The 57671-nt window shown below is 65.0% G+C and carries 51 protein-coding genes (2 of these 51 cut by a window edge); 29 read left to right on the top strand and 22 right to left on the bottom strand.

The window, feature by feature from the left end:
• The 6 genes in view from AC1RWL_RS06495 to AC1RWL_RS06470 are tightly spaced (at most 26 nt apart) and all read left to right on the top strand, a layout consistent with a single transcriptional unit that may run on beyond the window.
• A protein-coding gene (locus AC1RWL_RS06495; RefSeq protein ID WP_493094462.1) for an ABC transporter permease crosses the window boundary here: on the top strand, positions 1–667 show its 3' portion. Its footprint begins 302 nt before the window's first position; 667 of the gene's 969 nt are visible here — the last part of the coding sequence; its start codon lies off the left edge, out of view; the stop codon is at positions 665–667.
• A gap of 1 nt (position 668) precedes the next feature.
• Positions 669–1760: a phosphotriesterase family protein gene (locus AC1RWL_RS06490; protein WP_493093951.1), complete on the top strand. Its 1092-nt coding sequence runs from the start codon at positions 669–671 to the stop codon at positions 1758–1760.
• 26 nt (positions 1761–1786) lie between these two features.
• Complete coding sequence (locus AC1RWL_RS06485; RefSeq protein WP_493093950.1) at positions 1787–2551, top strand: glutamine amidotransferase; 765 nt, start codon at positions 1787–1789, stop codon at positions 2549–2551.
• 21 nt (positions 2552–2572) lie between these two features.
• Positions 2573–3481, top strand: a complete 909-nt coding sequence (locus AC1RWL_RS06480) for a PfkB family carbohydrate kinase (RefSeq protein WP_493093949.1) — start codon at positions 2573–2575, stop codon at positions 3479–3481.
• Positions 3482–3486: 5 nt separating this feature from the next.
• The gene (locus AC1RWL_RS06475) at positions 3487–4320 is read left to right on the top strand and encodes a BtpA/SgcQ family protein (RefSeq protein WP_435265631.1); all 834 of its coding nucleotides are present in this window, start codon (positions 3487–3489) and stop codon (positions 4318–4320) included.
• Positions 4317–5558 carry a Zn-dependent hydrolase gene (locus tag AC1RWL_RS06470; RefSeq protein ID WP_493093948.1) on the top strand — a complete coding sequence of 414 codons (1242 nt, stop codon included), beginning with the start codon at positions 4317–4319 and terminating at the stop codon, positions 5556–5558. Before AC1RWL_RS06475 ends, AC1RWL_RS06470 begins: the two co-directional genes overlap by 4 nt.
• Here AC1RWL_RS06470 and pncB read toward each other — a convergent pair.
• Positions 5555–6859: a nicotinate phosphoribosyltransferase gene (pncB, locus tag AC1RWL_RS06465; protein ID WP_435265629.1), complete on the bottom strand. Its 1305-nt coding sequence runs from the start codon at positions 6857–6859 to the stop codon at positions 5555–5557. The two genes, AC1RWL_RS06470 and pncB, sit on opposite strands and share 4 nt — an antisense overlap.
• A 52-nt stretch (positions 6860–6911) precedes the next feature.
• Positions 6912–7538 carry a TetR/AcrR family transcriptional regulator gene (locus AC1RWL_RS06460; protein WP_493093947.1) on the bottom strand — a complete coding sequence of 209 codons (627 nt, stop codon included), beginning with the start codon at positions 7536–7538 and terminating at the stop codon, positions 6912–6914.
• A 139-nt stretch (positions 7539–7677) separates the two neighbouring features.
• Between AC1RWL_RS06460 and AC1RWL_RS06455 the strand changes: the two genes are divergently transcribed.
• Positions 7678–11076 (top strand): acyl-[ACP]--phospholipid O-acyltransferase, encoded by a 3399-nt coding sequence (locus AC1RWL_RS06455; protein WP_493093946.1) that lies wholly within the window; start codon positions 7678–7680, stop codon positions 11074–11076.
• Positions 11077–11082: 6 nt separating this feature from the next.
• Here AC1RWL_RS06455 and AC1RWL_RS06450 read toward each other — a convergent pair whose 3' ends face one another.
• The 6 genes from AC1RWL_RS06450 to AC1RWL_RS06425 form a co-directional block, all read right to left on the bottom strand.
• Positions 11083–12090: a hypothetical protein gene (locus AC1RWL_RS06450; protein ID WP_493093945.1), complete on the bottom strand. Its 1008-nt coding sequence runs from the start codon at positions 12088–12090 to the stop codon at positions 11083–11085.
• Positions 12087–13193, bottom strand: coding sequence for a GNAT family N-acetyltransferase (locus tag AC1RWL_RS06445; protein WP_493093944.1), 1107 nt, complete (start codon positions 13191–13193; stop codon positions 12087–12089). Before AC1RWL_RS06445 ends, AC1RWL_RS06450 begins: the two co-directional genes overlap by 4 nt.
• Complete coding sequence (locus tag AC1RWL_RS06440; protein WP_493093943.1) at positions 13186–14382, bottom strand: hypothetical protein; 1197 nt, start codon at positions 14380–14382, stop codon at positions 13186–13188. Before AC1RWL_RS06440 ends, AC1RWL_RS06445 begins: the two co-directional genes overlap by 8 nt.
• Positions 14379–15266 carry a HesA/MoeB/ThiF family protein gene (locus AC1RWL_RS06435; protein ID WP_493093942.1) on the bottom strand — a complete coding sequence of 296 codons (888 nt, stop codon included), beginning with the start codon at positions 15264–15266 and terminating at the stop codon, positions 14379–14381. The genes AC1RWL_RS06440 and AC1RWL_RS06435 overlap by 4 nt, the downstream gene beginning before the upstream one ends.
• Entirely contained in the window at positions 15263–16210 is a 948-nt protein-coding gene (locus AC1RWL_RS06430; RefSeq protein ID WP_493093941.1) for a hypothetical protein, read from the bottom strand. The genes AC1RWL_RS06435 and AC1RWL_RS06430 overlap by 4 nt, the downstream gene beginning before the upstream one ends.
• Before the next feature lie 174 nt (positions 16211–16384).
• Positions 16385–16594, bottom strand: coding sequence for a hypothetical protein (locus AC1RWL_RS06425; protein WP_256116590.1), 210 nt, complete (start codon positions 16592–16594; stop codon positions 16385–16387).
• A 159-nt stretch (positions 16595–16753) separates the two neighbouring features.
• Between AC1RWL_RS06425 and AC1RWL_RS06420 the strand changes: the two genes are divergently transcribed.
• On the top strand, positions 16754–16972 hold the full coding sequence (locus tag AC1RWL_RS06420) for a hypothetical protein (protein WP_256116989.1): 219 nt from the start codon (positions 16754–16756) through the stop codon (positions 16970–16972).
• Here AC1RWL_RS06420 and AC1RWL_RS06415 read toward each other — a convergent pair.
• The 3 genes from AC1RWL_RS06415 to AC1RWL_RS06405 all read right to left on the bottom strand — a co-directional run bounded on the left by AC1RWL_RS06415 (position 16969) and on the right by AC1RWL_RS06405 (position 18158).
• The gene (locus AC1RWL_RS06415) at positions 16969–17274 is read right to left on the bottom strand and encodes a hypothetical protein (RefSeq protein ID WP_493093940.1); all 306 of its coding nucleotides are present in this window, start codon (positions 17272–17274) and stop codon (positions 16969–16971) included. The genes AC1RWL_RS06420 and AC1RWL_RS06415 overlap by 4 nt on opposite strands.
• Before the next feature lie 90 nt (positions 17275–17364).
• Positions 17365–17898 (bottom strand): GNAT family N-acetyltransferase, encoded by a 534-nt coding sequence (locus tag AC1RWL_RS06410; protein WP_493093939.1) that lies wholly within the window; start codon positions 17896–17898, stop codon positions 17365–17367.
• A 32-nt stretch (positions 17899–17930) separates the two neighbouring features.
• The gene (locus AC1RWL_RS06405; RefSeq protein ID WP_493158289.1) at positions 17931–18158 is read right to left on the bottom strand and encodes a hypothetical protein; all 228 of its coding nucleotides are present in this window, start codon (positions 18156–18158) and stop codon (positions 17931–17933) included.
• Positions 18159–18404: 246 nt separating this feature from the next.
• On the opposite strand from AC1RWL_RS06405, the gene AC1RWL_RS06400 reads away from it, so the two are divergent.
• Together AC1RWL_RS06400 and AC1RWL_RS06395 are read left to right on the top strand one after the other, a co-directional pair.
• Complete coding sequence (locus AC1RWL_RS06400) at positions 18405–18749, top strand: ArsR/SmtB family transcription factor (protein ID WP_493093937.1); 345 nt, start codon at positions 18405–18407, stop codon at positions 18747–18749.
• A 2-nt stretch (positions 18750–18751) separates the two neighbouring features.
• Complete coding sequence (locus tag AC1RWL_RS06395) at positions 18752–19216, top strand: SRPBCC domain-containing protein (RefSeq protein ID WP_493093936.1); 465 nt, start codon at positions 18752–18754, stop codon at positions 19214–19216.
• 73 nt (positions 19217–19289) lie between these two features.
• On the opposite strand, the gene AC1RWL_RS06390 is transcribed toward AC1RWL_RS06395, so the two are convergent.
• Positions 19290–20612: an aspartate aminotransferase family protein gene (locus AC1RWL_RS06390; RefSeq protein WP_493093935.1), complete on the bottom strand. Its 1323-nt coding sequence runs from the start codon at positions 20610–20612 to the stop codon at positions 19290–19292.
• 98 nt (positions 20613–20710) lie between these two features.
• On the bottom strand, positions 20711–21682 hold the full coding sequence (locus tag AC1RWL_RS06385; protein WP_493158286.1) for a LysR family transcriptional regulator: 972 nt from the start codon (positions 21680–21682) through the stop codon (positions 20711–20713).
• Between the two features lie 75 nt (positions 21683–21757).
• Between AC1RWL_RS06385 and AC1RWL_RS06380 the strand changes: the two genes are divergently transcribed.
• From AC1RWL_RS06380 to AC1RWL_RS06350, 7 genes are all read left to right on the top strand, one after another.
• Complete coding sequence (locus AC1RWL_RS06380) at positions 21758–24226, top strand: GcvT family protein (protein WP_493093933.1); 2469 nt, start codon at positions 21758–21760, stop codon at positions 24224–24226.
• Positions 24227–24228: 2 nt separating this feature from the next.
• Positions 24229–26685 carry a GcvT family protein gene (locus AC1RWL_RS06375; RefSeq protein WP_493093932.1) on the top strand — a complete coding sequence of 819 codons (2457 nt, stop codon included), beginning with the start codon at positions 24229–24231 and terminating at the stop codon, positions 26683–26685.
• Between the two features lie 3 nt (positions 26686–26688).
• Positions 26689–28263, top strand: a complete 1575-nt coding sequence (locus AC1RWL_RS06370) for a trimethylamine methyltransferase family protein (protein ID WP_493093931.1) — start codon at positions 26689–26691, stop codon at positions 28261–28263.
• 110 nt (positions 28264–28373) lie between these two features.
• Positions 28374–29339, top strand: coding sequence for an ABC transporter substrate-binding protein (locus tag AC1RWL_RS06365; RefSeq protein WP_493093930.1), 966 nt, complete (start codon positions 28374–28376; stop codon positions 29337–29339).
• Positions 29340–29351: 12 nt separating this feature from the next.
• On the top strand, positions 29352–30437 hold the full coding sequence (locus AC1RWL_RS06360; RefSeq protein WP_493093929.1) for a quaternary amine ABC transporter ATP-binding protein: 1086 nt from the start codon (positions 29352–29354) through the stop codon (positions 30435–30437).
• Complete coding sequence (locus AC1RWL_RS06355; protein ID WP_493093928.1) at positions 30434–31927, top strand: ABC transporter permease; 1494 nt, start codon at positions 30434–30436, stop codon at positions 31925–31927. Before AC1RWL_RS06360 ends, AC1RWL_RS06355 begins: the two co-directional genes overlap by 4 nt.
• Before the next feature lie 92 nt (positions 31928–32019).
• Complete coding sequence (locus AC1RWL_RS06350; RefSeq protein WP_493093927.1) at positions 32020–32706, top strand: spermidine synthase; 687 nt, start codon at positions 32020–32022, stop codon at positions 32704–32706.
• Here AC1RWL_RS06350 and AC1RWL_RS06345 read toward each other — a convergent pair.
• The 8 genes from AC1RWL_RS06345 to AC1RWL_RS06310 all read right to left on the bottom strand — a co-directional run bounded on the left by AC1RWL_RS06345 (position 32694) and on the right by AC1RWL_RS06310 (position 41968).
• Complete coding sequence (locus tag AC1RWL_RS06345; RefSeq protein WP_439630313.1) at positions 32694–33692, bottom strand: ABC transporter permease; 999 nt, start codon at positions 33690–33692, stop codon at positions 32694–32696. The genes AC1RWL_RS06350 and AC1RWL_RS06345 overlap by 13 nt on opposite strands.
• Before the next feature lie 56 nt (positions 33693–33748).
• Positions 33749–35269 (bottom strand): sugar ABC transporter ATP-binding protein, encoded by a 1521-nt coding sequence (locus tag AC1RWL_RS06340; RefSeq protein WP_493093926.1) that lies wholly within the window; start codon positions 35267–35269, stop codon positions 33749–33751.
• 93 nt (positions 35270–35362) lie between these two features.
• Positions 35363–36448, bottom strand: coding sequence for a sugar ABC transporter substrate-binding protein (locus AC1RWL_RS06335; RefSeq protein ID WP_256116611.1), 1086 nt, complete (start codon positions 36446–36448; stop codon positions 35363–35365).
• Between the two features lie 228 nt (positions 36449–36676).
• Positions 36677–37399 (bottom strand): ribose 5-phosphate isomerase A, encoded by a 723-nt coding sequence (gene rpiA, locus AC1RWL_RS06330; RefSeq protein ID WP_492648140.1) that lies wholly within the window; start codon positions 37397–37399, stop codon positions 36677–36679.
• Between the two features lie 23 nt (positions 37400–37422).
• On the bottom strand, positions 37423–38265 hold the full coding sequence (locus AC1RWL_RS06325) for a MurR/RpiR family transcriptional regulator (protein ID WP_256116614.1): 843 nt from the start codon (positions 38263–38265) through the stop codon (positions 37423–37425).
• On the bottom strand, positions 38262–38954 hold the full coding sequence (locus tag AC1RWL_RS06320; protein WP_493093925.1) for an HAD family hydrolase: 693 nt from the start codon (positions 38952–38954) through the stop codon (positions 38262–38264). The genes AC1RWL_RS06325 and AC1RWL_RS06320 overlap by 4 nt, the downstream gene beginning before the upstream one ends.
• A gap of 11 nt (positions 38955–38965) precedes the next feature.
• A complete protein-coding gene (gene xylB / locus AC1RWL_RS06315; RefSeq protein ID WP_493093924.1) occupies positions 38966–40492 on the bottom strand; it encodes a xylulokinase in 1527 nt (508 codons plus the stop codon).
• A gap of 3 nt (positions 40493–40495) precedes the next feature.
• Positions 40496–41968, bottom strand: a complete 1473-nt coding sequence (locus tag AC1RWL_RS06310) for an aldehyde dehydrogenase family protein (protein ID WP_493093923.1) — start codon at positions 41966–41968, stop codon at positions 40496–40498.
• 279 nt (positions 41969–42247) lie between these two features.
• Here AC1RWL_RS06310 and AC1RWL_RS06305 point away from each other — a divergent pair, with 279 nt between their 5' ends.
• From AC1RWL_RS06305 to AC1RWL_RS06285, 5 genes are all read left to right on the top strand, one after another.
• Entirely contained in the window at positions 42248–43393 is a 1146-nt protein-coding gene (locus AC1RWL_RS06305) for a fumarylacetoacetate hydrolase family protein (protein ID WP_493093922.1), read from the top strand.
• Positions 43393–44331 (top strand): C-terminal binding protein, encoded by a 939-nt coding sequence (locus AC1RWL_RS06300; protein ID WP_493093921.1) that lies wholly within the window; start codon positions 43393–43395, stop codon positions 44329–44331. The genes AC1RWL_RS06305 and AC1RWL_RS06300 overlap by 1 nt, the downstream gene beginning before the upstream one ends.
• Before the next feature lie 11 nt (positions 44332–44342).
• Entirely contained in the window at positions 44343–45104 is a 762-nt protein-coding gene (locus AC1RWL_RS06295) for an SDR family NAD(P)-dependent oxidoreductase (protein ID WP_493093920.1), read from the top strand.
• Between the two features lie 101 nt (positions 45105–45205).
• Positions 45206–47200, top strand: a complete 1995-nt coding sequence (gene tkt, locus AC1RWL_RS06290; protein WP_493093919.1) for a transketolase — start codon at positions 45206–45208, stop codon at positions 47198–47200.
• A 20-nt stretch (positions 47201–47220) separates the two neighbouring features.
• Complete coding sequence (locus tag AC1RWL_RS06285) at positions 47221–48654, top strand: xylulokinase (protein WP_493093918.1); 1434 nt, start codon at positions 47221–47223, stop codon at positions 48652–48654.
• 3 nt (positions 48655–48657) lie between these two features.
• On the opposite strand, the gene AC1RWL_RS06280 is transcribed toward AC1RWL_RS06285, so the two are convergent.
• Complete coding sequence (locus tag AC1RWL_RS06280; protein WP_493093917.1) at positions 48658–49392, bottom strand: GntR family transcriptional regulator; 735 nt, start codon at positions 49390–49392, stop codon at positions 48658–48660.
• Positions 49393–49703: 311 nt separating this feature from the next.
• On the opposite strand from AC1RWL_RS06280, the gene deoC reads away from it, so the two are divergent.
• The 7 genes from deoC to AC1RWL_RS06245 all read left to right on the top strand — a co-directional run.
• On the top strand, positions 49704–50621 hold the full coding sequence (gene deoC, locus AC1RWL_RS06275; RefSeq protein ID WP_256116990.1) for a deoxyribose-phosphate aldolase: 918 nt from the start codon (positions 49704–49706) through the stop codon (positions 50619–50621).
• A gap of 22 nt (positions 50622–50643) precedes the next feature.
• Positions 50644–53019 (top strand): aldehyde dehydrogenase family protein, encoded by a 2376-nt coding sequence (locus tag AC1RWL_RS06270; protein WP_493093916.1) that lies wholly within the window; start codon positions 50644–50646, stop codon positions 53017–53019.
• A 169-nt stretch (positions 53020–53188) separates the two neighbouring features.
• On the top strand, positions 53189–53959 hold the full coding sequence (locus AC1RWL_RS06265) for an SDR family NAD(P)-dependent oxidoreductase (protein WP_493093915.1): 771 nt from the start codon (positions 53189–53191) through the stop codon (positions 53957–53959).
• Between the two features lie 78 nt (positions 53960–54037).
• The gene (locus tag AC1RWL_RS06260) at positions 54038–55003 is read left to right on the top strand and encodes a substrate-binding domain-containing protein (RefSeq protein ID WP_435265596.1); all 966 of its coding nucleotides are present in this window, start codon (positions 54038–54040) and stop codon (positions 55001–55003) included.
• 54 nt (positions 55004–55057) lie between these two features.
• Positions 55058–56563, top strand: a complete 1506-nt coding sequence (locus tag AC1RWL_RS06255; protein ID WP_493093914.1) for a sugar ABC transporter ATP-binding protein — start codon at positions 55058–55060, stop codon at positions 56561–56563.
• Positions 56560–57552, top strand: a complete 993-nt coding sequence (locus AC1RWL_RS06250) for an ABC transporter permease (protein ID WP_256116633.1) — start codon at positions 56560–56562, stop codon at positions 57550–57552. The genes AC1RWL_RS06255 and AC1RWL_RS06250 overlap by 4 nt, the downstream gene beginning before the upstream one ends.
• A 13-nt stretch (positions 57553–57565) precedes the next feature.
• Positions 57566–57671, top strand: partial view of a glycerol dehydrogenase gene (locus AC1RWL_RS06245; RefSeq protein WP_493093913.1) — the start only. It continues 983 nt past the right edge of the window; 106 of the gene's 1089 nt are visible here — the first part of the coding sequence; the start codon lies at positions 57566–57568; the stop codon falls past the right edge of the window.

The following is a 57671-nucleotide window of genomic DNA, read 5'->3' as shown; positions in this document are numbered from 1 at the left end:
GCTGGCGCTCGGCGGCGTGGTGGGGCTGATCCAGGGCTATTTCATCGCCTATGAAAAGATCCCCGCCTTCATCGTCACGCTGGCCGGCCTTTCGGTGATCCGCGGCTTTGCTCTGCTCATCACCGGCGGCTATTCGATCCCCATCGAGCCGACCAGCCCCTTCGTGACGATCGGCCGGGCCTGGGTGCTGGGCATTCCGGCGCCGGCGCTCATCGCCATCGTCGTGCTTCTCGCCGCCTATGTCGTCTTCAACGAAACCCATTTCGGCCGCTACGTCACCGGCGTCGGCGCCAATGCGGAAGCGACGCGACGTGCCGGCGTCAACACGCGCCGGGTCATCCTTTGGGTCTATATCCTGTCGGGCACGGCTGCGGCGGCGGCCGGCGTCATCCTCTCGGCCCGCCTCGGCTCCGGCTCGTCCAATGCGGGGCAGGGTTTCGAACTCGACGTCATCGCGGCCGTGGTGCTGGGCGGCACCAGTCTGTTTGGCGGGCGTGGATCGCTGGTCGGCACGATCCTCGGGGCGCTCACCGTCGCGGTTCTGGCGAACGGCCTCATCCTGTCGCACCTGTCGCCCTTCTTCACGCCCATCGTCACCGGCTTCATCATCCTGGTCGCGATCTGGCTCAACTTCCGCCTGTTCAAGGGCGGGGCAAAGGGGCGCTGACATGCTCGACCATCTCTTTGCCGAGGAGCCGAAAAAGCGCCACCCGATCGGCGTGAACTCCGGAACCGCCATGACGGTCACCGGCCCGGTTCCGGTGGACAATCTCGGCGTCACTCTGATGCACGAGCACATCTTCCTCGATGGTGCGACGAGCTGGATCTGCCCGTGCCATCCCGACGAGAAGGCGATCGCCGAACAGAAGGTCGAGATCGGCATCATCGGCGAGTTGCGCATGAACCCCTATATGAACCGGGACAATGTCTCGCTCGACGACGGGGATCTCGCGCTCAGCGAACTCAAGCGCTTCCAGGCGCTTGGCGGCTGCACCGTGGTGGAGACGACGAATTTCGGCATCGGCCGCGACGCGGCAGGCCTTGCCCGCATCGCCCGCATGTCGGGGCTGCGCATCATCATGGGCACCGGCTTCTACCTCGAACACACCCATCCCGAATGGCTGAAGGCCATGAGTGTCGAGGACGTGACGCAGTTCATCGTCGACGATGTCGGCGGCGGCGAGAGCCAGCCGGAGATCATGGCCGGCATTATCGGCGAGGTCGGTGTCAGCCGCCATTTCACCGCCGAGGAGGAAAAATCACTGCGCGCCTCGGCGCGGGCGGCGCGCATCACCGGCCTGCCGCTTTCCATCCACCTGCCGGGTTGGGAGCGCCTCGCGCACCGCGTGCTCGACGTGGTAGAGGAGGAGGGGGCCGATCTGGCGCATACCGTGCTCTGCCATATGAACCCGAGCCACAGCGATCTCGATTACCAGATGGCGCTCGCGAAACGCGGGGCCTTCCTGGAATATGACATGATCGGCATGGACTACTATTACGCCGACCAGGATGCCCAGTCGCCCTCGGACGAGGAAAACGCCCGCGCCATTGCCGCCCTCGTCGACAAAGGGTTTGGCGACCGGCTGCTGCTGTCGCAGGATGTCTTTCTCAAGATCATGCTGACCCGTTACGGCGGCTTCGGCTACGGCTATATCCTCAAGCACTTCCTGCCGCGGCTGAAGCGGCACGGCGTGGATCAGGCGGCAATCGACCGCATGCTGATCGACAATCCCAAATCCGTCTTTTCCGCCGCGCGCTGAGCGCCGGCCTGTTTCAAGGAGTTCCCATGACCAAGAAGAAAGTCCTGCTCGCCGGCGAATCCTGGGTTTCGACCGCGACCCACATCAAGGGTTTCGACCAGTTCCCGACCGTCACCTACCACACAGGTGCCGATGAATTGTTGAGCGCCCTGAAGGAAAGCCCCTTCGACGTCAGCTTCATGCCGGCGCACGAGGCGCAGAAGGAGTTTCCGAGCACGCTGGAAGGCCTGCAGGCCTATGACGCCATCGTGCTCTCCGATATCGGCGCCAACACGCTGCTGCTGCATCCCGACACCTGGATCCACTCCCGCCGCACGCCGAACCGCCTGAAGCTGCTGCGCGAGTACGTTTCGAAGGGCGGCGCGCTGCTGATGTTCGGCGGCTACTATTCCTTCCAGGGCATCAATGGCGGCGCGCGCTTCCGCAACACTGCCGTGGAAGAAGTTCTGCCGGTCTCTTGCCTTTCCGTCGATGACCGCGTCGAAGTGCCGGAAGGTTTTACGCCGGTCGTTTCCGGCGATGTCTCCCATCCGATCCTCGCCGGCCTGTCGGGTGAGCTGCCCTACCTGCTCGGCTTCAACGAGGTGGTGCTGAAGGACGGCGCCAACCAGTTGATGACGGTCTCGTCCGAATACGGCTCGCTGCCGCTGCTCGTTACCGGAACCTATGGTGAGGGCCGCACGGTGGTCTGGACCTCCGATGTCGGCCCGCACTGGCTGCCGCCGGAATTCATCGCATGGCCGGGCTACAAGACGCTGTTCGAGCAGATGCTCGCCTGGGCGACCGACTAACGCAACGCCGCGGGGCCGCCCATGACCATCCACGTCGTCGGCAATGTCTGCGTCGATACGAGCTTTCGCCTGGAGCGGCTGCCGCAGCCGGGCGAGACGCTGAATGCCCTTGCGACCAGTGAAGGCCCTGGCGGCAAGGGTGCCAACCAGGCGGCCGCCGCCAGCCGCACCGGCGCGGATGTCATGCTGTGGGCGCCGGTGGGCAAGGATGCAGCAAGCGTTTGGATCGAGGGCGTCATCGCCGCCGAGATCCCGGCACTCCGGCTGACGCGCCTCGATCTTGCCTGCGACCGCTCGGTCATCATGGTCGATCCGTCCGGCGAGAACGTCATCGTCACGGCTGCCGCCTGCGCCGATGCTTTCGACCCGCTCGCCATGAGCGCGCTTCGAGAAACATGGACGGTGGGTGACATGCTGCTGATGCAGGGCAACCTGCGGGCAGGGGTCACCACCGCCTGCCTTCGCGCCGCGCGGGAGGCGGGGCTGTTCACGGCCCTCAACCCGAGCCCGCTTCCGGCGGAACCGCTCGACTTGGCGGCCGTCTCGCTGATCGTCGTCAACCGGCCGGAGGCGGAAGCGCTGACCGGGAAGGCCGATCCGGAGCAGGCGGCGCGCGCGCTGGTGGCGGCCGGTGCCGGTAGCGCGATCGTCACGCTTGGCGCTGAGGGCGCGTTTCTTCTCGATGCGGCGTCGGCCGTGCGCCGCCTTCCCGCGCGCGAGGTCGCAGCCATTGACGCCAGCGGTGCCGGCGATTGTTTCGCGGGCACGCTCGCGGGGCTTCTTGCGCAAGGCGCATCGCTTTCCGCCGCCGCGTCCATCGCGACGGAAGCGGCGGGGATTGCCGTCGGGCGCCCCGGCACGCTCGCCTCTTTCCCGACACGGGCGGAAATCTCCGCCCTCACCAAGACAACGAAACTGGAAAACGAGTGATCGACATGAGCAACCCTATCGGACGGCAGGACAACGATACGCTGAAGACGCTTTTCGGGCGCGACAAGCCGGTGATCGGCGTGGTGCATCTGCTCCCGCTGCCGGGTTCGCCGCGCTATGACGACGAGGGCGTGGAGGCGATCTACGAGCGCGGCCTGTCGGATGCCCGCGCCTATCTCGCCGGCGGCTGCGATGCGCTGATCGTCGAGAACCACGGCGACGTGCCCTTCGCGAAACCGGACCAGATCGGCCATGAGACCTCCGCGCATATGGCGGTCATTTCCGATCGCATCCGCCGCGAACTCGGCCGGCCGATCGGCATCAACGTGCTCGCCAACGCGTCCATCCCCGCGCTCGCCATCGCCTCGGCCGCCTCGGCCTCTTTCATCCGCGTCAACCAATGGGCCAATGCCTATGTCGCCAATGAAGGTTTCGTGGAAGGCGAGGCCGCGCGCGCCATGCGCTACCGCGCGCAGCTGCGCGCCAAGGGCATCCGCATTTTCGCCGATGCCCATGTCAAGCACGGCGCCCATGCCATCGTCGCCGACCGGCCGGTGGAAGAGCAGGTCAAGGACCTGGTATTCTTCGACGCCGACGTGGTTATCGCCACCGGCCAGCGCACCGGCCACGCCGCCGACCTCAGCTATATAAAAATGATCAAGGAAGCGGCCTCATTGCCAACATTGGTGGGCAGCGGCGTGACCCACGACAACGCAAACGACATCCTCTCCGTCGCCGACGGCGTGATCATCGCCAGCGCCCTCAAATATGACGGTGTGTGGTGGAATGCCGTCGATCCCGACCGCGTCAAGCGCTTCATCGCAGGCCTCGGTCGATGAAAAACGAGCCTGCGGTCAATCCCGACCGCCTGCTGCAATCCGTCTCCGACTTCGCGGCGATCGGCGCCACGCCCGCCGGCGGCGTTAACCGGCAGGCGCTGACGGCGGAGGACCGCGCCGCCCGCCGGCTGCTCGCCGATCGCGCTTTGGCGCGCGGCTTCGCCGTGTTCCAGGACGAGGCCGCCAATCTCTTCATCCGGCGCGAGGGCCGGGATGCTACGCTGCCGCCGCTCCTCATCGGCAGCCATCTCGACAGCCAGCCGACCGGCGGCCGCTTCGATGGCGCACTCGGCACGCTCAGCGCCTTCGAAGTTCTGGAAGCGCTCACGGACGCCGGTGTGGAAACCGAGCGGGCCATCGAGGTCGTCGCCTTCACCAACGAGGAGGGAAGCCGCTTTTCCCCGGGCTGCATGGGCTCCATGGCCTTTTCGGGTGCGGCAAGTGTAACGGACTGGCAGGCGGCGCGCGGCACGGACGATGCGCTCTTCGCCGACGAACTGCGCGCCACGCTCGACGCGCTGCCCGAAGCCGAGATCCGGCCCGCCGGCCACGCCGTCTCCGCCTTCGTCGAGCTCCATATCGAGCAAGGTCCCGTCCTCGAACGCGAAAACGTGCCGATCGGCATCGTCACTGGCGTGCAGGGCACGAAATGGCTGGAGGTCGCCTTTTCCGGCGAGGCGGCGCATGCCGGCACCACGCCGCTCGAATTCCGCAAGGACCCGATGGCCGCCGCCGCCGCCGCCATCGCGCGCATCCAGGACGGCATCATGCCATCTGATCCCGAGGCGCGGCTGACGGTCGGCCGCATTTCGGCCGAGCCCGGTTCCGTCAATGTCATCCCGGGCCGGGTGTCCTTCACCGTCGACATGCGCCACCCTGACGCCGAGGCCCTTGCCGCCATCGAGCGGCGCGTCCACGAGGAATGCCTTGCCGCCGCCAAACGCTGGGGCTGCGAAGCGGCGATCGCCCTGCGGGTCGACATGCCGCCCGGCCGCTTTGCCACCGCCGTGACGGTGGCGATCGCGGAGAGTTGTAACGTACTCGGCATCGCCAGCCGCCCGATGGTCTCCGGCGCCTTTCACGATGCGCTCTTCGTCAACCGCGTCGCTCCGTCTGCGATGATCTTCGTGCCGTGCCGCAACGGCGTCAGCCACAACGAGGCGGAATTCGTCTCCGACGAGCACATCGTCACCGGCGCGCGCGTCCTGCTGGGCGTCGCGTTGCAGCTCGCGTCCTAAACCTCCACCGGCCGCGCCTTCTGGCCGCCGACGCCGAAGACGCGGCGGTAGCGTTCGATTTCGGCTGGGTCGCCGGTTGCCTTGGCGGGGTTGTCGGAAAGTTTGACGGCGGGGCGGCCGTTGGCGCTCGTCACCTTGCAGACGAGCGAGATCGGGTCGAGGCCGTTGCCGCCATCCGGGTCGCAGCCGCGAAAATCGTTGGTGAGGTTGGTGCCCCAGCCAAAGCTCATGCGCACGCGGCCGTGAAAATGCCGGTAGGCCTCCTCGATCGAGTCGATGTCCATGCCGTCGGAGAAGATCAGCAGCTTTTCGCGCGGATCGCGGCCCTTCTCCTGCCACCAGCGGATGATCTCCTCGCCGCCGGCAATCGGCGGCGCGCTGTCTGGGCGAAAACCGGTCCAGTCGGCGAGCCAATCCGGCGCATTGGCGAGGAAGGCGGGCGTGCCGAAAGCATCGGGCAGGGCGATCAGAAGGTTGCCGTTGTAGAGCTGGCGCCATTCCTCCAGCACCTGGTAGGGCGCCTTCGCCAGCGCCGCGTCGTCCTCGGCAAGGGCTGCGGCCACCATCGGCAGTTCATGCGCATTGGTGCCGATGGCTTCGAGATCGGCGTCCATGGCGAGCAGCACGTTGGAGGTGCCGATGAAACGATCGCCAAGCCCCTCCTTCAGCGCCTCCACGCACCAGCGCTGCCACAGGAACCCATGCCGTCGCCGCGTGCCGAAATCGGAGATGACGAGGTCGGGCAATTGCCGCAACCGCTCCACCTTCTCCCACAGCCGCGCCTTGGCGCGGGCATAGAGGATATCGAGCGCGAAACGGCCGCGCTCGCGCATCGCGGCGCGCGATTTCAGCTCGTTGATGATGGCGAGCGCCGGGATTTCCCACATGGTCGTGTGTGTCCAGGGGCCGTCGAAATGCAGCTCGTACTGACCGTCGGCCTTGCGCAACTCGTAATCCGGCAGGCGGAAGGCGGCGAGCCAGGCGATGAAATCCGGCCCGAACATGCGCGCCCGGCCGTAAAAACTGTTGCCGGCCAGCCAGATCAGTTCCTTCTTGGTGAACCGCACGCTGCGGGCGTGGTCGAGCTGGGCGCGCAGTTCCCCCTCGTCGATGACATCGGCAAGCCGCACGCTCGTCGTGCGGTTGATCAGCGAGAAGGTCGCGTCGACGTCCGGATGCCGATGCCGGATCATCTGGAGCATCAGGAGCTTGTAGAAATCCGTATCGAGCAGGCTGCGCACGATCGGGTCGAGCCGGAAGTTATGGTCGTAAGTGCGGGTCGCGATGTCGGTAACGGCCATGCCGGCTACTCCGTTCAGTATCTCCGATGTCACTCATACCTGAACGCCGCGTTTATGAAACCAGCGGCCGCGAAGGCACATCTTTCTGAAGCCCGGTGGCGAGGAGGCGGGCGAGCGCCGCGACTTCCCGCTCCAGCAGCGCCGGCGTGATGCCGACGAAACGGCCTTCGAGGCTAATGGCGATGACGCCGTGCACGGCGGAAAACACGGTTCGCGCGCGGATCGCGATATCCTCGGCGGAGGCCTCCGGCATCTGGCGGGCGAGGGGTGCTGCGATCAGGCCGATGAGGAAGGCGTGTTCCGCCAGATGCCAGTCCGGAACGGCAACACCGTCCGGCATCCGGTGCTCGAACAGCGCCGACCACAGGTTCCGCTCGGCAAGCGCGAAATGCAGATAGGCAAGCGACAGGTTGAGGAAGGCCTCTTCGAGGCCGCCCGAAGACGGTAGCGCGACGTTCAGCGCCGTCTCCAGCCGCTTCAGCGTGCCGGAATTGACGTGGAGAACGAGCCCATCCAGATCGTCGAAGACGGTGTAGAGCCCGCCGAGCGCCGAGCCTGCGCGCTCCGCGATGTCGCGCGCCCGCAAACCCTTCAGGCCCTGTTCCTGAATGAGCTCCGTGCCGGCCGCGATCAGCCGCGTCTTCAGCTCTTCCTTCTTCTCCCGCCGCTTTTCCGTCATCGATGCCTCCTGTTTTGAACATCGTTCATTTAATACCTTGAACATCGTTCATTTTTATGCGAAAAATATCATGAACAATGTTCATACAGGCAGAGGCACAAATGTTCAAATATAGTCTGCGCAAAAAGGGGAATGTTCCATGCAACGGAATCTGATGACCTCCCGGCGCTTTGCGCCGCTCTTCTGGACGCAGTTCCTGTCGGCCTTCAACGACAATTTTCTGAAGAACACCCTGGTTTTCCTCATCCTCGCCACCATGGCGGCGGACGCGGCGGGCTCGCTCGTCACGCTGGCGGGCGCCGTCTTCATGGCGCCGTTCCTGCTGTTTTCCGCGCTCGGCGGGGAATTGGCCGACAAGTTCGACAAGGCGGTCATGGCCGAGCGGTTGAAGCGGGTGGAGCTTGCCGCTGCGACCGTCGCCGTTGTCGGTCTCGCCTTCCACTCCGTCACGGTGCTGATGGTCGCGCTCTTCCTGTTCGGCGTGATATCGGCCCTGTTCGGCCCGGTCAAATACGGCATCCTGCCCGACCATCTGGAGCGCAAGGAACTGCCGCGCGCCAATGCCTGGATCGAAGGCGCGACCTTCATCGCGATCCTCGGCGGCACGCTGGTCGCCGGCCTTGCCGCCGCCGATGGCGTCAATCCCTGGCTCTTCGGCCCGATGATGCTGGGCCTCGCGCTCGCCTGCTGGCTGTCGAGCCGCTACATTCCGCGTGTCGGCGCAAAGGCGCCGGAGCTTGTGATCGAGCGCAACGTGCTCGCCTCTACCGGCCGCCTCGTCAATGCGCTGCGTGGCGACCAGCGCCTCTGGCGCTCCGCGCTGATGGCCGCCTGGTTCTGGCTCGTCGGCGCGATCGTGCTCTCGCTGCTGCCGCCCATGGTGAAGGGCAGCCTCGGCGGTGAGGAAACCGCGATCACCGCCTATCTCGCCGTCTTCGCCGTTGCCGTCGGCATCGGCTCGGCCATTGCGGCCTGGATGTCGGCCGGCCGCATCGTGCTTCTGCCGGCCCCCGTCGGCACGCTGATCATGGCGCTGTTCGGCCTCGACCTTGCCTGGAGCGTCGGCCATGCCGGTGTTGCCGTTCCGGCAGAAACGCTCTCCGCCTTCTTCGCCGGCCCCTACACCATCCGCATCGCCATCGACCTCGCCGGCATGGCGATTGCCGGCGCCTTCCTCGTCGTGCCCACATTCGCCGCCCTTCAGGCCTATGCCGAGGAGGAGCAGCGCTCGCGCGTCATCGGCGCGGCGAATGTGCTGTCGGCGGGTTTCATGACGGTCGGCGGTGGTCTGGTCGCAGCCTTGCAGGCAGCGGGGCTTTCGACGCCGGTGCTTCTTGCGGGCTTGGCGCTTGCCAACCTGGTCGCGGCCTTCGTGATGCTGCGCACGCTGCCCACCAATGCCTTCCGCGATTTCGTCTCCATCCTCTTTCGCGCCTTCCTGCGGCTGGAGGTGGACGGCCTTGAGAACCTGAAGAAGGCCGGCAAGGCGCCGATCATCGCGCTCAACCATGTCTCCTTCCTCGACGGCGCACTGGCGCTGGCGCTGACCGACGAGGAGCCGACCTTCGCCGTCGACTACACGATCGCCAAGGCCTGGTGGGTGAAACCCTTCCTGAAGATGTGCAACTTCCTGCCGCTCGATCCGTCCAAGCCCATGGCGACGCGCACGCTCATCAAGACCGTCAATGCCGGCAATCCGCTCGTCATCTTTCCGGAAGGCCGCATCACCGTTACGGGCGCGCTGATGAAGGTCTATGACGGCGCCGCCATGGTGGCCGACAAGACGGGCGCAATGGTCGTGCCGGTGCGCATCGACGGGCTGGAGAAGAGCTATTTTTCGCGCCTCTCCTCGCTCCACGTCCGCCGTCGCCTGTTCCCGAAGGTCAAGGTCACCATTCTGGAGCCGGTACGCCTCTCGGTGCCGGACGAACTGAAGGGCCGCAAGCGCCGCATGGCCGCCGGTGCCGCGCTCTACCAGGTCATGTCCATGCTGATGTTCCGCACCACGGACACGGATGCGACCGTGCTGGAAAAAGTGATCGAGACGGCAAAGGAACGCGGTTTCCGCAAGCTCGCCGTGCAGGACCCGGTGACCGGTTCGCTCTCTTACGGCAAGCTTCTGACGGGTGCGGCCGTGCTCGGCGCGAAGTTCAAGGCCCTGTACCCGGCGGAGAACACGCTCGGCGTGCTTCTGCCCAATGCCAATGGCGCGGTGGCGACGATCCTCGGCGTGATGTCGGCCGGCAAGGTGCCGGCCATGCTCAACTTCACGGCTGGTGCCGCCAATATCCTCTCGGCCTGTCGGGCCGCCGAGGTGCGCCATGTGCTGACGTCCCGCGCCTTCGTCACACAGGCGAAGCTCGGCCCTGTGGTCGAGGCGCTGTCGAAAGAGGTGGAGATCGTCTGGCTCGACGACCTGCGCCAGACCGTTCGGTTCGTGGACAAGCTGCGCGGCCTCCTGCGCAAGGCCCGGCCGCTCGTTCGGCGCAAGGCGGATGACCCGGCGGTGATCCTCTTCACCTCCGGCTCGGAGGGCGCGCCGAAGGGCGTGGTGCTGACCCACCGCAACATCCTCTCCAACGCCGCGCAGGCCGCCTCGCGCATCGATTTCCACTCGGGCGACAAGGTGTTCAACATCCTGCCGGTGTTCCATTCCTTCGGGCTGACGGCCGGCACCATCCTGCCGCTCATCTCCGGCGTGCCGGTCTATTTCTATCCCTCGCCGCTGCACTACCGGATCATTCCGGAGCTGATCTACTCCTCCAACGCGACGATTATCTTCGGCACGGACACGTTCCTCAACGGCTATGCGCGCACCGCGCATCCCTATGACTTTCGCTCGATCCGCTACTGCTTCGCCGGCGCCGAGCCGGTGCGCGCCACCACCCGCGCGCTCTACATGGAAAAGTTCGGCGTGCGCATTCTCGAAGGCTACGGCGTCACCGAGGCAGCGCCGGTCATCGCGCTCAACACGCCAATGTTCAACAAGGCCGGCAGCGTCGGCAAGATCATGCCAGGCATGGAATACCGGCTCGATGCGGTGCCGGGTGTCACCGAGGGCGGTCGCCTCTTCGTGCGCGGCGCCAATGTCATGGCCGGTTATCTGCGGGCCGAAAACCCCGGCGTGCTGGAGCCGACACCGGACGGCTGGCACGACACCGGCGATATCGTGACGGTCGACGAGGATGGGTTCATCGTCATCCGCGGCCGGGCCAAGCGCTTCGCCAAGATCGGCGGCGAGATGGTCTCGCTTGCCGCCGTCGAGGCGCTTGCCGGCGAATTGTGGCCGGGCAACCTCTCGGTCGTCGTCTCGCTGCCCGATGCGCGAAAGGGCGAGCGCCTGGTCATGCTGACCGACGCGCCGAACGCCACCCGCGCCGCCTTCCTCGCTTTCGCCCGTGAAAAGGCCGCCATGGATATGATGGTGCCTTCGGAGGTGAAGGTCGGCACGGTGCCGGTGCTCGGCTCCGGCAAGGTCGATTTCGTCAGCGCGCAGAAGCAGCTGGCAGAGGCGGCGAGGGCGGAGCAGGCGGCCTGACGCTGCCTAGCCGAGTACGAGGTCGTGGGACGGTAGGCGGTACTTCGGAAGAGTGAGCGGCGCCGGCCCGACGCGCAGCACGTTGATCAGATGATGATCCGGCGGCAGCGGAAAACGCTGCCGCAGGGTTTCCGAAGCGGCAGGAACGTCGGCGAGAACCGCCATCGGCCAGCCGGCAAAGCCGAAGCGGGTGAGGCCAAGCCAGAAGCGATAGAAGGCCCGGCCGGAAACGACCGGGCTTTCGCCTTCCGGTCGATGGAACAGCAGGCAGGCCGCCGCCGTCATCGTCTTCCCGGCTTCCGCGACGAGCGTCTTGCCGAGGCCCAGCCGGTCGGCTAGGTCGAAGAGCGGCGAGGCGAGCACACGTCCCGCCATCGCGCCCTCCAGCCGCCCCATGCGCAGGGCATCGAGGTTCAGGCCGTCGAAAGCGTAGGCGGCGTGAGCCGGCGTAAGGCGCATCCACGCCACAAGTTCGTCGCGGAACGCGCGCTCGCGCATGACGGAGAGGCTGGCCTCATCGTTCAGCGCGGCGATGAAGACGAGGGCGTCCGGTCCGCCGGCAAAGTTGATGTCGCCGCTTTCAGTCGCCCATTGTTTGACATTCGCAATCACGTCCGGTGCCGCAGCGGAAAAGGGACCGCGCCAGGTGAAGCGTTTCTCCGTCCAGTCGGCAAGCGGCGAGGGGCTCGCTTCTCCGGCCGGGGTGAGGCGCGCGGCCAGCCGATAGCCGGGGCGCCAGGAGCGGATGTCGGCCTCCCAGAGATCATCCACGACAACGCCGGTGCCGCGCGCGGCGAGCGCCATTACTATACCCTCAAGCGCCGCGCCGCAGGAAAGGCCCATGTCGCGGCCCGTTGGATCGCCGACGCCGAGGTGCCGGGAGAGATCGGCGGCGATGAGGATATTGCCCGCTTCGTCCAGCGCGAAACGCGCCGGCTGGGTGTTGTGCACGGAGGGCGCGCGGTTCGCCAGCGCGGCGAGATCGGCGAGCGTGGCGGCGTCGATCCGGCTCATAGCGTCTTTCCGAAAAGGTGCAGGCGGTGACGGGGGCGGGCGCCGGCCTTCTCGGCCTGGCGCAGGCTTGCGGCATTGGCATCCGCGATCCAGGTGCCGCCGGCGGTCTCATAACCGGCATTGCGCATTTCGCCGAGCACATGGGCGAGCATCAGCGGATTGAGGCCTCGCCCCTGATGCTCCGGCTTCACGCCCTGGAAGATGACGACGGCGCGCCGCCGCCTGAGGCGATGTTTCAGGAGGTGCCAGGGGGCGGAAAAACCGAGCCGCGAGCCCATCGCCTTCAGCATCGGGTTGACGTCCGGTATCGCGATCACCGCGCCGGCCGGCACGCCGTTCCGTTCCGCCACGGCCGAGATACGCGGATCCATGATCCACTTCATCTCCTTGGCCTGGAATTCGTATTCCGCACGGCTGACGGACACGAACATCGGATTGTCGGCGAAACTCTCGTTGAGGATCAGCCGCGAATCCTCCAGCCGGCGGTCGAGCGTTGCGCGGCGGATCGGCGAGAAGCGAAAGCCGTCGGCTAGAAGGGCCTGCATCTCGGCGCTGCCCAGCAGCCGGTCCGTCGCGGCGTTGCGGATATCGATCTCGAAGGTGGTCATCGGGAAGGAGGGCGAATAGCCCCGGGCTTCCAGCAGGCGCGGCAGGTGCGGTGGTCCCCAGACCTGGTCGGTGTAGGGCGCATTCTCGAAACCGCCGGTCAGGATGCCCACCTGCTGCATGGCGGTCAGGTTGAAATTGCCGAGGAGTTCGGTGAATCCCCTGGCGCGTGCCCAATCCTCCGCCCGCTCCAAAAGTGCGGCGGCGACGCGCTCGTCGTCGGCGCAATCGAAATAGCCGAAGTAACCGCGCTTCAGCCCGAACCGGGCATTCGCGGCGCGGTGCATATGGGCCGTGATGCGCCCGCGCACCGCGCCGTCCTCATGGGCGGTGAAGATGGCGAAATCGTCCGCCGTCTCGAAAAGCGGATTCTTCTCCGCCGAAAGAAAGCGCTTCAGGTCGCTGAACATCGGCGAGACATAGGGCGTCCTGTCGCCGTAGACGGCGAAGGGCGCGGCGAAGAAGGCGTCGAGGTCGCCCTCGCGGATCTCAATCATCGCGCGCGTTCCTTTCTGAGATCAGGAAGGCCATGCGCTGGGCGACCTTCAGCTCCGTTTCGGCGCCCGGCGTGGCGGAAACCGAGGGCATGTTGAGCGCGATCAGCCGGAACGGCCGGGCCGATACCAGCATCAGATGGGTAGCCTCGTATTTTTCGAGCAGCCAGGCGAGCTGTTCGGCATCCGATTGCGCAAGACCGCCCGCTTCCGTGGCGCGCAGCAGCGGCCGGGCGGCAAAGAGCGCCTTTATGCCCGCAAGGTCGAGATCGGCAAGCTCCTTCTCGCCGAGCAGCAGCGCGCCCTCGACCAGCGGATGGTTCTGCAATTCCTTGAGAAAACCGAGCGTATCGTCGATGCGATCTTCCGCGAGATGCCGGATGAGGCTCTGCCGCCGCTGTTCCGTGTGCAGGCTGATGCTGTCCTTCCAGATCACGCCAAGGAGCGCGGCCGAGGTGACGACAGAAGCCGTGCGCACCAGCGCGGCCGCGTCGAACCCGTTTTCCAGGCCGATGGCGAGCGCGCCGAGAAGGGCTGCGGCCAGCAGGACGGCGAAGGAGACGACGGTATCGCGATGGCTGACGGCACGCTGGCCGAGGCTGATCAGCAGCCAGCAGAGAAACAGGATGGCGACCCCGCCAAGCCGCACCGGAAGATCGACATAGGCCGAGCGGAAATCCGTCACGAGCAGAGGCAGGATCAGGAGCAGTGACAGCGCGATGCGGTCGACCGCCTGGTTTTCCGCCTTGGAAAGGCTCGTCCGGTCACGCGTCACCGCCATGTGCCCGGCCAGCGCGAAGGTGACGAGCTGATAGAGGAAGAGCAGCACCAGGCGCCACGGATCGACGGCCGTCGGCAGGAAGGCGAGCACGGCAAAGGCCGCCGCACCACCGGCCGCGATCCATTTCGTGACTTTTGGCGCATGCCGGCGCAGCAGGCCCTCGGCGAGCAGGACCGTGGCCAGCGGTACGAGCCCCGCCGAGATGATCGTCGCGGCCTCAAAGATGAAGAGGCCCGTCCACCAGGCAAGCACGCGGCTCACCATCAAGGCGGCCAGCACCCGCAGGCCAAACAGGAAGCGCCGGGTCAGCGGGCTCCCAGCATCGAAACTGCGGATGGCGCCGATCAGCACCGCCAGCCCGCCGAAGGCGGCGAGCGAAATGAAGGTATCGGCGATCAGCGCTGCGATCATAGTTTTGCCGGCGCGGCAAGTCGCGTCAGGTAGCGCCGCACCAGCGGGCGCAGCAGCGCCGCAACGAAAGCGTTGCTCGGCCGCTCGATACGGCCGGCATGCGGATTGAAAAACCAGCCGCGGCAATCGGCGCCCTGCGGCTTGCCGAGCACCGTGTGGATCGCCTCATAGGCCATCAGCATGCCTGTCGTGATGACCATGGGCGCAAAGGACATGCGGCTGCGCGTGCCGGCCACCACTTCGCCGGCAAGCGCCAGGTCGACATGGTGGCGGGAGGAGGAATGCACCATCACATATTCCGCCTCGCGCAAAAACGCTTCCGCCCGCTGGTCGCTCGTCAGCGCGTTCCAGGCGGTCCCGAGCGTCGGATAGCCGAGTCGTTCCTCCGGCATCGGGTCCTGCGGCCGCGTCACATAGACGGAGGGCAGGGGGGCGGCATAGGCGTCGATCATCGTGCGCCCGTGCCGTCGCGCCGTGCGGTAGAGCAGCAGCCCCGCACCGAGATCGTCCGTGCCGTTGATCACCACATCCGCGCCGGTGACAAGCGTTTCCGCATGGTCCGTCCACGCCGCACCATGGACGGTGACGTCCAGATCGGGATTGATCTTCAGGCAGAGGTCGCGCGTCGCCTCCGCCTTCGGCTGGCCGATCGTGTCGGCAAAGCAGAAGACCTGGCGATTGAGGTTCGACAGCTCGAAACGGTCGATATCGGCCAGCACCAGGCGGCCGATGCCGGCACGCACCAGCGCCTGGATGGCCGCGCCGCCCATGCCGCCGGTGCCGCAGACGAAAACCGTCGCCTGCGACAGCCGCCGCTGCTCCGCCTCGCTGACGAAGCCGATGTTGCGGGTGGTGAAAGTGTCGTAGGAAAAGGTTCCGCTCATCGTTTGGAAGGCCTCAAGATGCCCCATTGCCGCTGGCTGTCCGCCCAATGCAGCACCGGCAGGACGAGCCGCTGCACGAGGATGACGAAACTTGCCACCGCCAGCCGCCCCAGCGCATTGCGCGGCACGCTTTCGAGCAGGTAGCGCTGCGCGGCGTTGAGATCGAGCTGGCCGATCTGCAGCAGGTCATCACCGCGGGCATAGTCGAGTTCGGCGGCGCAGAAATCGTTGTATTCGGGTTTGCGGTGTTTTGGCGCGGCGTCGAACGTCTTTTTCAGGTTGTCCGAGCCGCCGGTATAGGCATTGGTGATGACGAAGCGGTCGGCATCGAAGCCGGCCTCCGGGCCGACGCCGAAAACATGCCGGTGCGCGGCCATGATTTCCGTCGCAATCAACTGCTGGCGCAGCGAACGCCGGGCGCCGCGCGTCGGCGCCGGAAAGACGTCGCTGAACGTCTCCGCCACCATGCCGGCGACCGCCGGCACCTGCGTCACGTTGGAAATCCACAGCGGGCGAAGCTGGTTGCGCAGGAAGAGCAGAAAGCAGGTAAGCCCGTAGAGCACCCAGGAAAGCCCCTGGCTGCGCACGGCGGGATCGATCATCACCAGCCCGAGGTGAAGAACCTCGACGGGCTTGCCGGAAAGCGAAAGCGCGATGACGGGGAGCGCATTGAACGCGACCGGCTGTCCATCGGAGACCCGGTAGACGAGGGTGACGATCGTGCGCGACAGCACGTCCTCCCGCTCGGAAAACACTCCGTAGTCGAGGTTCCCGTCCGCAACCGCGCGCCGCGCCACCGACCGCAGATCGTCGCGCAGGCCGGCAAGGTCCGGCGCGCTCATCCACAGGCCGGGAAACTCGACGATCCGCGCGCGAAATTCGGGGGATGTCTTGAACGCGAGGTCCAGACGCTTCTCCAGGACGACCGAAAGCAGATTGTACAATGGACTGTGCCCGATGATCCAGAACGGCGGAATGCACGCTTGCGGCTGCAAGCATCGTATATTTGCAGCCGGGAGGAAACATTTGGTTTAAGCCCGGAAGGGAGAATTTACCGATGCAGGACCGTCGCGCCGTTTGCCGGCACCCGAGCGATAAAGGCCTGGCTCGCGCCCGGCCTATTCCTCCGGCATCAGGCCATCGAACACTTCCAGCAGGGCATTGACGATCTCCTGGCCTAGCGCATTGGCCCTGTCGGCGATTTGCTCGTCACCCTGGTTGCGGACGGCCAGCGCGAGATTGCCGCCTTCTTCCGCGACGATGGCCTTGGCGCGTTCGATTGCCCATTGTGCGAAGTCACTGCGGTTTTGGATCGTCACCGTTTCCATTGTCGTCGGCCTGTTCACTGTTCCTTTGGGAATTCGCGGCTATCTCTAGCATGCGCGTTGAGTCTTGCGTACGCGCCTCACAGATTTGTGTTCCGTTACGGCCACTTGGCCGCACCCTTAGCGATTGCCAAACGAGGGGGTGCGTGCGACTGCATGGCCATGACCCCCGCACGCTTTATCGAATGTCTTATCGTGATCCGATGGACGCCCATCAACCTGGCATCAGCGCTCCAATGCGACCTATCATGGGTGGAGGCGATGGAAGTCGGAAACGAAGAAATCCCGGACGGCCTGGCCGTCTGGCTGGAGAATCTCGCGCGGGTGCATACCGACCAGCCGCCGCCGAAGAGTTTTCGTGGCAAGCGGTCGAGACTTTAGGCGCTGCGTTCCAGTTCCGCATCGAGGCGGTTGTAGGTCGCCTGGATCATGTCGATGTCGTTGATGTGGCTGGCAACGGCCACTTCGACCAGCACATTCGCGATGGCCGCATCGACGCGCAAGGGTGTCATAGGGTGCGCGCTTGCGAGCGCGAGGCCGGCCTCCTCATCGCCACCAAGCGCATAATACAAATCCAACGCCGATTTTAAAAACAGTGCGCTGCGCTGGGGCGAGGATTGCGCGGCGAGATCGCCTTCATATTGCGCCGCCAGCGCCACTGCCTTGTTTTGTATTTCGCTCATATCGAGATTCTCAAGACCACTCTGCCGATCGCATCGATTCTGCTGCTGCCGTGCGGCCTATTAATGCCGGCGAAGCTAGTCCGAACCTGATCAGCCGCCTTTCCATTCCGAGCGCACCAATTCGTACCAAACTTCGCCGTGCTCACTGCCCGCAATCGGCTCGGGCCAATCGACGGAGACGGTGCGTGCGTAAATCAAGCCGACCTTTTCCATCACGCGGCGCGAGGCGTGGTTCACCGCCATCGTGGTCGCCACGATCCTGTCATATCCGCCGTTCCTGAACCCCCAACCAACGAGCGCCGAAGCCCCTTCCGCGGCCAGCCCCTGGCCCCAATCCAGGCGGCGCAGGCGATATCCGAGTTCGGCCACGGTCTCGCTCTCCGGCCACAAACAGAACCACCCGACGAATGCGCCGTTGATCGTGCGCCGCGCCGTCCAGACGTAGGGCTCGGTTCCTCTGGGCATGAGGAACGTCGCGTTCGGATCGACCTGCTCGTGGTCGACGGGGTGTCCGCCGTTCAGAAAGCGCATGACCTCCGGATCAAGTTCAAGATCGATGAAGTCAGCGCGGTCGCTGGGGGAGCAAGGACTGAGCGTCAGGCGCGTCGTCTGCAAAACAGCCATTTTCGAAGATCCCTCCATCGGGCAGGCTCAGCTCAGTCGCCCGAGGCTCTCGTTTTGAATGTCACTTTCACGACGTAGCTGCCGTTCCGCTTCCATTTGCGTTTCGTGCTGACCAGCATGTCCGGCCCCAAGGCCTCATCCGCCTCCGCAAACGCCCGCCGGACCTCCGCGATGGCGTTGTGATAGTCGGTGTTGTCCCGCTTCGGCGCTTCGATCGCCGACTTCATGAGGGCCGTCACGCCCTCCTTTTCCTCATCCAATGCTGTAACTCCGTATCACCGTGGTCGCTCGGCTGCGCTCGGCGCCGGCTACAAGTGCCTATCCGAACTACCATGCCATCCGGTCGACTCGTCGATAATTTTCTGCACTTTCCAGAGTGGGCACAAGGCGTTGGTTCTCGTGGATGGCGCAATGCGGCTCACCGGCCTGCGCGAATTTCGATATAGCCTTGACAATAACAGATTTGTTATATAACAAGTATGTTATTATTTTTTTGAGGACATGCCGTGACCGATCTCGATTCCGCCTTTTCGGCTCTGGCCGACCCGACGCGTCGGGCGATCCTTGCGCGGCTCGCTTCCGGTGAAGCCACGGTCATGGAGCTGGCGCAGCCCTTCGACATGAGCCAGCCCGCCATTTCCCGGCATCTCAAGGTGCTGGAGGGGGCCGGTCTCATCGTGCGTCGCGCGGAAGGAACCCGGCGTCATTGCAGCCTGGCGCCCACGGCGCTTGAGGAGCTGGAACAGTGGCTGGCGATGCTGCGCCGGGTTCTGGAAGCCAATTACGGCCGGCTCGACCGGCTTCTCGCGACCATGTCGCTCGAACCCTCCAAAACCAAGAACAAGGAGTAATCATGTCCAGGCTCATGCTCACCACCGACGGCGAGACCGATGTCGTCGTCACGCGCCGCTTTGCCGCCCCGCCGGAAGCCGTCTTCAAGGCCCACACCGAGCCAAAACTCTTGCAGCAATGGCTGCTTGGCCCGGACGGCTGGACCATGCCGGTGTGCATCAACGATGCGCGACCCGGCGGAAAGATTCGCTACGAGTGGAGCGATGGCAACGGCAACGGTTTCCATCTGACCGGCGAGTTCATCGAGGTCGTGCCCTTCAGCCGCATCGTGCATGTGGAGCGCATGCATCTGCCCGATCCGACCCCGGACAATCGTGTCGAAACCACATTCCAGGCGGATAATGGCGGCACGTTGATGACCATGCGCATGCACCTGCCCGATGGCGAGACGCGCAAGGCAATGCTCGAAACCGGCATGGAGCACGGCATGGAAGACAGCTACAAGCGGCTGGAAAACCTGTTCTGAGGCTCATCCGTCTCTATACGGTGGCCGTGATTGTCGGGCGCGAGGATGCAGGCGCTATCCTCGCGTTGACCCTTTACACCGCCTCGAAACTGCGCACGAAGCGGTCCATCACATCGTCCACGTCGCTCATCGACAGGCAGAGCGGCGGGCACATGCGGATGACGTTTCGGTAGGGGCCGGATCGGCTTGCCACCAACCCGTTGCGGCGGGTCGCTTCGAAGACGGCGAGCGCCTCGTCCGGGGCGGGTTCCTTCGTCTGCCGGTTCTTGACGAGTTCGATTGCCAGCATCAGCCCTTCGCCGCGCACATCGCCGACCAGCTCGAAACGGTCCTTGAGTTCGGTGAGCCGTGCCTTGAGCGCGCCGCCGACCTTTCGGGCGTTTTCCTGGAGCTTTTCCTCGCGGATGACCTTGAGCACCGCGCGGCCGGCGGCACAGGCCACCGGGTTGGCGCCATAGGTGTGGAACAGGAACTTATCCGCCATCGATTCCGCAACGCCCCGCTTGGCGATGACCGCGCCGAGTGGGATGCCGTTGCCGACGCCCTTGGCGACCACGACGATATCAGGAACGACATCGTGGGATTCGAAGGACCAGAAAGCGTCGCCGGTGCGGGCGACGCCTGATTGCACCTCGTCGATGATAAGGAGGCCGCCAGCGGCGCGAACCTTCTCGGCACCACCCTTGATGTAGCCCTTCGGCATGGGCACGATGCCGCCGTAACCCTGCACCGGCTCGATGATCATGCCGGCAAGCCGCCCGCTCGTCGAATAGTCGATGGCGCGCTTGATCTCCGCCAGATAGGGCTCGACGCCCTCGCCATAGATGCCGCGATACTGGTTGGGCTCGGCCACGAATGTGACGCCGCCGAGCTGCGGCACGTTGTGGCGGAAGCCGGCGATGCCGGTCAGCGCCTGCGCCCCGAAGGTCGCGCCGTGATAGCTGGAGCGCAGCGCCAGCATGTCGATATTGCCGGTATGGGCGCGCGCCATCAGCAAGGCGAGATCGATGGCCTCGGCGCCGGAATTGGTGAAATGCACGACCCAGTCGTGGCCTTTCGGCATGGTCGCCGCCAGTTCCTCGGCATAGTGCGCGGGCACCGGATGGTAGAACATCGTCGTGCAATGGGTGAGTTCCGCCACCTGCGCCGTTGCGGCGCGCACGACTTCCGGATGCGCATGGCCGACGGAAATGCAGAGGTTCATGCCGAGCAGATCGATGTATTTGTTGTCGTTTTCGTCCCAGACATATTGCCCGCGGCCGCGCTTGATGATCAGCGGATCCTTGAACGGCACGAACTTGCGCTGCGAGGCGGCGTAATACCGTTCGCGTCGCGCGACGATACCGTCGGTCGACCAATCGATGTCCATCGCGGGCGGAAGTTGGGCCTGGTTCATGACGCGCTCCTCGTGAGATGCGGGCATGAAATCACTGAACGATCGGCCTTGTCACGGTGAAACGACTGCATCAGAGAAACTGATGGAGCCGATTAGCGTCAGATGTCGACGGTGCAATAGTCGGGCGCAAGTTGCGGCAGCCGGCGCGTGATCGTTTCGGACAGCACTTCTGCGGAACGCCGGGCGAAGGCTTCCGGAATCTCGCCAAGCTCCCGCTCGCGCGCAACCAGCTTCAGGCTGCGGGAAAAGCCGGCAAAGGGCAGCGGGTGCACGCCGATCTCCATGCCCTCCGCCAGGCCGTCGATCAAGAGCGTCGGCGTGAGGATGGTAAAACCCATGCCATTGGCGACGGGCGCCATGACGACGCTCGACCGGTCGCCATCCATGCCGCGCGGGATTTCGATCCGGAGACGGCTAAGATGCTGGTCGATGCGCATGCCGACCGGCGTCTCGCGGCTGAAGCGCACGAAGGGCAGCTTCTTCGAGAGCTTGTGAATGTCCCCCACATCGCCGGCAAAACCCTTCGGCGTCACCAGCACGAATTTTTCCGTCATGATCGGAAAACGGATCAGGCCCTCGACCTCGAACATCTCGCTCGACGTCACCGCAAGGTCGGCCTTGCGGGCGCGCAGCAGGTTGATGTGATCGGTCGCAAGGCCTGCATAGAGGCTGAGTTCCGGCACGTTGAAGCCGTCGCGTGCCAGCACCGACAGCGCCGGGGCCAGCGTCGTCGCGATCGAGGCGAGCATGGCGATGCGCAGGAGCGGCAGAGGCGCCGAATTGAGCCGGCGGACATCCGACCGCAGTTCCTCGACCTCGCTGAGGATGGCGATCGAGCGGCGGTGGAGCGCGACGCCGGCTCGGGTCAGCTCGATCGGCCGAATGTTGCGGTCGATGAGGCTCACGCCGAGCGCCGTCTCAAGGTTTTTCAGGTGCTGGGATGCGGCCGACTGCGTGATGCCGAGCATCTGCGCGGCCTGGGTCACATGTCGCGTTTCGACAACCGCGGCAAACACTTCGATAGCACGGAAGAGGTTGAAATCGAAGCTGCCCTTGAGCATGGAGGCCATCATCTGTTCGACACCATCAGTTTTTCTAATGAAGCGAAAATCGAGTTGAACGCAAGTCTCCTTCCCTGAATTCTCATGCCGACGGAAGAGCGGGGTGAAATGCAGGTGGCGGAAAGTGCTGGGATTGTCATCATAGGCGGCGGGGTCATCGGCCTCGGCATCGCCTATCATCTCGCCGAACGCGGCGTCAGCGACGTGGTGCTGATCGAGCGCAACCAGCTGACGAGCGGCACCTCCTGGCATGCGGCCGGCATCGTCGGGCCGTTGCGCGCCAGCCTCAACCTCACCCATCTCGCCCGCTACGCGATGGAACTCTTTCCGGCGCTGGAAGAAAAAACCGGCCAGAGTTCCGGCTATCAGCGCACCGGCGGCCTCTGGCTCGCCCGCAACGCAGACCGGATGGTCGAACTGCGCCGCATCGCCCATATGGGCGAGGTGACCGGCATGCATGTGGAGATGATCGGTCCGTCAACCATTGCCGAACGGGTACCGAGTCTTTCAGTCGACGGGCTGGTCGGCGCGCTCTGGGTCGCCGAGGACGGGCAGGCCAATCCGGTGGATATCTGCGCGGCCTATGCCAAGCGCGCCCGCTCGGCCGGCATCCGCATCCGCGAAAATGTCGGCTGTGCCGGCTTCGACATCGAGAATGGCCGCGTCGCGGGCGTCAGGCTGACGACGGGCGAGACCATCCGCTGTGGCAAGGTCATCAACGCTGCCGGCGCTTGGGCGCGGGATGTCGGCGCGCTTGCCGGCGTGCCTGTGCCGTTGCAGGCGGTGGAGCATATGTATGTCGTCACCGAAGCGATCCCGGGACTCGAACAGCCGTTTCCCATCGTGCGCGATCTCGATGAAGGCATCTATATCAAGGGCGATTCCGGCAAGCTTGTACTCGGCGGCTTCGAGCCGGATGCAAAACTGTTCCAGACGAAAAGCGTGCAGGGCGAGCAGCCGTTCCTGGAGCTGCCGGAGGACTGGGAGCAGTTCGAGCCCTTCATGACGGCCGGGCTGAACCTCGTGCCGAAACTGGCCGATGCGGGTATCCGCCACTTCATGAACGGCCCGGAAAGCTTTACTCCGGACACGCGGCCGCTGATGGGTGAATCGCCCTATCTGCGCGGCTTCTATGTCGCGGCCGGGTTCAATTCGACCGGCATGATGTCATCGGCCGGTGCGGGCCGGGCCATGGCGGAATGGGTGCTCGACGGCGAGCCGGGGCTTGATCTCTGGGCGCTCGACATCACCCGGTTCGACCGGTCCGCAGGGTCGAAATATTTTGCCGGCAAGCGGATGGAGGAGTCGGTTGCCGATCTCTTCCGCATGCACTGGCCTTACAAACAGGCCAAGGCGGGACGGGATGTCAGGCGTTCGGCCTTTCACCGGCAGTTTGCCGACATGGGCGCCGTCTTCGGAGCACCGACCGGTTGGGAACGCCCACTGTGGTTTGCCGCCGACGACACGGAACGGGATTTCCGCTACGCCATGGGCGAGCAGCATTGGTGGGCGGCTGCAGCGCGCGAGGCCAAGGCGATGGCGGCGGGCGTCGGTCTCTTCGAGCTGTCGCCCTTCACCAAGATCGACGTGCAGGGCCGCGATGCGCTGGCGCTGCTGGACTATCTCTGCGCCAACCGCATCGACGTGGCGGAAGGCAAGGCCGTCTATACCCAGATGCTGAACGCACGCGGCGGCATCGAGGCGGATATCACGGTGACGCGCTTCGGCGAGCGCCATTTCCGCGTCACCAGCGGTGCCGCCACCCGCCAGAAGGATGTCGCCTGGATCGCCCGGCATGCCGAGGATCGTGGGCTGGAGGTCGTCGTCTCCGATGTGACCTCCGCGGAAGCCGTTCTGGCGGTGATGGGGCCGGAGGCGCGTGCGCTGCTGCAAAGCCTGACGGACGACGATCTTTCGGATACGGCATTTCCCTTTTCCACATCGCGCCGCATTGACATCGGCATGGTCAACCTCAGGGCGACGCGCGTCAGTTTCGTCGGTGAACTCGGCTACGAACTCTATGTCGCGACCGAGTTTGCCGAGCAGCTTCTCTCCACGGTGACGGAGGCGGGCAAGGCCCATGGGCTGGTCGCCTGCGGCCACTATGCGCTGGATGGCTGCCGGCTGGAAAAGGGCTATCGCCACTGGGGCCACGATATCGGGCCGAAGGAAACGCCGCTGGAGGCGGGCCTCGGCTTTGCCGTCGCCTGGAAGAAATCCGGCTTCCTGGGCGAAGAAGCGCTGCGCCGGCAGAAGGCGGAGGGCGTCGCCAGGCGGCTGATGCATTTCGCCGTCGATGGCGGCAATCCGCTGCTGCTGCATGATGAGCCGATCTACCGCGACGGCCGGTTTGCAGGGCTGACGACATCCGGCGGCCAGGGTTTTCGCACAGGGCTGGCACTCTGCCACGGCTATATCGCCTGCGCGCCGGGCGAGCCGCGCGAGGCGCTTCTGTCATCCACCTACGAAATCGCCATCGCGGGCCAGCGCCACCATCTGCGGCCGCTTGCGGAGGTTCCCTATGATGCTGCCGGGACCCGGCTGAGGAGTTGAACATGAGAACACAGGCACGGGTCGTGGTCATCGGTGGTGGCGCCATGGGCGTTTCGCTGCTCTACCATCTGGCAAAACGCGGCTGGAGCGACGTCATGCTGGTCGAGAAGACCGAGTTGACCGCCGGCTCCACATGGCACGCCGCCGGTCTCTGCACGCATTTCGCCCACAACGCGACAATCATGGAAATGCGGGCGCATTCGATCCGGATGTATCGCGAGGGGCTGACGGCCGAGACCGGCCTGCCAACCGGCTTCCACGCCAGCGGCGCGCTGCGCGTCACGCGCTCAGAGGAGCGGATGAACGAGTTCCGCCACGTCCAGGGCATCGGCGACTTCGTCGGTCACGAATTCCGGATCCTGACGCCGCAGCAGCTCAAGGAGATCTATCCGCTGGTGGAGCTCGACGGCATCATCGGCGCGATCTACGAGCCCAATGACGGCCATGTCGACCCGACGCTTGCCACCAATGCGATGGCGACCGCGGCGCGCAATCTGGGCGCCGAGATCGTCCGCCACAATCCCGTCCTGTCGCTTGGCAAAAACGCCGCGGGCGAATGGCTGGTGGAGACAGCCAAGGGCACGATCGTCGCCGAGCATGTCGTCAATGCCGCCGGCACCTGGTGCCGCGAGATCGGCCAGATGATGGGCCTCGACCTTCCGGTCGTGCCGATGCTGCACCAATATGTCGTCACCGCGGAGGTGCCGGAGATTGTCGCGCGGATCCGCGCCGGCGAACCGGAGTTGCCAATCATCCGCGATCCCGAGGAAAGCTGGTATCTGCGCCAGGAGCGCGACGGCTACATCGTCGGCCCCTACGAAAAGACCGCCCATCCGTGGGCCGTCGACGGCATTCCGCCGGCCTTCGGCATGGAGCTGATGCCGCCCGATCTCGACAGCATCGAGCACATCATCGCCATGGCGATGGAGCGCGTGCCGGCGCTCGCCAATGCCGGTATCAAGACCGTCGTCAACGGCCCGATCACCTTCACGCCGGATGCCAATCCGATGGTCGGCCCGGCCTTCGGGGTGCCGAACGGCTGGCTGCTGACGGGCTCCAGCATGGGCGTCATGGAAGGCGGCGGTGCGGGTGCCTTTCTCGCCGACTGGATCGTCGATGGCGCGCCGCCGCGCGATGCGCTGGCGATCGACGGCCGCCGCTTTGGGAATTTCGCCGACCGCGACTTTCGCATCGACAAGGCCGTCGAGTGCTTCGGCCTGCAATTCGGCATCCACTTTCCCTATGAGGAGCGCGAGGCCGGCCGCCCGCGCCGCGCAACGCCGGCCTATGACCAGCAGCAGGCTGAGGGCGCCATCTTCGGCGCCGCCTATGGCTGGGAACGGCCCAACTGGTTTGCCAAGGACGACGCGGCACCCGACCTGACCTTCCGCCGCCCCGGCTGGTTCGAGACGGTGGCCGCCGAATGCCGCAACGTGCGCGACAATGTCGGCAACGTCGATCTCTCCGCCTTCTCGAAATTCGAGGTCAGCGGGCCGGGTGCCGCGGACTTCATGGCCTCGCTCGGCTCCAACCGCCCGCCGGTGCGCGACGGCCGGATCGGCCTCATCCATGCACTCACATCGCGCGGCGGCGTCGCCTCCGAGTTCACCGTCACGCGGCTGGCCGAGGATCACTATTACCTCACCAGTGCCGCCTTTGCCGAACGGCATGACGAGGATCTGTTGCGATCGCGCGCGGGTGCCAGCGTCACCATCGAGAACCTGACGGAGAAGCGCGGCATCCTTGGCGTCATGGGTCCGAAGTCACGCGACCTCTTGCAAACGCTGACGGAAGCGGACCTTTGGAACGTAGCCTTTCCCTGGCTGACGGCGCAGCGGGTGACGGTTGCCGGCGTGCCGGTGCTGGCGCTCCGCGTCTCCTATGTCGGCGAACTGGGCTGGGAGCTGCATGTCGATCTCGATCGCATCGGCGATCTCTACCGGGCCGTGTCGGAGTCCGGCAAGGGCTTCGGCCTTGCGCCGTTCGGCATCTATGCCGTCAACGCGATGCGGCTGGAAAAAGGCTATCGCGGCTGGGGCGCCGACCTCACGACGGAGCGCACGCCGCTCGAAGCAGGGCTGGAGGCGCTGGTGCGAACGGAGGGCCGCAGCTTCATCGGCCGCGAGGCGATGCTGGAGCGGGCCGCCTCCGAAAAGTCCTGGCGGATGGCGCTGTTTTCCGTCGAGGGCGACGGCATTTCATTGCCCTTCTACAACCACACCGTCTGGCAGGACGATCAGGCCGTCGGCGTAGTGACGTCCGGCGCCTACGGCTTCCGCACCGGCAAGCCGCTGGTGCTCGCCTATCTCACGCCGAAAGCGACGGCGGCGCCGATGTGCATCCGCGTCATCGACCGCGATCTCGCCATCACGGAACTGAAGGCGGCACCCTACGACCCCGACAATCTCAAGCCGCGCGGCATCGAAGCCGCGGTGCAGCAAATCAAGAAAGTGGGCTGAGCCATGGACACGACAAAAGAGAGCGTTTCGGACACGGTGCCGGAGCGCGGTCGTTCCCGCACCGGCGGCCGGTCGGGCCGGGTCGAGCAGCGCGCCAATGCGGCGGCACCGCGAAAACCCTTCATCAACCGCAAGCTTGCGCCCTTCGAGATCCTCAACGAGGAAGGCCTCAACCTGATCGAGGGCAACGCCGACCGGCTGCTGAAAGAGATCGGCATGGAGTTCCATGACGATCCGGAAATCCTCGACGTTTTCCGCAATGCCGGGGCGGATGTGCAGGGCACGCGCGTGCGTTTCGAGCCCGGCATGTGCCGCAAGATCATCCAGGCGACGGCACCGCGCGAATTCCAGCAGCACGCCCGCAACCCCGCCAACACGGTGACGATCGGCGGCAACAACACGGTGCTCTGCCCCGCCTGGGGGCCGCCCTTCGTGCATGATCTCGACCGCGGCCGGCGCTATGCGACCTATGCCGACTTCCAGGATCTCATCAAGATCCACCAGATGATCCCGCATCTGCACCACTCCGGCGGCGTCGTCTGCGAGCCCGTCGACCTGCCGGCCAACAAGCGGCATCTCGACATGCTTTACGCCCATATCCGCCATTCCGACCGCTGCTTCATGGGCGCCTTCATCGGCGGCATGCGGGCGCAGGATGCGGTGGACATGGCGAAGATCGTGTTCGGCGACGAGTTCGTCGCCAACAATGCCGTGCTCTACAATGTCAGCAATACCAATGCGCCGCTGGTGCTCGATGCCAACATGTCGGGCTCGCTGAAGGTCTATGCGCGCAACAACCAGCCGGTGGCCTGCACGCCCTGGACGCTTGCGGGTGCCATGAGCCCGGTCACGGTGGCGGGCACGGTCGCGCAGGTGCTCGCCGAGGCGCTCGCGACGCTCTGCCTCGTGCAGCTTATCAATCCCGGTGCGCCGTGCCTGATGGGCAGCTTCGCCTCAACGATCTCCATGCAATCCGGCGCGCCGACCTTTGGCACCCCGGAGGCGGCCAAGATGGTGCTTGCCTGCGGCCAGCTCGCCCGCCGGCTCGGCGTGCCGTTCCACACTGTCGGCACGCTCTCGGCCTCGAAGGTGCCGGATGCGCAGGCCGAGCAGGAGGCGACCTGGGGCCTGATGATGTCGATGCTGGCGGGCGCCAACATCGTCAACCATGCGACCGGCTGGCTGGAGGGCGGGTTGGTGACGGGCTATGAAAAGACCGTCATCGACGCCGATCTCTGCGGCAAGATTTCTGCATTTTTCGACGGCATCGATCTTTCGGAAAACGCCCAGGCGCTGGACGCCATCGCCGCGGTCGGCCCTGGCTCGCACTTCCTCGGCAGCGCCCATACCCAGTCGAACTTCATGAGCGCCTTCTATCTCTCCACCATCGCCGACAACAATTCCTTCGAGCAGTGGAGTTCCGAGGGCGGGCTGGATGCCGCGCAGCGCGCAAACCGCAAATGGAAACAATTGCTGGAAAGCTACCAGGATCCCGGCCTCGACCCGGCCATCGACGAGGCCCTGCAAGCCTTCATCGCCAGGCGCAAGGAAAGCATGCCGGACCAGAACTACTACTGAGAGGCGGCCGCTAATGCCGCCGATCAGTTTGGCTAATGATCCCAATTCCGTTGGAAGCGGGCCAGCGATCTCAATACTTTATTAAAGAGCTCTACAAAAAGGGGAACCACATGGGCCAACGCATTCTTACCTCTGCATTGTTCTCGCTGCTGGCCGCCGGAGCCGTTCCGGCGCTCGCGGCCGACGTGACGATGCCGGACCCGAACTATGCCACGGCGACCGCCGTGATGAACGTCATCAAGGCCGCCGCCGAGCAGGAACTCGGCCTCGAAGTCTCGACCGTTACGACCACGGCCGTGCCCGTCATCTGGGAGGCCATGGACCGCAACAAAGGCGAGGTCGATATCTGGCCGGACGTCTGGCTGCCGAACCAGCAGGGCCTGGTCGACAAGTATGTCAACGGCAACAAGACGGTGAGGCTGGCGAAGAACGGCTACGAGGCAGTTCAGGGATATTGCGTCACCAAGACGACTGTCACCGACCACAACATCAAGAGCGTCTATGACCTCGCCAATCCGGAAAACGCCAAACTGTTCGACAGCAATGGCGACGGCAAGGGTGAAATCTGGCTCGGTGCCTCCGGCTGGCAATCGACCAATATCGAGAAGGTGAAGGCGCGCGACTACGGCTTTGCCGAGTTCTTCGACCAGCAGGTGACCGAAGAGGCCGTCGCCACCGCATCGCTCGATCGCGCGGCCAAGGCCAACAAGCCGTGGGTCGGCTATTGCTACGGCCCGCACCAGAACTTCGCGCTTTACGATCTCGCCATGCTGGAAGAGCCGAAGAACGACCCGGCGAAGTATGTCGTCGTGCAGCCGAACGACGATCCGGAATGGTTCGAGAAATCGAAGGTGTCGTCCGGCTACGCGACGACGACCGTCCATATCGGCTATGCCGCCTCGCTTGCGGAACGCCAGCCGGCGCTCGTGGAAGCGCTGGAGCGCATGAGCTTCAAGCCCGAGGACGTCAGCAAGATGGCCTACGAGATCATCGTCAACAAGAAGCCGGCGCCGGATGTCGCCAAGGACTGGATCAAGGCGAACACCGAGACGGTTTCGAAGTGGTTCGGCCATTGACCGGGCGGCCCGATGACCGATCGGCAGAGGGCTGATGCAGGCGGGCGCGTGACGGAGGGCGGCGAACCGCTGATCGTCATGCGCAACGTCTGGAAGATCTTTGGCGAGCGGCAGGCCGAGGCGCTTGCCGCCTTGCGCGCCGGTGCGGCGGGCAAGCAGGAAATCGCCGAGCGCTTCAACTGCGTCGTCGGTGTCGCCGACGTCAACCTGTCGGTGGATCGCGGCGAGATCTTCTGCGTCATGGGCCTTTCCGGCAGTGGCAAGTCGACCCTGGTGCGGCACATCAACCGGCTTCTGGAACCCACGGCTGGCGAAATCCTTGTGGGCGGCGAGAGCGTCATGGCGAAATCGCCGGCGGACCTGCGTTCTCTCCGCTCCCACAAGATCGGCATGGTGTTCCAGAATTTCGGCCTGCTGCCGCACCGCACCGTGCGCGACAATGTCGCTTTGCCGCTGGAGATCCAGCGCGCCTCCCGCCAGAAGCGCTTCGACATTGCCGAGGAAGCGCTCGAAAAGGTCAATCTCGCCGGCTGGGGCGATCGTTATTGCCATGAACTCTCCGGCGGCATGCAGCAGCGCGTCGGCCTTGCCCGCGCGCTTGCGGCCGATCCGGATATCCTTCTGATGGACGAGCCGTTCAGCGCGCTCGACCCGCTGATCCGCCGGCAGTTGCAGGACGAGTTCCTCTCGCTCTCCACCGCGATGGGCAAGACCGTGGTCTTCATCACGCATGACCTGGAAGAGGCCGTGAGGATCGGCGACCGTATCGCGGTGATGAAGGACGGTATGATCCTGCAGGTCGGCACGCCGGAGGAGGTCGTCACCCGGCCGCAGCACGACTATGTCGAGAAATTCGTCGCCGAGATTTCCCGCCTCAACATTCTGACGGCGCGCAGCATCATGGTGCCGGTCGGCGACCGTCACCCGGCCGACCTCAACGCGCTACCCTCGGTCCGTCCCGATCAGGTACTGGGCGACCTCGTCGAGATCGCCGCCAGCCATTCCGGCGCCATCGCGGTGCGTGAGGCGGACACGATCGTCGGCCTCATCGACCGGACGGCGATTCTCAACGGGCTGAAGCGGAGAGAGGCATCATGAGCGAGATTTCCTCCGAGGATGGGCTGGTCAGGGAATTCACGCGGCAGGGCGCGGACTATTACGCCCGCGTCTTCGCCCGCATCCGCAGCCATGCCGGCTTCACCTGGTCCTTCAATTGGGCCGCCGCCTTGCTCGGGCCGATCTGGGCAACCGCCCGCAATATCCCCGTCCTCTTCTGGCTTGCCTTGTTTCTGGAAACCCTCGCCGTCGCCCAGCTCGCCACCGGCTTTGCCGGTAATCTCGGCGGCGAGCAGCGCGTGCGCGCCGAGCGCCTGTTCAAGCAGGCCGACGACCGACGGGTCGAAGCGGAAAAGGCCAAGACGGCGGGCGAGAGCAGCGCGGACAGCATGCTGCGCTCCGCCGATGGGCTCAAGACCGCCGCGGAAAATGCCGCCCGGCAGGCCGAGGCCGCGGAGGCGCGCGGGCCGATGCTGATCGGCGCGGGCCTGCTGACATTGCTCATCGGAAAACTCCTCGTCGGCGTGCTGGCCAATCCGCTGCTGGAGCGCCGGTTCAATAGATGGCGCTCAAACCGGACGCTGCGGCACGGCTTCCACCGCGCGGGCGCGCTGCTTGCGGCGGCGTTCTGTTTCCTCGCTTACGGACTCGTCGCCTGGCGGGTCGCCGCCCAGGCGCCACCGTCCTGGCTGACGACGGCGCCGGTCAATCGTGAATGGCAGGGTCTCGTCGCCGCGATGCTCGATCGCGCGCTGGAAGGATTGTCGAAATCCGGCGAAGCCGTCTTCTCCGCCATTACCGGCCTCATTAACATCGTGCTCGACGCCGCAGCGAGCGCCCTGACGACGATGCCGTGGCCGGTGACGATGGCGATGATCGTCATTCTCGCCTGGCAGCTGGCGGGCAACCGCGTGGCAATCTTCACCGCGGCGGCACTCGCCTATCTCGCCGTGCTCGGCTTCTGGGAGAAGAGCCTCGAAACGGTCGCCCTGCTCGGCACCTCGGCCGTGCTCTGTCTCATCATCGGCATTCCGCTCGGCATCTGGTGCGGGCGGCGCCCGGCTGTCTATACGGCGATCCGGCCGATCCTCGATTTCATGCAGACCATGCCGGCCTTCGTCTATCTCATCCCGGTCATCGCACTCTTCGGCATCGGCAAACCGCCCGGCGTCATCGCCACGCTGGTCTTCGGCACGCCGCCGGTCGTGCGTCTCACGGCACTCGGCGTGCAGGGCGTGCCGGCGAGCATCCGCGAAGCCGCCGAAGCCTACGGCGCCACGCGCTGGTTTCTGCTGACCCGCGTCGACCTGCCGCTCGCCGCTCCGTCCATCATGGCCGGCGTGAACCAGACCATCCTGATGTGCCTGTCGATGGTGGTCATCGCCTCGCTGATCGGCGCCAAGGGGCTGGGCGAGGATGTCCTGAACGCGCTGCAATATGCAGCGGTGGGCCAGGGCCTGCTGGCCGGGCTTGCCATTCTGCTCTGCGCGATGATCATCGACCGGATCGTGCAGGGCAAGGCGCGCTCCTGAGCGGCAATTGTCTCGGGTTCATCGATAATGGGATGCGTTCGGCACGGTGCCCATGCTAGGAGGCCGTGCAGACAACGTTATGAGATACCCCGATGCTTCCCTGGATTGAGCTGGACCGCGCAACGATTCCCGGTGATGGCGGCGATCTGCGCCTGAAGCGGCGCGGCAGCGAATTCTCCATCATGCTCGGCTCGAATGAGCTGATGAACAGCCGGCTGAGCGGTTCTGAAGAAGCGCTGGCGACGCTTGGCTGCGAGCGCATTGCAGGCCGGAAAAACCCCGGCATTCTGATCGGCGGCCTCGGCATGGGGTTCACGTTGCGCGCCGCCCTCGGCGTATTGCCGGACGATGCCCGTGTCGTCGTCGCGGAGCTGGTGCCGGCAGTCGTCGACTGGGCGCGCGGACCCATGGCGGATATCCACCAACGCACGCTCGACGATCCACGCGTCCATGTCCATGTCGGCGATGTCGGCGCGCTGATCCGGTCGAAGAAGGACGCCTACGACGCTATCCTGCTGGATGTCGACAATGGCCCCGACGGCTTGACGCGCGCTTCCAACGACAGCCTTTATGACCACAATGGTCTTCGTGCTGCAAAGCTCGCCCTTCGCGCGGGAGGCGTGCTTGCCGTCTGGTCGTCCGCGCCGGACAGCGCTTTTACACGCCGATTGCGCGACGTCGGCTTCGCCACCGATGAGGTGAATGTGCGGGCCAATGGCAAACGCGGTGGTGCCCGCCATGTCCTGTGGGTGGCGACGAAGCCGCCTCAGCCGAAGTAGCGCACACGCACGGCGTCGATGGCGACGGCGATGAAGATCATGATGCCGCCGATCATGCCGACATAGAAGGACGGCACGGAGATGATTGCGAGGCCGACCTGGATGACGGTCAGGAGCAATACGCCGCCCAGAACGCCGATCACGCTGCCGCGCCCGCCAAAAACCGAGACGCCGCCGATGATCGGTGCTGCGATGGCGTAGAGCAGGTAGCTTGACCCTTGGTTGGAGGTGATCGCCATCTGCCACGAGGCGAGCAGGTAGCCGGCGACGCCCGCGAGAAAACCGGCGATCGTGTAGGACAGGATTTTCACCCGGTCGACGCGGATGCCGGCGGAATTCGACGCCACCTGATTGCCGCCGACCGCGAAGATCGAGCGCCCGAGCACGGTATGGCGCAGCAGCACATACATGCCGAGGATCGCCAGCACAAAGACGATCGGCATCAGCGGCCAGCCGCCGAGCGTCGTCTGGCCGATCCAGACATAACCGGGGCTGAGGCTGGTGATGGTGCGCCCCTGTGTCAGCGCCAGGAGCGCGCCTTGCAGGATGATCATCATCGACAGCGTCTGGATCAGCGACACCATCTTGAGCTTGGTAATGCAGATCGCGTTGAAGAAGCCGATCAGCGTCGCCGCGCCGATACCGATGAGGGCGGCGAGCGCGAAGGGCAGGCCGAGATCGGTGTTGGCCATGGCGCCCAGCGCCGAGGAGAAGCCGACATTGGCGGGGATCGACAGGTCGATTTCCGCCACCAGCAGCGGCAGAGACATGGCAAGCGCGATCATGCCGAGCACGGTCGCCTGCACCATGATGTTCTGCAGGTTGAACAGGGTGAAAAAATACTGGTTGAACAGGCCGAAGATCACGACAAGCGCGATCAGCCAGATCCACACGACATTGTGCAGGACCCATCCCGTCATCGAGCTTCGGCGGGTGCTGGTTGCGGGCGGCTTGGTCGTCGTGGCTGTCATGGTGGTATCGCTCATCTGAATGTCTCCTCTCGCGCGGAACGCCGACCTCCTCGATCGGCGCATCCGGCGCCCTATCCGAGATTGCGCAGCCGGCTGCGCGAAATGGCCTCTCCCGCCAGCTCTTCCCGGATACGCCCGTTGTGGAAAATCAGCACGCGGTCAACCGCGCGCACCAGTTCGTCGGTATCGGTGGAAATGATGATCACCGACACGCCGGTGCGGCTCAGCTCGTCGACGATGCGCAGCACATCCTGCTTCACGCCCACGTCGATGCCGCGTGTCGGCTCGTCCAGCATCAGGAGTTTCGGCTTGGTGGCCAGCACCCGGCCGAGGCAGACCTTCTGCTGGTTGCCGCCCGACAGCGTATCCACCGCCACGCTACTGTCCGGCGCCTTGATGCCCAGCGACTGGAAATAGCGCTGCGACAGCGCGCGCTCCTGCTCTGCATTCATGAAGGCGCCCTTGGCCAAAGCCACCTCGGCCGACAGCGAGATATTCTCGGCAATCGACATCTGCGAAATCGAGCCATCCTTGCGCCGGTCGTCGGAGAGGTAGGCGATGCCGGCGGCGAAGGCTTCGGCCGGATGGGCGGGCAGGGCGCGTGCCTCTCCGTCCACAAAGGTGATCGTGCCGGAAGAGGCTCGCTGCAAGCCGAACAGCGCGCGCGCCAGTTCCTTGCCGCCGCCGCCCGGTAGCCCGGTGACACCGACGATCTCGCCGGCGCGGATTGCCAGCGACGGTACGTCGAGCGTGCCGGCGCGGATGTCTTTCAGGATGACCGCGGGCGCGCTGGCGGGGAATTGCCGTTTTTCGCGCTCGAACAGCACCAGGCCGCGCCCGAGCACCAGTTCCGACAGGTCCTCGGAGGTCAGGCTGCCGACATACTCAGAGCCGCCGGCATACCGCCCGTCGCGCAGCACGGAAACGGCGTCGCAGATTTCCAGGATCTCGTCGTTGAAGTGGGAGATGAAGATGAAGGTCACGCCCTCGCTTTTCAGCCGGCGCATGAAGTCGAAGAGCTGGGCGCGGTCGTCGACCGTGAGGGCGGCGGTCGGCTCGTCGAGGATGATGACCTTGCCGCCAGAAAACATCGCCCGCAGGATGTTAATCTTGCGCCGCGCCACGGCATCCAGCGCGCCGGCGCGGGCGTCGGCCGCAATGCCGGTGCCCTCCAGCATGCGCTCGGCATCCTGCCGGAGCTTGCGCCAGTTGACGAAGCCGAAGCGGCGTTTCGGCCAGATGCCAAGCATGAGGTTTTCGGCCGCACTCAGGTGGTCGATGATCATCGGCTCCTGCGTGACGAGGAAGACGCCTGCCTTCTCCATCGCCTGCACGTCCACATGGGCGAGCGGCTTTTCGTCGAGATAGATCGTGCCGGAGGTCGGCTTGCGCTGGCCGGACATGATGCCGACAAGCGTGCTCTTGCCAGCGCCGTTCTCGCCGAGCAGGCCATGGATGGTGCCGGCGCGCACCGACAGGTCGACATCCCGCAGGGCGACCAGGCCGCCATAGATCTTGCCCAGATTTTCGACCCTCAGCACGGTGCGTGCGGCGGGCGAGGCCTCAAGTCGGGACGTGGGCGCTGTTGTCATGGGGTCCTCATGCTGGTGAAGGACGATGCCGCCCTCACGGCGGCATCGTCCCGTTCAAACCGGCGGCCTATGGGAGGCTGGCCGTTCCCGGTATCAGGTATAGGGGATGTTCCACTCCTTCTCGGCGATGTAACCCCAGTGGCGCTTGTCATCGGCATTGGACGGGTCGATGACAAAGGGCGGGATGATCAGCGTCGGTCCGGTCTTGCCGGCGACGATCTCGCCCTTCTCCCAGAAGTATTTCTTGTTTTCGTAGGTGCCGGTCGGAACGGCTTCCTTCTTCATGGCGTGCTTGGCCAGCATCTCGACGGCGATCTCGCCATAGGCGATCGGATCCTGCGAGACGCAGCCATCCATGTAGCCTTCCTTGATCCAGTTCAGCGCCACAGGCTCGCCGTCAATATTGACGAAGATGACATGGCCTTCCTCGCCGACCTTCTTCCACCGGCCCTTCTGCTGGAGCGCGGTGACGATGCCGCGCGACGGGCTGTCGGATGGGGCGTGCACGGCGTCGAGGTTCGGGAATTCGGAAAGCGTCGAGAGCGTGACCGCCAGCATCTGGTCGAGCGCGCCTTCGGTCGGGCGGGCCAGATAGTTGATGTCCGGATATTTGGCGAATTCTGCGTCCATGCCTTCCTTGCGCTGGCGCCAGGCGACGGATTGCAGCGCGCCGAAGCAATTCAGCACCGTGCCCTTGGGGCTGCCATGTTTCTTGGTCAGGCCCTTGATGATCTCCTGCGCCGCCATGACGCCGCCGAGATGGTTGTCGAAGCTGACGGTGATGTCGACCTCGCCGCCGTCGGTCGGCGTGTCGATGATGGCGACCGGAATGCCCTGGCTCTTGTAGCGGTTGATGACGCTGACGATGGCCTGGCTGTCGATCGGATCGCAGACGATGCCGGCCGGGCTCTTCAGCATCAGGCTCTGCCATTGCTCTAGCTGGCGGGTGTTGTCGAAGCTTGCATTGGTCGCCTGGAATTCCCAGTCATTGGCCTGGACGGCCCGCTTCACGGCCTCTTCCTGGATGACGAAGAAATAGTAGTCGAGGCTCTTGTTGCTGTAGGGTACGAAAGGTTTGGTCTGGGCAAAGACGTTGCTGCCACCGGCAAGCGTTGCCGCGCCCAAAGCCGCGCCTGCCTGCAGCAGGTGGCGACGGCTGATCTGAATATTTGCGCTCATCTGGTTTCCTCCCTCGAAAAGCTAGCAAAACTAGATTTCCACTATATCGGTACGATGTCAATAGCGCAGGCCTGCGTCTTAAGTCTCCGGAAAACGCTGCTGCCTAACTTTTGTATGCAAAAATCTAGTGCGTAAAATCAATATGTTAAGCGATAATAATCCTGCCGGAACGACGGGGATCGAAAACCCCGGTTCCGGCGTCGTTTTCGGCAAGTCGGCAATACCAGTTTACGTTGTTTTACTAGATTTTCGCATTTCCACGTAGGCAGAACCATCGAATTTTCCCACCACCATGCCATCGGATTCTCGCGTGAACAGGCCGTTTTCCACGACGCCGGGGATGCGGTTCAGCTCGATTTCGAGTTTGCCGGGCTCGGCGATCGTGCCGCAGTGGCAGTCGAGGATGAAGTTGCCGCTGTCGGTGACGACCGGCAGTTCGTCGCGCATGCGCCGTTCGATGCGGATGCCGGAAATGCCGTGGTCGGCGAGCGTCTTGCGGACCATGCGCTCCGTCTGCTTCCAGGCGAATTGTACCACCTCCACCGGCAGCGGGAACCCGCCCAGCCGATCGACGATCTTGCTCTCGTCGCAGATGGTGATCATTCGCTTCGAGGCATGGGCGATGATCTTCTCCCATAACAGGCAGGCGCCACCGCCCTTGATCATGTTGAAATCGCGGTCGATTTCGTCCGGCCCGTCGATGGTCAGGTCGATCTCGCCGATCTCGTTCGGCTCGGTGATCTGGATGCCGACATCGCGGGCGACATCGATGGTGGAACGCGAGGTGGTGGTGCAGGTGAGCTTCATGCCGCCGGCGACATGTTTGCCGAGTTCACGCACGAAGAAATGCGAGGTCGTGCCCGAGCCGAGGCCGAGCTTCATGCCATCGCGCACGAACTCCTCGATGACGCGGCGCCCGGCCGCCTTCTTTGCTTCGTCCTGGGTGCTCATGGGGTCTGCAATCCTCCGGTCTTTCAGATCTTGTCGGTTTGCCAGCTATCGAGCGCCGGCAACTGGTCAGGGAACTCGGAACCGCTGATCACCGCCATGGAGGTGACCAGCATGTTGACGACGAGGTGATGGTTGAGGCGCGAGGCGATCGGCGTCAGCAGCTCCGTGCGCTCATAGGGCGTCACGGCGATCAGTACGTCGGAAATGCTCGCAAGCGGGCTGTCGGCCGCGGTAATCGAGACGACGCGCGCGCCACGGGCGCGAACGGCGGTCGCGACCTCGACCATCTGCTTGGTGTGGCCGGATTGCGAGAAGATCAGCGCCACTTCGCTCGGCTTCGAGGTCTCGGCATGCAGCCATTGTTTCTTGCGTCCGTTCACGGCCGCGCAACGCAGGCCCAGGCGCTGGAATTTATGCTCGGCATCCACCCCGGTGATCTCGGAAATGCCGCTGGAATAGATGCCGATCCACGTTGCCCCGTTCAGGAGCTTGGCGCCGGCCTCGATCTGGGCGGGGATGATATCCTCCAGCCCGCGCTGGATGGCGTTCAGCGAATTGCGCGCCGTCTTGCGCACGATGTTTTCGACCGAATCCCCGGCGACGATCTGTTCGTAGGCGAAGGGGGCCGAGGGCACGAGGCTCTGGGCGAGGTAGAGCTTGAAATCCTGATAGCCTTGGAAGCCGAAGCGGCGGCAGAAGCGCATGATCGTCGGGTCGCTGACGTCGCATTCCTCCGACAGCTTCGCCATGCTCATATGCAGAACCTGGTTCGGCTGCGTGCTGACGAAGCGGGCGACGCGCGCTTCCGCCGTCCCCATCTCGTGGCTTTCCTGCAAAATGCGTTGCAACAGGCTATCGCTGGTCATTCCTGCACGTCTCCTTCGACAAGCGGTTGGCGCAGGGCGGCAAGGTCGGAAAGCCGGGTGAGACGGTAGGCTGGTGCCACGTCGAGCTGCCGGCCGGTCCCCCAGGGAACGGCGTAGAACGGCACCCCGGCGCGCGCCGCCGTGGTCTGGTCCACGGTGGTATCGCCGACATAAACCCAGCGCCCGGCCGCAAGGCCCATGCGCGTTGCGACAGTCAGGAGATGAATCGGGTCCGGTTTGCAAGCCGGCACGTCATCGGCACCGGCGACGGCGTCGAACAGGTGGCCGATGCCGAGGATGTCGAGGATACGCAGCGTCAGGGCATGCGGCTTGTTGGTACAGATGCCGAGGCGAAAGCCGGCTGCATGCAGCAGATGCAGGTCTTCCTTCACCGCCTCGTAGAAGCGGGTGAGGCGCGAGGGCGTGCGGTTATAGGCGGCGAGATAACCTTTGACGGCGCGATCCACCGTTTCGTCGTCGCTCGGCAGGCCGAGTTCCACCATCATGTCCAGCAACAGGCGGCGCGGGCCGTTGCCGATGAAGCGCTCGACAAAAGCGACCTCCAACTGCGGCCAGCCCTGCTCGGCGAAATATTCGTTGACGCCGCCGGCAATGTCCGGCGCGCTGTCGATCAGCGTGCCGTCCAGATCGAAGATCAGCCCCTCGCACTCCTGGTCGCGTGTCGTCATCGCTGCTGCCCTCATGTCTGAATGTCGTCGAACGCGCGCGACAGCGCGTTGAGATTGTCGCGCAGCGCCGGATAAAGCGCCTGATAGACCGCAAAGCCGGGGCTTAGCCGCGCCCGGCCTGCCGCGTCCGCCGTCTCGCGGGTGAGGGGACGGCACAGCGCCGCCGCCTGTTCCGGCGTCTCGTAAAGGCCGACGCCGAGGCCCGCCACCAGGGCCGCGCCGAAGGCCGCCCCTTCGGCCGCCCCCTGCGTCGTCACCACGTCGCAGCCGAAGAGATCGGCTTGCATCTGCCGCCACAGCACCGAGCGGGCGCCGCCGCCGGAGGCCTTGACGACGCTGGCCTCGATGCCCGCCTCGCGCATCACGGTGAAGATGTCGTAGAGCGCGAAGGCAACGCCCTCCATCACGGCACGGGCCATGTCGGATGGGCCGTGCAGCCCGGTCAGGCCGATGAAGGCTCCGCGCGCATCCGGATCGGAGTGCGGTGCGCGTTCGCCGTTGAGATAGGGCAGGAAGACGAGGCCGCGGCTGCCGGCCTGGCTTTCGGCGGCGGCCGCGGCGATATCGTCATAGCTCCAGTCGCGGCCGGCGGCGAAGCCGCGCAGCAGGCGCTGGAACCAGCTCATGGCGAAACCGGCATTCAGCGTCACGCCCATCGCATGCCACTTGCCCGGCGCGACATTGCAGAACACCTGCAGGCGGCTGCCGGGATTGTCGATTGGCCGGTCAAGCGCCGAGGCGACGATGCCGGCGGTGCCGATCGTTGTCTGCACGTCGCCGGGCGCAATGACGCCCGAGCCGATGGTTTGGATGACGCTGTCGCCACCGCCGCCGACAACGGGAATTCCCTCGTCAAGGCCAAACAACGCCGCGCCGGACCGACTAACGCGGCCGGTGATCTGCGGCGATTCATGACAGGGTGCAAACAGGCCGGCGTCGATATCGAGCTTTTCCATCAGCGAAAAGCTCCACGCGCGGCCGCGCACGTCGAACAGGCCGGTGCCGGAGGCATCGGAAACCTCCGTCGCCTTTTCGCCGGTCAGCAGCAGCCGCAGGTAATCCTTGGGATTGAGCACCTGCTTCAGCCGGCCGAACAGGTCCGGCTCATGGTTGCGCATCCAGGCGATCTTGCCGCCGGTATAGCCGAGCAGCATGCGGTTGTTGGTATAGCCTCGCAGCGCCGCCTCGCCGCCGGCTTTTTCCGTCAGCGCGGCACATTCCGCGCCATTGCGCTGGTCGTTCCAGAGCAATGCCGGGCGCAGCACGCGGTCGGCCTCGTCGAGCGGCGTCAGCCCGTGCATCTGTCCGGAAAGGCCGATCGCGCGGATTTCGACGTCGCGATGGGCGGCAATGAGCCGGCCGACGGCCTGGCGTGTGCCCTCGATCCACAGCGCCGGATCCTGCTCCGTCCAGCCGGGGCGCGGCTGGGCGAGGTCGTAGGTCGCGGTCTCGCTGCCGATCAGCGCGCCATCGGTTGCGAGCAGCAGCGCCTTGCAGCCTGACGTTCCGATATCGATCCCGAGGACGGCCTGCCGCATGGCTCACAGACCTTCCGGCAGGTCGAGACGGATGCGGATATGCTTGAAATTGAAATATTCCAGCATGCCCTCGCGACCATGTTCATAGCCGACGCCGCTCTGCTTGCGCCCGCCATAGGGCGCGTTCATCACCCCCGCATCGACATTGTTGACGGCGACATTGCCGTAATCGAGCCGGCGCGACAGGTGGCGGATCTCGGCGGCATCCTGCGTGTAGAGGTAGGAGGCAAGGCCATAGGGTGTATCGTTGGAGAGGTTCACTGCCTCCTCCAGCCGGTCGAACGGCATGACGCCGACGAGCGGCCCGAACGTCTCCTCCGTCATCACCTTCATCGTGTGATCGCACTCGGCGACCACGGTCGGGCGGAAGAAATGACCCTTGGCAAAGGCCTCGCCCTGCGGCCGGTCGCCGCCGGCGGCGAGCCGGGCGCCCTTGGCGAGCGCGTCCTTCAGGTGGTCGATGGTCTTGTTCAACGGTTCGGCCGAGGCCATGGCGCCGATATCGGCATCCGGCTGCGTGAGGCCGTTGGCGACGGTCAGTGCGTCGGCGGCTTTCGCCAGCCCGGCGACGAAGGCCGCATAGACCGGCCGCTCGACATAGATGCGATTGATCGCGATGCAGATCTGGCCGTTATTGCGGAAGCTGCGGCGCGCGGCACCCTTGATCGCCGCGTCGAGATCGGCCTTGGCGGTGACGATCATTGGGCAATTGCCGCCGAGTTCCAGCGACAGGCGCTTGATGCGCGGGCAGGTCTTCTGGATGTGCAGGCCGACGGCAGACGAGCCGGTGAAGGCGATCTTGTCGATATCCGGATGCTCGACCAGGGCTTGTCCAACGACAGAGCCGGAACCGGTGACGACATTGACGACGCCGGCCGGGATTTTCGCCTCCTTCACCTTGGCGGCGATGGCGAGTGCAGTAAAGGGCGTCAGTTCCGCCGGCTTGACGACGATGGTGCAGCCGGCGGCAAGCGCGCCGCAGAGCTTCCAGCCGATCAGCTCCGCCGGATAGTTCCACGGCGTAATGGCGCCGACGACGCCGATCGGCTCGCGCACCACATGGCTTTCGCTATCGGTCGTGTCGTTCGGGATGATCTCGCCATGCACGCGCACCGCCTCTTCCGCATAGAAATGGCAGGCCTCGGCAAGCTTCAGGATCTCGCCGCGCGCCTCGTTGACCGGCTTGCCCTGTTCCAGGGTCATCACCTTCGCCATGGCGTCGGCATCGGCGGCGATGACCTCGCCGAGGCGATGCAGCGCGGCGGCGCGCACCTTGGCGGGCGCTGCCGCCCAGTCCGGAAAGGCCTTGCGGGCGGCGGCGACGGCGGCGTCGATTTCCTCCTGGCTGGCGAGCGTGATGGAGCCGATCTCCTCCAGCGTCGCCGGGTTTTCCACCGGGATCGGCCGGCCGCGCCCGGTCACGAAATCGCCGTCGATAAACAGTTTGCCGCTGAGCTGGTCGAGCATTGTACCCATCGTTCTTGCAGTGGTCCTCGAAGGCGTCTCCACGCCGGATCGCTGCAATATATAGTATCACTACGCATCCACAAGCCCCGCCATAGCCGGCAATTTCATTTTTGCGCCTGCGAAATTACGCTGCAATGCAAAAGGAAAATGGCATTAAATCATTGTCTTGTTGCCATATTTGGCGCTTGGGAGTGCTCTCCGCCACGACACTCGTTTTCGTTGGCGCATTTTGGATTGACGAAAAAATGAAGTAATACTAGTAATGCCGCATCCCAAGGAGGACCTCTCATGATCATCGATTTCCCGAAGGCTGCGCGCCTGATCGGCCGCGTCTGGCGCCCTGAACTGGACGGGCCGTCCGTCGTGATCGTGCGCGACGGCGTGCTGTTCGACGTCACGCAGGAGGTGCCGACCGTCGCCGACTTCCTCGACCGGGATTGCGTCGCCACCTTCGACGCGCTGACCGGCGAGCGGCTCGGCCCGGTCGAGGATTTCGTCGCCAGCCCGCAGGAGATGGGCAATGGCGCGGCGCGCGCCTGCCTGCTCGCGCCGTGCGACCTCCAGGCGCTGAAGGCCTGCGGTGTCACCTTCGCGCGCAGCATGATCGAACGCGTCATCGACGAGCGCACCGCCGGCGACCCGCAGCGCGCGGAAGAAATCCGCCAGCGCATCGGCGACCTGATTGGCGGCAGCCTCACCAATGTGCGCGCCGGCTCGGAAACGGCCGAGCATGTGCGCGGCGTGCTGCAACGTGAGGGGCTCTGGTCGCAATATCTCGAAGTCGGTATCGGCCCGGATGCTGAAGTCTTCACCAAGTCGCAGCCGATGTCGTCCGTCGGCCATGGCGCGCTGGTCGGCGTCAACAAGATTTCGCGCTGGAACAATCCGGAGCCGGAAATCGTGCTCGCCGTCAATAGCCGCGGCGAAATCCGGGGCGCCACACTCGGTAACGACGTCAACCTGCGCGATGTCGAGGGCCGTTCCGCCCTACTGCTCGGCAAGGCGAAGGACAACAATGCCTCCTGCGCCATCGGCCCCTTCATCCGCCTGTTCGACGAGGGTTTCGGCATCGCCGATATCGAGAAGGCGGAGCTCAGCATGTCGGTGCGCGGCGAAGACGGGTTCGAACTCACCGGCCGCTCCAACATGGCCGAGATCAGCCGCGCGCCGGCCGAGCTGGTGCGCCAGACGCTGTCGAGCCATCAATATCCCGACGGTTTCATGCTGTTCCTCGGCACGATGTTCGCGCCGACGCAGGATCGCGGCACGCCGGGCAGCGGTTTCACCCATCAGGAGGGCGACGTCGTGGAGATCTCCACGCCGCTGCTCGGCACGCTCGCCAACACCGTCACCTCCTGCGACAAGGCGGCCCCCTGGACCTTCGGCACGCGGGCGCTGATGCGCAATCTCGTGCAGCGCGGAGTTTTGGGGTGATGCGCGTCGTCGTCACCGATTACGCCTTCGGAAATGTCGATCAGGAGCGCGCGGCTGCGATGGCGGTGGCTGCGGCCTTTTCCGAACACCAGTGCCGCAGCGAGGAAGAGACCATTGCCGCCGTGCGCAATGCCGATGTCGTCTTCAACAACTTCGCGCCGATGAACGAGCGCACCATGGGTGTGATGGCCCAGGGCGCCACCGTCATCCGCTACGGCGTCGGGGTCGACAATGTCGACCTGGAGGCCGCTCGGCGGCTGGGCGTGCATGTCTGCAACGTGCCGGACTACGGCGTCGAGGAAGTCGCCGATCATGCCGCCGCCATGGCGCTTTCGCTGGCGCGCAAGCTCGGCCGCTACGACGCCGGCATCCGCGCCGGCGAATGGAAGATCGGCGCGATGGTCGATCATGTCCGGTCGCTCGGCCAGTCGACCGTCGGGCTTGTCGGCTTCGGCCGCATCGCCCGCGCCTTCGCGCGCCGCATGCAGGCTTTTGGCGCGACGATCGTTGCCTATGACCCTTATGTTTCCGCCGCCGATGGCGCGACGATGCTGCCGCTCGACGATGTGATTGCGCAGGCCGATATCCTGTCGCTGCATGTGCCGCTGACGCCCGAGACCCGGCATATGATCGGCAAGGCCGAGATCGCCCGCATGCGCAGGGGCGCGATCCTGATTAACGTCTCGCGTGGCGGGCTGGTCGATGAAGTGGCACTCGCCGAAGCTCTTGTCAGCGGCCATCTGGGCGGGGCAGGGCTGGACGTGTTCGAGAAGGAACCGCTGCCGGCAGGGGTGCCGCTTCGCGACGCGCCCAATACGATCTTCTCGCCCCATGCGGCCTTCTTTTCCGATGCCTCGGTCGAGCGACTGCAACGGCTTGCGGCGGAAGAGGGTTTGCGGGCGCTGAAAGGCGAGCCGCTGCGCTGCGCCCTGACATGATGGAGAAGCCGATGGCCTATCTCAAACAATTCGACCTCACCGGCCGCACCGCGCTGGTGACCGGCGCGGGACAGGGCATCGGCGCCGAATGCGCCGCGGCCCTTGCCGAGGCCGGCGCGCATGTCCATTGCACCGATCGCGACGGCGACCGCGCAGCGGAAACGGCGGAGCGGCTGAAAGCCGCCGGCTTCAGCGCCGACGCCCATGCGCTCGACGTCACCGACACCGCTGCACTCGAAACCTTGGCGGCGGCGCTGCCGCCGCTCGACAGCCTGGTCTGTAATGCCGGCATCGTCACCAACACGCCGGCGGAGGAGATGAGCGACGACGAATGGGACCGGGTGATCTCCATCAATCTCACCGGCGTGTTCAAGACCTGCCGCGCCTTCGGCCGGCGAATGCTTGCCGCCGGGTGCGGCTCCATCGTCAACATCGGATCGATGTCCGGCACCATCGTCAACACGCCGCAGCCGCAGTGCCACTACAACGCCTCGAAGGCCGGCGTGCATCACCTGACGCGCTCGCTTGCGGTCGAGTGGGCCAAACGCGGCGTTCGCGTGAACGCGGTCGCGCCGACCTACATCGCCACGCCGCTGCTCGACAAGTTGAACGAACAACCGGAACTCATTCGTCGCTGGCTGGACCTGACGCCGATGGAGCGCCTCGGCAAACCCTCGGAAATCGCCTCGGTCGTCCTGTTCCTCGCTTCGGATGCTTCAAGCCTCATGACGGGTTCGATCGTGACGGCCGATGGTGGCTATACCGCTATCTGACCGCTTCTCGTCTCGAAGGCTGCAATCTCCAAGAATCTCTATTGTCATGTTGTAAGTACAACATTATAGGATGAAGAGAAGATATCTGGAGGATGCCGCATATGTCCGAACGCCGTGAGTTGGCGAACGCCATTCGTTTCTTGACCGTCGATGTCGTGCAGAAGGCGAATTCGGGGCACCCCGGAACCGCCATGGGCATGGCCGATATCGCGGAAGTGCTGTGGAACGATTTCCTGCGGCACAATCCGACCAATCCGAAATGGCTGAACCGCGACCGCTTCGTGCAGTCGAACGGGCATGGCTCGATGCTGACCTATTCGCTGCTGCATCTCGCCGGCTACGGGCTGACGGTTCAGGACTTGAAGGATCACCGCAAGCTGCATTCCAAGACACCCGGCCATCCGGAATATGGCATCACTGCCGGTGTCGAGACGACGACCGGGCCGCTCGGCCAGGGTTTTGCCACGGCTGTCGGCATGGCGCTTGCGGAACGCAAGCTCGCGCAGGATTTCAACCGCGACGCTTTCCCCGTGGTCGATCACTTTACCTATGTCTTCGTCGGCGACGGCTGCCTGATGGAGGGTGTCGCGCAGGAGGCGGCCTCGCTTGCCGGCACGCTGAAGCTCAACAAGCTCATCGCCGTCTATGACGACAACAAGATCTCGATCGACGGCGAAACGCCCGGCTGGTTCGCCGACGACAGCGCGGCCCGGTTCCGCGCGCTCGGCTGGAACGTTATCGCGGATGTGGACGGGCACGATGCCGCGGCCATCGCCGCCGCATTTGCCGTCGCTCGCCGGTCTGAAGACAAGCCCACCATGATCTGCTGCAAGACGATCATCGGCTACGGCTCGCCGAACAAGCAGGGCAAGGAAGAGGTGCATGGCGCGCCGCTCGGCGTGGACGAGGTGGCGCGCACGCGCGAGCATCTCGGCTGGACGCATGAGGCCTTCGTCGTGCCGGAACCCGTCATGCGGGCCTGGGACGCCCGCCCGCGCGGCGAGCGAGCGGAAGCCGAGTGGAACGCACTCTTTGCGGCCTACAGGACGCACTATCCCGAGCTCGCGGCCGAACTGGAACGCCGCAGTGCGGGCAAGCTGCCGGACGGCATCGATGCCGTCGTGGCGGGCGAGGTGACGCGCATTCTTGCCGCCACACCCGTCAAGGAGCCGGTCCGCAAGGCGTCCAACCGTGTAATCGGCAATCTCCTGAAAAGCCTGCCCGAGGTGATCGGCGGTTCGGCCGACGTCTCGCTCTCCACGCTCGCCTGGACAGGTGCCGCCCGCTCCATTACGCCCGACGATTTCTCCGGCAACTTCCTGCATTACGGCGTGCGCGAATTCGGCATGTCGGCCATGATGAACGGCATGGCCGCCCATGGCGGATTGATCCCCTACGGCGCCTGTTATCTCGTCTTCAGCGACTACAGCCGCAATGCCGTGCGCCTTGCCGCGCTGATGGGCCTCAAGGCGATCTTCCTCTACACGCACGATTCCATCGGCGTCGGCGAGGACGGGCCGACGCACCAGCCCTGCGAACAGCTTGTGGCCTTGCGCGCGATCCCCAACATGTCGTTATGGCGGCCGGGCAGTGAACTGGAGGCATTGGTGGCGTGGGAACACGCGCTGAAGCGGCAGGGGCCGAGCGTTGTGGTTGCCGCGCGGCAGGATGGCGGTGTGTTCGCCCATTCGGCAGGCGATCTCGATGGCATTCGCAAGGGTGGCTATGTGCTGAAGGATTCGGCGGGCAAGCCGGATGTCGTTCTCGTCGCGACCGGTTCGGAACTCGGCCTCATCCTTGCTGCTGCCGCCACCCTGGAAGCCCAGGGCAAGGCAGTCCGCCTCGTCTCCATCCCCAACGGCAATCTTTTTGCGCGGGAAAGCAGGGACTACCAGGACAGCGTGCTTGCCTTCGGCACGCCGACGGTCTTTGTCGAGGCGGCGTCGCCGCTTTACTGGTACCAGTTCCTGAAGGGGCCGGGTACGGTCGTCGGCGTCGATCGCTTCGGGGAATCGGCGCCGGGGCCTGAGATCTATCGCCTGATGGAGCTGACGGCCGAGCGGATCGTCTTCGAGGCCGAGCAACTGCTGCGTTAATCACAAGGGACGGGGAAGACATGTATCTCGGCATCGATCTTGGCACCGGTTCGGTCAAGGCCCTTCTGATCGACGACGGCGGCAAGGTCGTTGCCGAGGCCTCCCGTGTCTATCCTGTCTCCTCCCCCGTGCCGGGTTATGCCGAGACCGCACCGGCCGACTGGTGGGCGCAGACGGTGGCGGCCGTGCGCGCCTGCTGCGAAGGGCGCGGTCGCGAGGTCCGTGGGATCGGCCTGTCCGGCCAGGCCCACGGCCTCGTCGTCATGGGTGCCGATGCGAAGCCGCTTCGGCCCGCCATCCTCTGGGCAGACCAGCGGGCGACGGCTGAGATGGATGCCGTGCTCGCGCTTCCGGAAACGGTTCGCCGTCCCCTCGCCAATCCCGTCGTCAGCGGTATGGCCGGGCTATCTCTGCTATGGTTACGGGCAAACGAACCAGAGACGTATGCCGCGACCCGCCGCATCCTCTCTCCGAAGGATTGGCTGCGGCTCATCCTGACGGGCGAGACCGTGACGGAGCCCGCGGATGCGTCGATGACGCTGCTTTACGATGTCGGGGCCGACCGTTGGGCCACGGATTTCCTCGGCTCGCTGTCGATCGATCCCGCAATTCTCGCGCCGGTCGTCGAATCGGATGCGGTGGCGGGCAGGCTGACGGCGGCGGCTGCGGCGGAACTCGGCCTTGCACCCGGCACGCCGGTGGCCGCCGGCCTATCGGACACGGCCTCCTGCCTGTTCGGCATGGGACAGACAAAACCCGGCTCGACCATCCTCCAGGTCGGTTCCGGCATCCAGATCATGTCGGTGGTCGAGGCCATCGAGCCGCGGGTCCAGCCCTTCTACAACAGCTATCGCGGCATCGGCCGCAGCCTCTATTCCATGGCCGCCTTGCAGAATGGCGGCACGGTGTTCGAATGGGCGCGCATGGTTTTGGGCGCCTCCTGGCCGGAAATGTACCGCGCCGGCTTCGAGGAGAACGAGGGAAACGGCGGCATCGTGTTTCTGCCCTATGTCACAGGGGAACGCGCGCCGCTGCTCGATCCGAATGCATCCGCCGCCTGGGCCTATATGCGCCTCGGCTGCACGCGAAACCAGCTCATCCGCTCGGTCTTCGAGGGCGTGGCGCTTGCGGTACGCGATAGTTGGGATGCGATGCAGGGCATCGGCGTTTCGGCCGACCGCATCCTCCTGACCGGCGGCGGCAGCACCGATCCGCGCTGGCAGCAGATGCTGGCCGACATTCTCGAAATACCGCTGGTGCCGGCGCATGATCTCGGCAACGCCACCATCGGCGCCGCCTATCTCGGCGGCATCGCCGCCGGCCATTGGCGCGGCGCGGACGATATCCCCTTTCCGGACGAGCTTGGCGCGCCCGTCGAGCCACAGCCGTTCGAGGGGTTGGACGAACTCCTCGCCCGTTTCCGCGCGACCTATCGCGGCCTCAAGCACATTTGAACCTCAATAGGTCCGGTGCAGGTCGATGGTCAGCCGCGTGCGATCGGGGTGATGCCAGGACTCGTAATATTCGAGCACCTGCTTGTTCTGGTCATAGGTCACTTCGCGGTTGAACAGGACGTAGCTGTTCATCTCCACATGAAGCTGTGTGGCGATCGCCTCTTCATTGATGCGGGCAAGCTCCACCTGGCGCTTGCCGGTTGTCGCCACCGCGTCGTAGCGCTTGGCGAGGTACTGGTAGAGCGAGACCTTCTCCAGCTCGTTCGATTGCAGCAGGTCGGGAAAACGCGAATAGGGCAGGTAGTTGCGCACCACGAGGAAGACGACGCCGTCCGCATAACGCAGGCGCTCCAGGAAGATCGCGTCGTTTTCGCCGATTTCTTCGGCAATGTGGGCTGGCGGTTTGATGCGCTCCTGCTTCAGCACCCGGGTCGTCAGCTTGAAGCCGGCCTTGGCCATGCTTTCGAGCAGCGGATCGAGCTGCTGGACAAGCGCGATTGGCACCTTGCGCTCCAGCACGAAGGCGCCGCGACCGCGTTCCGTCTCGATGAGATTGTCATGGGCAAGCGACTGGAGGGCTTGGCGGACGACGCTGCGCGACACGTCGTACTGCTCACAGAGTTCGCCTTCGGTCGGCAGCTTGCTGCCGGGCGGATAGGCGCCCGTCTCGATTGCGGCCCGCAGCGTTTCGGCAAGCTGGAAGTAAAGGGGAATGGGTGAATTGCGTTCGATGCTCATGCGAATCTCTTCCTCCCGGACCGGGGTCGAACGACTTTGCCTGTTGTGCCCATGACATGACAAGCGGACATCTCGAAAAGCGTTGGCTGACGTCATGGGCTGTTGACACCAGGATCGTAGTTTGATTATGTTGTCCGTACAACATTACAAACTGCTATCCTGATATAGCAGATAGTGCCGACGACATCAAATCCGGGAGTTGCAAGGTGGGTGCGAGTGAAGCTGTCATCGAGGGTGTATCGGCGTTGCGCGCCGTCACCAAGGCGCGCAATTCAGGCCCGCATCCGTCCAATCCCGGCGTGGCCTTTTCGATGGATCCGGTCGAGGCGGTGCGCGTCAATCTCTCGGCCGCCGAACGCCGTGTTGCCTCGCTTGCCGGCCGTCGCACGGTCAAGAAGGAATGGCAGGCCGCCTGGCTCGTACGGGCAATCGAGTGCATCGACCTCACCACGCTGAGCGGTGACGACACGGAAGGCCGCGTGCGCCGGCTCTGCGCCAAGGCGCGGCAACCGCTGCGCGAGGACCTTCAGGAAGCGCTTGGCCTTGCGAACCGCCGCATCACCACCGGCGCCATCTGCGTCTATCACCGTTTCGTTGCGACCGCCGTCGATGCCCTGAAGGGCAGCGGCATTCCGGTCGCGGCCGTCTCCACCGGCTTTCCGGCTGGTCTCTCGCCTTTCGAGACGCGCCTCAAGGAAATCGAGGCATCCGTTGCCGATGGTGCCGCCGAGATCGACATCGTCATCACCCGCGAGCATGTGCTGCGCGGCAACTGGCAGGCGCTCTACGACGAGGTGAAGGCCTTCAAGAAGGCCTGCGGCCCGGCGCATATGAAGGCCATTCTGGCGACCGGCGACCTCCAGACGCTGCGCAACGTCTCGCGCGCCTCGTGGGTCGCGATGATGGCGGGGTCCGATTTCATCAAGACGTCGACCGGTAAGGAAGGCATCAATGCCACGCTGCCGGTGACGCTGATCATGCTGCGTGCCATCCGCGACTATCGCGAGATGACCGGCCATGTGGTCGGCTACAAGCCGGCCGGCGGCATTTCCACCGCGAAGGATGCCATGGCCTATCTCGCGCTGATGAAGGAGGAGCTCGGCAATGACTGGCTCCAGCCGAACCTCTTCCGCTTCGGCGCCTCCTCGCTGCTCGCCGATATCGAGCGCCAGCTCGAACATTATGTCACCGGCCGTTATGCGGCCTTCAGCCACCACGCCATGGCCTGACGGCGGGCGAGGGGAGATAGAAATGTCGATTGCAGAGATTCTTGACACGATGAGCTACGGCCCGGCCCCCGAAAGCGACAAGGAAGCGCGCGCCTGGATCAAGACGCTGGGCGGCGAGACGAGGCTGTTCATCGGCGGCGCCTGGAAGAAGGCGAAGACCGGCGAAAGTTTCGAAACCACCGCACCCGGGACCAGTGAGGTTTTGGTGCGCATCGCGCAGGCGGGTGCCGCCGATGTCGACGCCGCCGTCAAGGCCGCGGCGAAGGCGCAGCCGGCCTGGGCCGCGCTTCAGGGCCACCAGCGCGCCCGCTATCTCTATGCGCTGGCCCGTCTCATCCAGCGCCACAGCCGCCTGTTTTCCGTGGTGGAAACGCTCGACAATGGCAAGCCGATCCGCGAGACACGCGACATCGACATTCCGCTCGTCGCCCGCCATTTCTACCACCATGCCGGCTGGGCGCAGCTCATGGATGGCGAGCTTGCCGACCGCGAGGCGCTCGGCGTCTGCGGCCAGATCATCCCGTGGAATTTCCCGCTGCTGATGCTCGCCTGGAAGATCGCGCCGGCCATCGCGCTCGGCAATACCGTCGTGCTGAAGCCCGCCGAATATACCTCGCTCACAGCGCTGCTCTTCGCCGAAATGTGCCAGAAGGCAGGTCTGCCGGAGGGCGTGGTCAACATCATTACCGGCGATGGCGCAACGGGCGAGGAGATCGTCAAGCACCCCGGCATCGCCAAGATCGCTTTCACCGGCTCGACCGAGGTCGGCCGCCGCATTCGCGAGGCGACCGCCGGCACCGGCAAGAGCCTGACGCTGGAACTCGGCGGCAAGTCGCCCTTCATCGTCTTCGACGATGCCGATCTCGATGCGGCTGTCGAAGGCGTGGTCGATGCCATCTGGTTCAACCAGGGCCAGGTCTGCTGCGCCGGATCGCGCCTGCTGGTGCAGGAAAGCATCCACGATCGTTTCATCGCCAAGTTGAAGGCCCGCATGGAGACGCTGCGCGTCGGCGATCCGCTCGACAAGGTCATCGATATCGGCGCCATCGTGCACCCGGTACAGTTGGAGCGCATCCGCTCGCTGGTCGAGGCGGGCGTCAAGGAAGGCGCCACCCTGCACCAGCCGAAGGCCGGCGTTCCGGGCAAGGGCTGCTTCTATCCGCCGACGCTGCTGACCGGCGTGCATCCGGCCTCCACCGTCTCGCGCGTCGAAATCTTCGGCCCGGTGCTGGTCGCCACGACGTTCCGCACGCCCTCCGAAGCGGTGGAGCTTGCCAACAACACGGAATACGGCCTCGCCGCCTCCATCTGGAGCGAGACCCTGTCGCTCGCCCTCGACATCGCGCCGAAATTGAAATGCGGCGTCGTCTGGGTGAACGGCACCAACATGTTCGATGCCGGCGTCGGCTTCGGCGGTTACAAGGAATCCGGCTTCGGCCGCGAGGGCGGCCGCGAAGGGCTTTCCGCTTACAGCCGGCCGAAATGGCTCGCCAAGGCGAAGGCGATCGTCGAGAAGCCGGCGGCACAGGCGACCGGCGACGTGCTCTCCACCGGCTTCGTCGATCGTACGGCAAAATTCTATGTCGGCGGCAAGCAGGCGCGGCCCGATGGTGGCTATTCGCGACCTATCGTTTCGCCCTCCGGCGCGCTTGTCGGCGAAGTCGGCGAGGGCAACCGCAAGGACATCCGCAATGCCGTGGAAGCCGCCCGCAAGGCGACCTCCTGGAGCACCGCGAGCGAGCACAACCGCGCGCAGATCCTCTACTACATTGCCGAAAACCTCGACGCTCGCGCCGGCGAATTCGCCGACCGCCTCGCCGCCATGACCGGCCAGCGCCGGCAGGATACGATGCGCGAGGTTTCCGCCAGCGTGTCGCGCCTGTTCTCCTACGGCGCCTGGGCCGACAAGTATGAGGGCGCCGTGCACAAGCCGCCGATGCGCGGCGTGGCGCTCGCCATGAACGAGCCCGTCGGCACGCTCGGCATCGTGTGCCCCGAAGAGCCCGGCCTGCTCGGCTTCGTCTCCACCTTCGCGCCGGCCATTGCGCTCGGCAACCGCGTCGTCGTCGTGCCGTCGGCCAGCCAGGCGCTCGCCGCCACCGACTTCTACCAGGTGCTGGAGACATCCGACGTGCCGGATGGCGTGGTCAACATCGTGACGGGCGACCGGGATGCCCTGGCGCTCGACCTCGCCAAGCATGAGGAAGTCGACGGCATCTGGTATTTCGGCACGGCGGCCACGGCCGGCGCTATCGAGAAGGCGTCCTCCGGCAATCTCAAGCAGGTCTGGACGGAACAGGTGCAGCGCGACTGGTTCGATGCGCGCCAGGGCGAGGGCCGGGAGTTCCTCGCGCGTGCCACGCAGGTGAAGAATATCTGGGTGCCCTACGGCGAGTAAGGCACGGGAGCACGGCGGGCCACCCCGGCCCGCCTGAGAAAATGCCGGGTGGCCGCTATGGCCTCCCGCATCGATTTCGAAGACCGACGGTTCGCAGCCGAGGGCAGCGCTTTTGCGCGCCCACCCTTTCGTGCGGCCGGAGATCAGGCATTTTAGACGGAGGAAAGACGTGTATCTCGAACGTTTCAGGCTCGACGGCGAACTGGCAGTCATCACGGGGGGAGGGCGCGGCATCGGGCTTGCGAGCGCCGATGCGCTGGGCGAGGCCGGCGCACGGCTTGCCCTCATCGAGCGCGATCCCGCACTTCTGGAAGAGGCGCGCGCGACGCTTCAGGCCAAGGGCTACGACGTCTCCGTGCATGAGGGCGACGTCACCGATGCCAAGCGCATGCAGGCGATCGCCGACGAACTGGCCGCCAAGGGCGGCGCCTCCATCCTCGTCAACAATGCGGGCATCGCGCTGAGCGACATTCCCGCCGAGGACATGGAAGACGAGCGCTGGCTCAAGGTCATCGATGTCAATCTCAACGGCGTCTACTGGTGCTCGCGCTCCTTCGGCCGGCACATGCTGGAGGCCGGCCGCGGGGCGATCGTCAATCTCGGCTCCATGTCGGGCTTCATCGTCAACCGGCCGCAGCCGCAGGCGCATTACAACGCCTCGAAGGCCGCCGTGCACCACCTGACCAAGTCGCTCGCCGCCGAATGGGCGCCGCGCGGCGTGCGCGTCAATGCGGTGGCGCCCACCTATATCGAAACGCCGCTCAATGCGCTCGTCGAGAACAACCGGCCCATGTTCGATCGCTGGATCGATTCCACGCCCATGGCGCGCATGGGCAAGGACCACGAGGTCGCAAGCGTGATCCTCTTCCTGTCCTCCCAGGCAGCCAGCCTGATGACCGGATCGATCGTGCTTGTGGATGGAGGATACACGCTCTGGTGACCGCATCCCGTGCCGGGTGCCGCACCACATCGTGTTTGCCGCAATAGCATGCAAACAAGTCAACTAGGAGGAGTTACCATGACCACTATCAAGACGCTTCTGGCAGGGTCCGTCGCCCTGTTCTGCCTCACATCCGCCGCCATGGCGGCGGATTGCAAGGTGGGCCTTACCATGCCCTCGCTCAACGCGCCCTATTTCGCCGCGCAGGTCGCCGCCGTCGAAAAGGCCGCCAAGGATGCGGGCTGCGAAATCACCACGGCGGACAGCCAGAGCGATTTCTCCAAGCAGATCAACGATGTGGAGGACATGATCGCCAAGGGCATCAACATCCTCATCATCAACCCTCGTGACCAGGAAGCGCTCGTGCCGGTCGTCAATGCGGCAACTGCCGCCGGCGTCAAGGTCGTGGCCATGGACTCGACGCTCAATCCGAAGGCCAATTTCATCTCGCAGGTCCGCTCTTCCAGCGACGAGAACGGCCGCCTGGTCGGCGACTGGATCGCCAAGACGATGAAGGGCACGCCGATCAAGATGATCCTGCTTTCCGGCAACCAGGGCAATCCTGGCGGGCTTGAGCGCCGCATGGGCGTCATCAAGGGCATTACCGAAGCGCAGCTCGTCAACGAAGGCGCGGTCAACCTGCAGATCCTCGGCCAGGGCTGGGGCGACTGGGCGACGGACGGCGGCCTGAAGGCGGCGGAAGACCTGTTCCAGGCCCATCCGGACGCCAACCTCGTCGTCGGCGAGAACGACTCCATGGTGCTCGGCGCCGTGCAGGCGGCCAAGGCAGCCGGCCTCGACAAGATCCTCTTCGCCGCCGCTGCCGATGGACAGCGCGAGGCGCTGGCGATGATCAAGGACGGCGCCTATGGCGCGACGGGACTCAACGATCCGGACCTCGTCGGCCGCACCGCCTTCGACGTCGCCTACAAGGCGTTGAAGGGCGAACTGCCGTCGGACTTCCCGAAAGAGTATTTCACCCCCGCCGACGTGATCTCCAAGGACAATGTCGACAAGTATTACAAGCCTGATTCTGTATTCTAAATCGACAGCAAGAGAAGGATGCACCGGTTTCCGGTGCATCCTTTTGGGAGCCCAATGACAGAACTTGTCAGTCTATCCGGTATCCGGAAGAACTATGCCGGCGTGCAGGCGCTGAAGGGCGTGGATTTCGACCTGAAGGCCGGCGAAGTGCATGCGCTTGTCGGTGAAAACGGCGCGGGCAAATCCACGCTGATGCGCGTGCTCGGCGGCGAGACCGCGCCAACTTCGGGCACGGTTAGCCTTTACGGCGAGATGGTCGCACTGTCCGGGCCGCGGGATGCGACGAGCCGCGGCGTGTCCGTGATCCACCAGGAGCTGGCGCTGGCGCCGGACCTGACGGTGGCCGAAAACATCTTCCTCGGGCGCCTGCCGGGCTTCGTCAATCACGGCGCGCTGCGCAGGGCGGCACGCGACATTCTCGACCGCCTCGGCTTTGCCATCGACCCCGCCGTGCAGGCTGGCCGGCTGACGGTCGCCCACCAGCAGGTGGTCGAGATCGCCAAGGCGCTGTCCAACAAGGCGCGCATCATCGTCTTCGACGAACCGACTGCGGTGCTCGCCAACAGCGATGCGGAGCGGCTTCTCGCGATCATCCGCGAGCTGCGCGCCGGCGGCACCGGCGTCGTCTATATCTCGCACCGCCTGAACGAGGTCTTCGACCTCTCCGACCGCATCACGGTGATGAAGGACGGTTCGCATGTCGAGACGCTGGAGACCGCCGCCACCGATGTCGACGCGGTGATCGCCCGCATGGTTGGCCGCCAGATGTCCGCGTTGTTTCCGCCGAAGGACGGGCGCGTGCCCGGCAAGGTGGTCGTCGACGTGCGCAACGTCACCCGCGGGCGCAAGGTCCGCGATGTCAGCTTTTCCGTCCGCGCTGGCGAGGTCGTCGGTCTCGGCGGTCTCGTCGGCTCCGGCCGCACGGAGGTCGCGCGCCTCGTCTTTGGCGCCGACAGGATGGATTCCGGCACGGTCGAACTGAACGGCAAGCCGCTGCACCTCTCGTCGCCGCGCGATGCGGTGCGCGCCCAGATCGGCCTCGTTCCGGAAGATCGCAAGGAACATGGCGTCATTCTCGATGCGCCGATCCGTATCAACACGACGCTCGCCAAGATCCGCAGCATCACCCGTTTCGGCATCCTGAATGTCGCCAAGGAACGGCAGGTTGCCACAGCGCTCGGCGCCGAGATGCGCCTCAAGGCATCGAGCGTCGATGCGCCGGTCTCCAGCCTTTCGGGCGGCAACCAGCAGAAGGTGGCGCTCGCCAAGTGGTTCCATGCCGATTGCGACCTGCTCATTCTCGACGAGCCGACGCGCGGCGTCGATGTCGGGGCGAAAAGCGAAATCTACAATTTGATCAACGACCTGGCCAAAGCCGGCAAGGCGGTTCTCGTCATTTCGTCCGAACACCAGGAGCTGTTCGGCATTTGCGACCGCATTCTCGTGATGGCGGAAGGCGCCATCGTGGGCGAACTCGCCGAAGGCGCGTTCACCGAGCAGCAGCTTTTGACGCTGGCAATGACCCAGTCGGCCAGGAACAGGGATGAGGCAAGCCTATGACCACTACACCCGCAAGCGCCGCCGCGCCGTCGTCGCTTACGCCCCGCATTCTGGAGGCCGTCCGCCATTATGGCACGCTGGGCATCTTCCTGGTGCTGGTGATCGTCGCGTCACTCTGGTCCGATGCGTTCCTGACAGAGCGCAACCTGATGAACGTGGTGCGCCAGGTTGCCTCCGGCGCCGGCATCATGGCCGTCGGCATGCTCTTCGTCGTGCTGACGCGCGGCATCGACCTTTCGGTCGGCTCGATTGCCGCCGTCGGCTCGGTGCTCTGTGCCCATCTCATCGCCGCGCAGGGGTTCAGCGTGCCGCTGGCGATCCTGCTGGTCATCGCGACCGGGGCGGCCTGCGGCGTGGTCACCGGCTTCTTCGTCGCCTATATGCGGCTGCCGTCCTTCGTCATCTCGCTCGCCATGATGGCGATCGCCCGCGGCATTTCGCTGATCGTCAGCGCCGGCCGGCCGATCACCATGGGAGAGCCCGGCGCGTCGCTCGTCGATTTCGGCAGCGGTTTCTTCCTCGGCATCCCGCAGCCGGCCATCCTGATGCTGCTGATCTACGCCATCGGCGCGGCGGTGCTGACCTATACGAGCTTCGGCCGCATCGTCACCGCCATCGGCTCGAATGAGGAGGCCGTGCGGCTCTCCGGCGTGCCGGTTGAGCGCTACGTGCTATCGGTCTACGTCATCAGCGGCGCATTGGCGGCCGTTGCGGGCATCGTCGCGGCCGGGCGCACGGGCATCGGCACGCCGCAGGTCGGCGTCGGCGCGGAGCTTGACGTCATCGCGGCCGTGGTTATCGGCGGCGCGAGCCTGATGGGCGGGCGCGGCAACATGTTCAACACGCTGCTCGGCGCGCTGATCCTCGGCATTATCACCAACATCATGAACCTTGCCGGCGTGCCGGGCTATCACCAGAACGTCTATCTCGGACTGATCATCATCCTGGCGATGCTCATCCAGTACGTCACCGCCCGTTCGCGGCGCTAAATCGGAGAACAGCATGTCCCGTTCCTTCGGCAGCCCCAGCCGCTACATCCAGCGCCGCGGTGAAATCGCGCGCCTCGGCGAACACATGGCGCCGCTTGGCCGCAAGCCGCTTGTCCTCA

This window comes from Shinella sp. GW821-FHT10F02 (genome assembly GCF_058809275.1).
The sequence above is the reverse complement of the archived record's forward strand: the minus strand, read 5'-3'. Positions and strand labels throughout refer to the sequence as shown.

Bases quoted from the DNA above. Each gene is read 5' to 3' on its own strand.
- AC1RWL_RS06490 (WP_493093951.1), top strand. From the start codon at position 669: ATGCTCGACCATCTCTTTGCCGAGGAGCCGAAAAAGCGCCACCCGATC.
- AC1RWL_RS06485 (WP_493093950.1), top strand. From the start codon at position 1,787: ATGACCAAGAAGAAAGTCCTGCTCGCCGGCGAATCCTGGGTTTCGACC.
- AC1RWL_RS06480 (WP_493093949.1), top strand. From the start codon at position 2,573: ATGACCATCCACGTCGTCGGCAATGTCTGCGTCGATACGAGCTTTCGC.
- AC1RWL_RS06475 (WP_435265631.1), top strand. From the start codon at position 3,487: ATGAGCAACCCTATCGGACGGCAGGACAACGATACGCTGAAGACGCTT.
- AC1RWL_RS06470 (WP_493093948.1), top strand. From the start codon at position 4,317: ATGAAAAACGAGCCTGCGGTCAATCCCGACCGCCTGCTGCAATCCGTC.
- pncB (WP_435265629.1), bottom strand. From the start codon at position 6,859: ATGGCCGTTACCGACATCGCGACCCGCACTTACGACCATAACTTCCGG.
- AC1RWL_RS06460 (WP_493093947.1), bottom strand. From the start codon at position 7,538: ATGACGGAAAAGCGGCGGGAGAAGAAGGAAGAGCTGAAGACGCGGCTG.
- AC1RWL_RS06455 (WP_493093946.1), top strand. From the start codon at position 7,678: ATGCAACGGAATCTGATGACCTCCCGGCGCTTTGCGCCGCTCTTCTGG.
- AC1RWL_RS06450 (WP_493093945.1), bottom strand. From the start codon at position 12,090: ATGAGCCGGATCGACGCCGCCACGCTCGCCGATCTCGCCGCGCTGGCG.
- AC1RWL_RS06445 (WP_493093944.1), bottom strand. From the start codon at position 13,193: ATGATTGAGATCCGCGAGGGCGACCTCGACGCCTTCTTCGCCGCGCCC.
- AC1RWL_RS06440 (WP_493093943.1), bottom strand. From the start codon at position 14,382: ATGATCGCAGCGCTGATCGCCGATACCTTCATTTCGCTCGCCGCCTTC.
- AC1RWL_RS06435 (WP_493093942.1), bottom strand. From the start codon at position 15,266: ATGAGCGGAACCTTTTCCTACGACACTTTCACCACCCGCAACATCGGC.
- AC1RWL_RS06425 (WP_256116590.1), bottom strand. From the start codon at position 16,594: ATGGAAACGGTGACGATCCAAAACCGCAGTGACTTCGCACAATGGGCA.
- AC1RWL_RS06420 (WP_256116989.1), top strand. From the start codon at position 16,754: ATGACCCCCGCACGCTTTATCGAATGTCTTATCGTGATCCGATGGACG.
- AC1RWL_RS06415 (WP_493093940.1), bottom strand. From the start codon at position 17,274: ATGAGCGAAATACAAAACAAGGCAGTGGCGCTGGCGGCGCAATATGAA.
- AC1RWL_RS06410 (WP_493093939.1), bottom strand. From the start codon at position 17,898: ATGGCTGTTTTGCAGACGACGCGCCTGACGCTCAGTCCTTGCTCCCCC.
- AC1RWL_RS06395 (WP_493093936.1), top strand. From the start codon at position 18,752: ATGTCCAGGCTCATGCTCACCACCGACGGCGAGACCGATGTCGTCGTC.
- AC1RWL_RS06390 (WP_493093935.1), bottom strand. From the start codon at position 20,612: ATGAACCAGGCCCAACTTCCGCCCGCGATGGACATCGATTGGTCGACC.
- AC1RWL_RS06385 (WP_493158286.1), bottom strand. From the start codon at position 21,682: ATGGCCTCCATGCTCAAGGGCAGCTTCGATTTCAACCTCTTCCGTGCT.
- AC1RWL_RS06380 (WP_493093933.1), top strand. From the start codon at position 21,758: ATGCCGACGGAAGAGCGGGGTGAAATGCAGGTGGCGGAAAGTGCTGGG.
- AC1RWL_RS06375 (WP_493093932.1), top strand. From the start codon at position 24,229: ATGAGAACACAGGCACGGGTCGTGGTCATCGGTGGTGGCGCCATGGGC.
- AC1RWL_RS06370 (WP_493093931.1), top strand. From the start codon at position 26,689: ATGGACACGACAAAAGAGAGCGTTTCGGACACGGTGCCGGAGCGCGGT.
- AC1RWL_RS06365 (WP_493093930.1), top strand. From the start codon at position 28,374: ATGGGCCAACGCATTCTTACCTCTGCATTGTTCTCGCTGCTGGCCGCC.
- AC1RWL_RS06360 (WP_493093929.1), top strand. From the start codon at position 29,352: ATGACCGATCGGCAGAGGGCTGATGCAGGCGGGCGCGTGACGGAGGGC.
- AC1RWL_RS06355 (WP_493093928.1), top strand. From the start codon at position 30,434: ATGAGCGAGATTTCCTCCGAGGATGGGCTGGTCAGGGAATTCACGCGG.
- AC1RWL_RS06350 (WP_493093927.1), top strand. From the start codon at position 32,020: ATGCTTCCCTGGATTGAGCTGGACCGCGCAACGATTCCCGGTGATGGC.
- AC1RWL_RS06345 (WP_439630313.1), bottom strand. From the start codon at position 33,692: ATGAGCGATACCACCATGACAGCCACGACGACCAAGCCGCCCGCAACC.
- AC1RWL_RS06340 (WP_493093926.1), bottom strand. From the start codon at position 35,269: ATGACAACAGCGCCCACGTCCCGACTTGAGGCCTCGCCCGCCGCACGC.
- AC1RWL_RS06335 (WP_256116611.1), bottom strand. From the start codon at position 36,448: ATGAGCGCAAATATTCAGATCAGCCGTCGCCACCTGCTGCAGGCAGGC.
- rpiA (WP_492648140.1), bottom strand. From the start codon at position 37,399: ATGAGCACCCAGGACGAAGCAAAGAAGGCGGCCGGGCGCCGCGTCATC.
- AC1RWL_RS06325 (WP_256116614.1), bottom strand. From the start codon at position 38,265: ATGACCAGCGATAGCCTGTTGCAACGCATTTTGCAGGAAAGCCACGAG.
- AC1RWL_RS06320 (WP_493093925.1), bottom strand. From the start codon at position 38,954: ATGACGACACGCGACCAGGAGTGCGAGGGGCTGATCTTCGATCTGGAC.
- xylB (WP_493093924.1), bottom strand. From the start codon at position 40,492: ATGCGGCAGGCCGTCCTCGGGATCGATATCGGAACGTCAGGCTGCAAG.
- AC1RWL_RS06310 (WP_493093923.1), bottom strand. From the start codon at position 41,968: ATGGGTACAATGCTCGACCAGCTCAGCGGCAAACTGTTTATCGACGGC.
- AC1RWL_RS06305 (WP_493093922.1), top strand. From the start codon at position 42,248: ATGATCATCGATTTCCCGAAGGCTGCGCGCCTGATCGGCCGCGTCTGG.
- AC1RWL_RS06300 (WP_493093921.1), top strand. From the start codon at position 43,393: ATGCGCGTCGTCGTCACCGATTACGCCTTCGGAAATGTCGATCAGGAG.
- AC1RWL_RS06295 (WP_493093920.1), top strand. From the start codon at position 44,343: ATGGCCTATCTCAAACAATTCGACCTCACCGGCCGCACCGCGCTGGTG.
- tkt (WP_493093919.1), top strand. From the start codon at position 45,206: ATGTCCGAACGCCGTGAGTTGGCGAACGCCATTCGTTTCTTGACCGTC.
- AC1RWL_RS06285 (WP_493093918.1), top strand. From the start codon at position 47,221: ATGTATCTCGGCATCGATCTTGGCACCGGTTCGGTCAAGGCCCTTCTG.
- AC1RWL_RS06280 (WP_493093917.1), bottom strand. From the start codon at position 49,392: ATGAGCATCGAACGCAATTCACCCATTCCCCTTTACTTCCAGCTTGCC.
- deoC (WP_256116990.1), top strand. From the start codon at position 49,704: ATGGATCCGGTCGAGGCGGTGCGCGTCAATCTCTCGGCCGCCGAACGC.
- AC1RWL_RS06270 (WP_493093916.1), top strand. From the start codon at position 50,644: ATGTCGATTGCAGAGATTCTTGACACGATGAGCTACGGCCCGGCCCCC.
- AC1RWL_RS06260 (WP_435265596.1), top strand. From the start codon at position 54,038: ATGACCACTATCAAGACGCTTCTGGCAGGGTCCGTCGCCCTGTTCTGC.
- AC1RWL_RS06255 (WP_493093914.1), top strand. From the start codon at position 55,058: ATGACAGAACTTGTCAGTCTATCCGGTATCCGGAAGAACTATGCCGGC.
- AC1RWL_RS06250 (WP_256116633.1), top strand. From the start codon at position 56,560: ATGACCACTACACCCGCAAGCGCCGCCGCGCCGTCGTCGCTTACGCCC.